The organism is Levilactobacillus fuyuanensis (genome assembly GCF_003946395.1).
GTDB lineage: Bacteria > Bacillota > Bacilli > Lactobacillales > Lactobacillaceae > Levilactobacillus > Levilactobacillus fuyuanensis.
Map to the genome: position 1 here is coordinate 1 of NZ_RHNZ01000020.1, position 50,660 is coordinate 50,660.

Consider the following 50,660-nt stretch of genomic DNA (forward strand, 5'->3'; position numbering starts at 1 on the left):
ATCACCCGCACGGTGATTGTAGCTAGTGGGGGAACCCCTTAGTAACGGCTTCATATCAACGTTTCTAAAACTCGAGAGACGAAAATGCGAAGAATCTGCGAAGAACATTTTTATTTATTTTCAAACCCTTTATCTAAAAAGGCAAGGGTGTCTGAGTTACTTATGCCATTTGCTTGTTCAATGAAGTGGACATAGGTGTTAATTGTCGTCTCTAACTTTTGGTGCCTGAGTCGATGCTGGACGTATGGCAGTGACACCTTTTGTAAAATTAAAATGCTGGCATGCGTATGCCGCATTGCGTGAGAAGTTACCTCTTTGATTCCTAATCTACTACATATAATTTTGAGCTGCGTATTAGCCGTACCATTTTGGACAATTGTACCATGGTCTGACCAAAACACCAAGTTGAGGGGATTCTTGATGCCGTGGTCTGATAGCCATTCATTCTGTTGGTCACGGTAATCGCGCAAAAACTGGCAGTATTTTGTGCCTATGGTTATATCGCCGTCAGCTTTGCCGCCACCCTTTGTCTTAGTGAAGTTTTGGGCTCGTGCGTCCCACTGGCGTGTGATATGGACAATCCCATTATTTAGATCAAGGTTGTCCCACGTAAGGCCGGCGCACTCTTCAAAACGTGTGCCAGTTTCAAGTTGAAAAAGCATCATCTCTTGGGTCATGCGATGGTAATTGGCGTTATCAATGAGGTATTTGCGGAAGACTGTGTATTCGTCGAAGGTGAGTACTTTTTCAGACTCTGGTTTGGGGTCGGAGCCGGTTATCTTGGCTTTATAGGCAAAGTCTCTGTGAATGATTCCTTCGGCAACCGCGTCACGGATAGCAGAGTGTACTTGTCGGTGAAGCTTTTGCGAAGTGGCCAGCGAGTGAGATTTACCAAAAGAATTAAGAAACTTTTGATAGTCGGCACGACTAATTGATGGTAGCTTGGTGTCCTTAAACCATGCCTTGACGTGATTTAAGTTACCCACATATATTTCGTGGGTATGAGGTCTGACACCAGTAGTCTTATATGTATTGATCCAGTCAGCAAAGTATTTTGAGAAAGTGAGGTTGGATTTTGATACGTCAGTTCCTTTATTCATAGAGTCCAGAATGGAGACTTCCCATTCTCTTGCTTCTGATTTTCGCGCAAAGTTTTTCACTTTTTGACGGTATCCAGTTTTGCTGGTTTTGTCTTTGTAGGAGACACGCGCCTCCCATTTTCCATTGTCACGCTTATTAATACTCATAGGGGATGACCTCCTTATTTTGGAAACCGAAACTGTTGATATTTCCAAACGTATGTTCTTTTTGGATTATAAAGAAAAGCCCGATTAGGGGCTGAAACCACATGACGCTAGTATCGAAGACTTTTCACCATATTTAAAAATAAAGAACGTTGGGACATTGTCATGAGGTTTATATCAAAATCGCAAAGTATTGGTAACCAATCAATTGTAAAGCTCGATATAGTTGTAATGGTTGAATATAAATTTTTTCGTGACAAATCTGTACCATCAGTAATTATTTGTTGTAGATATACGGTTGAGTTATTTAAATTAGAATTTTTTGAGTGTAGTCTATCAGACTTTTCTTTAAAAATATTGTTAATTTGATCCAAAATTTTTTTGAAATTAGAATCATTTTGATATAGTGATGTTGATTTAACTCCATCATTCCAAAGGTGCCGATATTTTAACCCTGACAAGGTTTCAGAAGTAACGGAGTTATTAAAGGTTTTTGCATAGACTATTTTTAATAATTCTTCTGATAGTTGTCTGAAACAAGCAGATATGAATAAATCTTCACATGTGGGAATTGCATAAAGCAATCTTAGGGTTGATTCTTGAGCTTTCTTTGATTGAGTACGAACAGCCAAGGAGTTGTTCACATCGTAGTCAGAAGTCACACCAAACACAGTTAACATTTGAAATATGAGGAGTAGCTGTTTGTTCTGAAAATGGTTCAAAATATACGAGTCTCGAAAAAATGTTTTGCAAAAATTCTTATATTCAATAATTTCACCCTTGTAAATATTATTTATCATTTTCTATCAAACCGTTCAAAGAGTTCATCAACAGCGTTGGGGCGATTATTTTTTGCCTTCTTTTTTAAAACAGGCTTATTATCTTGGAGTATAAGTGAAGAGTAGCCGTTCTCTAAAATTGAAAGGGAATGTGCATCAGCGTTCTGTATGATACGTATTATTCTTGAAATTATTAGAGAACGACTTTTATAAACGTAGTCTTTTAATACTAATGTCTGATTTTTACGAAGAGGATATTCCTTTTCCAAGCCAGTCAATAGCGGCGTTAGAAAATCTTTTAAATCAATGTTTAATTTAAAGAGTCTTGTTGAAAGGAGTAGGGTTGTATATCCAGAATAAAGTAGTGTTCTCTTATACTCAACATCGTTGGTTTTGGCTATATTCTGGATATTTCTTTTTAAAATATCAACTTCATTCATATCTGTTCACCTTCTCTTGAAATTCCTTAACTAATTTATTAAGGTTTGGTTTCGATCCCTTTTCAGCATTTGAGGTATCAATAAAGTAACTGATATCACTTTGTAGATATGGGTTATGTAAAAATCTTGTCTTAAAAATATCAATTCCACTATTTTTCAGAACATTGCTAGAAGAGATGTCTTGAATTAGATTTTTAATACCTGCTGATGGTTTGGACTTAATATCAGTCAAAATTATTCCTAAATTATGTAACGGCTGTTCTTTGAAGAATATACGATTATCGTCAACGATAGTTTTAACAACTTTACTCAGCATGTTTATTCCTAGAATAGAATATGCTTCTGGTTTTACTGGAATAACATAGAAATCGCTGGGTTTCAATGCCGCAACTGTATATGAAGAGTATGTGGGAGGACAATCTATTAAAATGTAATCAAATAATGAGCGTAGATTCTGCTTATCAATGAAGTTATAAATTCCGTTTTCAAGTTGTGCACTATTAAGGTTTCGTGTTGTGAACTCAATTCCAAGCTCACCGGGAATAATACTTAGGTTGCTGTCCGGGAACGTTAAAACGCAATCAGCTAGATTGGCCGGAGAACTTGAATTGCCCTCAAATACTTTCTTTATCGAAGCGGTCGATACTTTGGTAGTCTTTACATTTGCATCTTCGTTTTCGGAGTCTTCATCGGAATTATCATACTGCTTTTTAAGTTTTTGAGCAATTTCTGCCGATTGTGCATAGTTAAAATATTTAAAAATAGATTGTGTCAAGTTTATTTGTGGATCCACATCAATTAATAGTACTTTTTTACCAAGTGAATTTGCAAGTCGAAAACCAATTTCCTTAGTCAAGGTAGTTTTACCGACGCCACCTTTCATATTAATAAAAGATATGACCTTAGCTTTTTCGCTTTCGGTTTTGCCTTCGTTTGACATTATTCATTACCTCCTATTATTAAAGCCATCTTTGACATGTTGAGCACATGAAGCCTTGAATATTATATATATTTAAACTATGCTTCTCCCCGGAATCGAACCGAGGGGAGTCACCGGACAGAAGCTGATTAATTCATTTTTATCTATAACTATGTCCTTTTATCCATTTCTTACCATTAAATTTGTATAACGTGTAATGGTCCCGTGTACTGTCAGTATAATAGGCCCATTGAGTACCTTTGTAGATATGGTTCCCGTGTTTTAAAATTGATTTTTTGTCAGTTGGTTTTAAGAAGGATGCAACGACGCCACCATCCTTAAATGCACTGTATGGACGAATAGCGTGGTGCTTGTCATTTCCATAATAGGTTTTTGAGTGATATTTGATGAGAATCACATCGTCATATTGCGTTTTTGATAACCATTTTGCGGAGAACTTATCAGTATTTGAATCAATTGAGTTAACGACATTTTCTTCTTTTTTCGCATCACTGTGAGAATTATATAAATCAAATTTATCTTTGAAGTAATCTAAGTAAGCAGGCTCCCAAGAATCATAAAAGAAGTCTGTGCTTGCAGCAGTTCTAAACTTATACTGGTTTGCTTTGTGAATTCCCATCTTAAACCAACTAGAATCACTCTCATTAGCAGCTACGGCGTATGCATACTTTGAATTTGAATGAAACTTGCCTGAATATAGTAACCATCCATAGTTATAGCTATTATGGCGAACTAAATAATGTGATCCTTTTTTTGCAGTATAAGTCGCAACTGAATGACTTTTGTAAAGGGGATACGAAATTTTTATCTTGCTGACTTTCACGTTCCTTTTCAAAGTTACCCAATGGTTGTGCGCCCAATAACTTTTTGCTGAAGCAGTTTCAGTTGAAATGGATAATGATCCGATAGTTAAGACCATTAGGATTATAATTAGAAATCTATGTTTTTTCATGCTTTCCTCCTGAAAATATGTACTCAGCTTTTAGTGTCTTCGGGTGTGGACAGTAGCTAAAAGTGAACGTATGTTTTATAATCATAGTAATACGTATTGGAGATGAAAAATATGGCATCGATGGATCGAAACAAATGTGACTTTGTTAGTGACAAACTAATCACAACTATGCTTGACATGGGTCTTAACATTGGAGAGATGCGCGTTGTTGCGAATAATTTAACGCCTTATATTGAAGCAAAGACAGATTGTTTAAAGCCTAGATCGGAAGAACTCATCAGCAGCCTTGTAAAATAATTTTTCACTATTTTCGATACTGCCATCAAATCCTGTGACTCTACGCATATAGGTAAAGTTGCCATAAGCTTTCTCGGAAAAGGTGTGTTCAAACGTATCCCTCTTTGTATCGTCTTTCCAGTTATAATTGATGGTCATAGTTATAGGAACTTTGCGTGAACGTGCATGACCTTGACCGGTTGCATCAATCTCTACTAATGAAGTGTATTTTTGATCAGGGGCCAAAAAATACCCATTCATATTCCCAAAAACATTTGTATTTGTAGTGGGGGTGAGCCAAGGTACATCGTACGATATACTCTTGATTGTTGCACCTGTCTTTCCGAAATTTTTAATGACAAGATATTCTTTCAAATTATCATCTAACCACATCCAAGCAAGATAGGCTACCACATAGGGTCGATTGGCATCTTCAATCGACCTTTTTGTTGCCCTTAAAGAACGAACAGAAATAACTATAGCTATGATTGAAGTAGCCGCAGTGATTATACTTGTCACTAATTGAATCCAGTCCTTAGTATCCGTAATAGCCACTCCTTAGTCTGATATACACTTTTTGAATCGTGAAATTGCTAACGATAATTTTTAAAGCCAATAATCCAGAATGATCAAAACAAGATTGTTATTTGGAGGCAACTGCACCCTTTGCAGATAGTCACATGACGAATTACTTAATTGAAGAGGTTCTCAAAACTGGTATTCATTCAAACTAAATGATTACTGAGTCCCTGCTCCAACACGACATCTTTCACATATTATCGAAGTCTGGGTCCATAAAGCAACGGCATAAATGTTCAGATCCTGGATAGATTTCTAGATATGGAAATTCTTTGGTCTCATACTCAGGAAGCAAAGCAAACTTTTTCCCATCTAATTTACGATGTTCAGGGGAGGTTCGTTCATCGTTTAGTGCACACCAAGTGTAGTATTTAAATCTATTGCGTATAAGACGATATCGACTTATGAATGCTAGTGGTCTCATGGATAAATCAAGAACAGAGTCATAAACGGAAATATTGCTTTCTGATAGATTATTACTATTCATATAGTCTGTTATAGATTGTCCCCTATCACCCTTACTTAGACTATCGAACGTAATGGCAATAAATTCATTAAACTCTCTACCTGACAGATTGGGAAAGTGGTTCTTGATGTACTTGGTAATAAAGTCAATAGTGGCCTTGGACAGGTCCTCATCGCCTTGCAGTGGGTTAACTGACTGTATGCCAATTTTTAAGCTCAATGTAGTCCCTCCTTTAATCCAAAACGTGTTTGTACTGCAATCCATACGCGAAGCCAACTTCATGCAGGTATGGCAGTTCAACGCCAACATCATCGGCCGCTGGATAGTCGGACTCCTCACACGCATATTCGCGACGTAAACGGTCCATGTCAGCCCGTGTCAGCAAGTGAGTAAATCCCCAAACACGAGCCCGTCGTTCCTGTTTCATATTCTCTAACGATCTATAATCGGTAATGTCGCCAACCGAAGTTTCAACATGACCAATTTCCTCTAGTATCCATTGACATAGTTGGTCGGGTGTTTTTCTTTCGTTAAGGGCGACCTCATCACCGATTGCCAAGCCGCTCAGGCGCACTGGTAACCTCTTGAAGCTAAAAGCAATTTCCGAATATTGCGCCATTAAGGTTTCAAGTCTATTCAATAAACTCAGTCCTTTTCATGACGCTTTTTGTACTGCGCCTTTTTGAACTCAATATAGTCTCTTATTTCTTGGCGTTCTTCTTCGGTTAAGTCAGCTAGATCGCCATCAATATGGGCGGCAACGGGCACATCACCGAGGTCAACTTTGTGACCTAAAAGATAGTCAGTTGTTACTCCATAGTAGTTAGCTAGCTTTATAAGCATTGTGTTGTCGGGCTCGTTGCGTCCATTTTCCAAATGAGAATATGCAGCCCTACTAGTTCCAATAGCTTTTGCTACATCATCTTGCGTTCGATCGAGTTGATTGCGCAAGTACTTCAAACGAGTTCCAAAAGTAGAAGAAGCCATTAATAGTCCTCCTTAATTGATATTATACGTATCATTATAGATACAAAAAGTATCTGGTTCAATAAAAGATACAAAAAGTACCTTTTTTCTATTGACGATACGTAATGTATCGTGTATCATTATGATTGTTGATACGTTATGTATCGGAATTGAGGCGAAAAAAATGATTCGAAAATGTCTAAAAAGTTCTCGTGTAGAAGCTTGTCTTACTCAGGAAGAACTTGCTAACGAACTTGGTATTGCTGAAATAACAGTTAGGAAAATTGAAAACGGTGCAACGAATCCGAGCGCTAAATTAGCTGTTAAATATGCTAATTTCTTTGAAAAGGATTTAGCAACCCTATTTCCTGATATATTTTTGCTTAATTTTGATACAAATAGTATCAAAAAGCCTGAGGAGGTGAGCTGATGAAAGAAAAGAAAACTGGGGAGTCGTTCGGCTTAATCGATTCCGTAATGATTTTTTTAAATCAACATCAGCGATTCGCTAACGTTTGGTTACCAGTTTTGTTAGCCACGGCCACCAGTTTGGCGTGTTTATGGCTATCGACACAATAATGGGCAATATGACACTTTTGTAGAAGGTTTGTTTGCGAAATTCGAATTGGTTTTCAAAGTAATGCAGACCATGTTCTGTCAAAACGTATCGTTGAGCCTTATTAATTTCGATGTAATTATTGTGAACCAAGTATTCAAGAGCGCTGTTAAAGTCTTGATATGAAATTCGATTTATTTTAAAAATGATCGGATCGGAATAAGCAAAGGACCTAAGTTCCTGAATGTTAATTATGTCGGCGCCAAGCATCGTTTTGTGGCAAAGGTGCAAGACAATGCTTGCCTTTTTATAAAGAATTTCGATAGTAATCGCTCCCTTTTGATAATACCTAATTGTCTCATAAAGAGGACGACTACTAAAACGAGTAAATCTGAGGAGGTGATCTGATGAAGAAGGAAGAACAATCTGCGAAGTTAGCAGAAGCTGTTGCTGGTATGACGGAATTTGAGTGGTCCGTTGCGAAAGGACGGGTTGATTGGTTGTTTGGGAAAAAAGCGTCCAAGCTGCAACTTGAACGCCAAGAAGTCGAAAAAATCCTAAAAAATGGAGTTTAGGTTTCATCAACGATTTCTATTTGAAAAGGAGTCTTGGAGTTGACTATTTATCAAACCGCTTGTGTAGTAACCGCCATAATCCTTCCCGTTTATTTTTTGGAGCGAGATTCATATCTTGAAGGTTCTCAAGCATTGGTTTACCGATTTCTGGCATTCCTAGCTTTCGCGATTCCTTATTTGCTTCTGTGGTTATCGTAACCATCAAAGCATGGAAATATTTTGCGATTTCAAGGCTTTGATGTTGTACCGCCTCCTTGGGTGTGGAATTTAAGAAGTCCATGGATATATCTAAACCACTATCTGTTTTTACTGACCCTTGCTCATGAGCTGAACGAAAATAAAGAATATAGATTTTAAGAATCTCTGGGGAAACGTATTTGATGTTTTCTGTTATCAATTGATCCATTTTATCTACATCCGGATTATTCCATTTCATCTCTTGATATGAAGCACCGTCTGGGTTTAGTTGGTAGAACCATTTAATCGCAGGAACATAGAATGTTTCATATGCTTCTAACTGTTTTTGATGATGAATTTGCCGTTTGTCCTTAACGAACTGATATGCGTCATGTAGAAGAACAGCTAGTATAGTCGCCATTGGTGTCAGAATAAGGGCCCAGTCTTTTGGCCCCATTACTTGCGCAATAATCATTATTTACCACTCCATTCCGGTATCAATTGTACCAGAGAAGGTGGCTAATATTATTTTTTCAAAGAACGGGGGTGACACTATGCTCCAAGTTCTAGCAGCAGGATTACTGATTCTTGTGATTGGACACTGCTCATCAAACTAATAGGAGGTGGCAAAATGACACGGCAAGAAAAAATTGAAATGGTAGCTGGCACGTCAGGTCGCACAGTTAACTTTATTGAAGAATTAACTGCTGATAACGATCAGCTACTCGAAAATCTGGTTGTAGTTTCTAAAGCACAAATTGCTAATGACGCAAATGAATCAGCCTTTGAGGCTATGGCTTAATTTTAGTGGAGATGGGTGGCAAGTGAAACTTTACCCGTTTCCAAAGGAGGAATTTTATGCAAAGCAAGTTCGGAAAACAGCTTGATCTTTTCCTTGAAGGAAACGACCAAGTTAAAGCTAAAGATGTGGCAGAGTCAGTGCCGGTATCGGAAGGGCAACTCAGCCGTATGCGAAAAGGTGATAGGCAATTTACCAAGCAGTCGGTAAAGGCAATTGCGATGATGGCACACGCAATTACCGTTAATTATTCAGCAGCCCGTGCCAATCACGGAATCATTTCTTTTATGATTCGGCCGGGGCGTACGGATGATGTGTTGCAGGCCTTCTCACAGCAAGAAGAGGAAGAAGACGATCGAGAAAATATTCAGAAATCGTTCATTAGGGCGGCGACAACGGAACCCAAGCAGCGGAGCAATGAACAGCGTCTATTAATCAAGCAGTTTCTCAAAGAATTGATTGAAGAAATTGGCTCGGAGATAACGCTGTTCATCAGATGTTGCAAGTACCTAAGAGTCGATCCTCAACCATTCATTGATACTTATAACGAAAAGCTTGGGGGGTAATAGTCATGGTAGCAGATAAGATCATCGTTAGTCATGAAGCACCAGACGGGTTCAAACTGATTAGCTTAACTGACTACGAAAAATTTCATAGTTGGGAGAAACAGCAGCTAAGAATCCAGACTTGGAATTTAAGCCAGTTCGCACGATATAAGTTTGGCACTAAAAACACTAGTCGGGCCTCCAATTATCTGTACGAACACGCTGATGATTTAGCCATTACTAATGGCGGGTTCATTGATTACGAGGCAACTCATAACGGCTGGCGAATTCCTGTTGGTCCAATGATGGATTACTTGGAGGAACACAAGGAGGGATAAAGATGGACTTGTTTTATTACTACGTTGGTGAATGCGTGTCATGGTTCGGATTGATTTCTGGGGCAATGTTTCTAGGCTTCAAGCTTGCAGAGAGCGTCCACGACATGGGCGGCTGGAAAGCATGGGCAATGGATTTCTTCGGATTGGAGGACAAAAAATGACATTTTGGCATAAAAAAAGAGCTCTGAGTGGCAGCTCAGAACTCAAAGATAAATTACATTTATCCTATTTCTATAACCTTAATTCTACTCCAGACGGGCGGTGGTTGCAATGGCGATGAACGTACCAGATCATGCAACATTCGATTTTGTCCGGTACATGAATCGGCTGGAATCGCAGCCTGAAACGGGATTCATGGTCAAAGATACCAATGGCAACCCCATGATTTCTGGTGAAACTTATTGGGAAGCAGAAGGCCGATATGTGCCGACCGATGAAGATTCAATGCACGACTTTTTAGATGCTGAGGGTGAGGATTACGGAGCCCAGATTGATTGGGACTATGACCATCTGGCAGCTATCTTGGAAGATTTTAAAGGCGCGGAGGTGATCTCATGGACGTAGTCAAGGTACACACAAGCAGTCGTTTCCAGCCTAAAGCAGTGGTTGCTACTAATTTAGCTGAACTAGATGACATTAAATCTGATCTGTTTAAGGAAGTTCAATTGTTGGCCGAGAATGATCGGCTTAGCAATGATGAGATTGATCGGCTATACAGTATCAGCGACGAGCTTGTTGCTTGGTCACCCAATTTGGAGGAGGAAGAATAAATGGCTACAAACGAAGTTGCAGAAACCCAGCGCTCACTAGATGCGGGTGTTCAGAACCAAATCAATCAAATGATTAATCAGGAGAACGGGTTGAAGTTGCCAGCAAACTATGCCGTAGGAAACGCCCTCAAGTCCGCATTCTTCGCGCTAAAGGGAAATAACGATGGGGACTTGATTCAAGTGGCTACTCACATGCCTGAAATGAAGACTTCAATCGCCAATGCCCTCATGGATATGGTGGTTCAGGGATTAACACCGGCCAAGACCCAAGTGTACTTCATCAGATATGGCAATCAGGTTAAAATGCAGCGTTCCTACTTTGGGACGCAGGCGGCTCTAAAGCGACTATCTGAGGTACACGACTGCTGGGCAAATGTGGTTCATGAAGGTGACGGGCTGGAAATCGGTGCCCAAAATGATCGTTTGGTCGTAAGGGATTGGAAGCCAACGTTGGAGGGACTCGATAAGGAAATTAAGTACGTTTATGCCGTTATTGAGATGGCTGACGGAACTCACCAGCATACTATCATGACCTTCAAGCAAATCAAAAATAGCTGGTCACAGACACGGTCTAAAGGGGCTGTGCAGAACAAGTTCAGTGACGAGATGGCTAAACGAACGGTGCTTAATCGGGCCGCCAAGAATATCTTGAACACCAGTGATGATTCTGATTTGGTAGTAGGAGCCATCAATAACACTACTTCCAACGAGTATGACGATGATCAAACAGCCAAAGATGTGACACCTAAAAAGGTTACAGATTTGATCGGTAATGCGGATACAGAGGAACCAACGCCTCCTGAACCCGTTGAACAAGCAGAAACGGATGAACCGGCAGAACAAGAAGAACCGGTTGATACAAATACGGACGAAAGTAGCTCTGACGATATTCGCTCTATTGAAAATATGAAACCGGGTGATAAGCAAGACAAGGACACTGTCAACAATATTTTGGATGGCCTTGAAGAATCTGAAAATCATAAGGGGGATGGTGACGATGCAAGCAGCACCGAAGAAGGACAGGGTGAACTCTTCCCACCAGACGTTCATTCTAAATTCTGATAATTATTACAGCCAGAAGGCCAATAGAAACTTCATGAGTCCAACTTGGTTTAAGAAGTTCGTTGCCTGTGAGGCAGAGGCATTAGCTGAATTGAGAGGTGAGTGGGCACCCGATGAGGATAAGACCGCTTTATTAGTTGGTAATGACCTGCACAGCTATTTTGAGTCGTCTGAGGCCCATGAACGGTTCTTAGATGCCAACAAGGAAGTGATGTTATCCAGTCGTGGTAAGACTAAAGGCCAGCTAAAAAGTGAGTACAAGCAGGCCGACATCATGATTGACTCGCTCAAAAATGACAAGACGTTCACACAGTTATATCAAGGTGAAAAGGAATCAATCGTTACTGGCGTAATTTCTGGCGTTAAATGGATGGGCAAGTTGGACTGTTTGAACTTAGATCGTGGGTATTTCATCGATCTAAAGACAACACAGGAACTGTCTAAGCGGTTTTGGGATAGCCGTACCCGTCAGTGGGTACCATTCGTTCTGAAATATGACTACCAGCTTCAAATGGCTGTCTATCGCGAGCTAGTCAAGCAGCAGTACGGAATCGAGTGTGAACCCTACATTGTTGCAGTAACAAAGCAAAGTCCGCCGGATAAGGCGGTTATCACGATTCCTCATGAGTATATGGAGGATGCCTTGCAACGAATAGACGAGCAACTGCCCCATTTTGAGGATGTAATTGCTGGTGTACAGGCCCCTGTTCCATGTGGTAGCTGTGCTTATTGCCGTGAACATAAGCAGCTTGAAAACATCATCAGCGTTGATGACTTACTAGACAGTTAGGGGGTGCGTAAATGGCACGTCCAATAAAAAAAGGAATTGATTACTATTCAATAGATGTTGATTTTCTCAGAGATATCAAGATTCGAAAGATCATGCGTTCTTGTGGAATCGCTACAGGGTCCATCTTGCTGAGCCTGCTGGGTAATATTTATCGTGATGAAGGGTATTACGCCGTGTGGGATTCAGATATGTGCTTCTTGGTGGCTGACGAAGTCGGTACCAAGGAAAGTGCGGTAGATGAACTGGTAAAACGGGCCACAGAAGTTGGATTCTTCGATAATGGCATGTTTGAAAAATATCACATTTTAACTTCCCATGGTATTCAGGCTAGATATGAGCAGGCAGCGCGCCAGAAGAAAAATCACCATATCGAACCAAAATTTAGTTTATTGCGGGTTTCCAACGTTGGAAACCGAGTAACTAACACTGATAACTACGTTTCCAACGTTGAGAGTACACAAAGTATATTAAAGGATACTAAAGGAAATAATAGTAAATCAGATAATACTAAACCAAAGGTGACTGATGACCAGCTTCGAGAAAGATTCAATCTTGGATTTTGGCTAACCTATCCAAAAAAACAAGGATTCGATAAGGCATTTGATGAGTTTAAGATTGCCATTGACAACGGATTTAGTCCCGATGACATTGAAACTGGCGCCAAGAAGTATGCAGAATACTGCAAAATTAAAAAACGGACTGAACAGTATACCAAGAATCCTGATAACTGGATTGCTGAGCACAGGTGGACTGACACATTGGATATGCTGCCTGATCCACCGCGTCAGGGGCAGAAGACAACCACCAAAGAAACCTTGCCAGACTGGGCGCAATCGGGGGCCACTCCAACGGCTACCCGAACTAAGCTAACGCCCGATCAGCAGGCAGAGATTAGCGCGCGGATAGCACGATTACAGCAGAATGGAAAAACAGAACAGGAGGCAACATCATGAACGACTTAGTAATTATGAAAAATCGGCAGGCAGTCACCACTAGCTTGCAGGTAGCAGAGGCATTTGGAAAGCAGCATAAGGACGTGATGGATACCATTCGTCGCAAGCTTCAATCGGCGGAAAATTCCGCGCATTACCAGAGCATGTTTGCAGAGGGCACCTACCGCGATAGTCGGGGAAGAAGCCAGAGCATGTACTACATGAACCGCAATGGCTGGACCTTCATTGCTATGGGGTTCACCGGTGATAAAGCTGACAAGTTCAAGCTGGCTTACATCGATGCGTTCGATGCCATGCAAGACGAGTTGGAGCGCCAAGCAAGCTTGCCAATGACGCCAGAAGAGAAGCTGGCACTGGTCATGGAGACTGGCAATCGGGCCAACAAGCGGCTGACACACGTTGAAGGGCGCCTGACAGACCTAGAGAAGAATCAGAAGCTGGATGCCGGTGAGTACAACTGGCTGGGACGCCGGATCAGCAAGGCGGTGAGAGACTACATGGGTCTGCAACGCCTAAAGCTGAGTACTAAGCAGCGGTCGGAGCTGTTCCGTGACATCAACATCGGCGTCTGCACGGTGGCTCACGTCAAGACGCGTACGCAGATTCGCGAAGGGTACTTTGACAGCGTGTCGGACTACATCAGCGACTGGGTGCCGTCTACGGCGACACTGGCCATCATCAAGCAATTGGGTACTGAGATGCCTGTTGCTCAGGAGGCGTAGGGATGAGAGATATTAGATTTAGAGCGTGGGATAAATCAGCCAAGTGGATGCTTCAGGTTGAACAGCTAGCATTTAGTGACAGTGGGAAATTGGTTGCTGTGTACACCGATGGTCCTGACTTTTCAAACGATCCAATTATTTTACAGGGTGACAAACCTGATTTAGACGAAGTTTTAATTGAACAGTACACCGGCCTTAAGGACGTCAACGGCGAGTTAATCTACGAGGGCGACATCGTTCGCGTATGGGATAACGGTACTGGTTTTGTGACATTTAAAAATGGATCTTTCATAGTTGACCTTGGACTAGATGATAATTCGTCACTTTCTTCGGAAGCCTACCCGCTACTTACGTGGAATTCAGGGGACTATGAAATCGTTGGTAATATCCACAAGAACCCAGATTTACTGGAGGCGCCACATGATTAAGTACCCAAATGGCGGCGCACCGGAACGCTCCATGCTGTCAGAGATGATCAACCATCAACACGATGTCCTTCAAAGCCAGCGCGTGCTGGCGTGTGTAATCGTCCATGGTGATCCAGTCCAAGCCGGGCGGCCACGATTCAACAGTAAGACTAGAAAAGCCCATGACCCGGAGAAGAGCCGCGAGTACAAAGCGATGGTCAAGGAGTCGGCGGCATTGCAGTATCACGGGCCGTTGATTGCGGATAAGGCGATTGCGGTCGATATCAATATCTATCGGTCAATCCAGAAATCGGCGAGTCACAAGGAACACAGCCTGCGGGCCGCAGGGGAGCATAGGCCCATTGTTAAGCCCGACACGTCCAACTATGTCAAATTGATTGAGGACGCGCTCACAGGCGTTATCTGGGAGGATGACAATCTCATCGTTAGTCTGGTAGCTAAGAAGTACTACTCAGATGACCCGCGAATTGAGGTCACGGTTACGGAGGCGTGAAATGAGTAAGAATGAAAATTCCGAAGCTTGGAAAGAATACCACCGAATGTGGCAGCAGAGTCGCTGGGACCACAGCAAAGATGAAGTCTACTGGCTTAAGGAAATCGTCAGTCGAGGCGTGATAAAGAAGGTGACTGAGGCTAGAAGTAGTAATGGCCTGTACCAACTGACTACGAATCTGGGAATCGTGGATTACTGGACGACAACTGGTAAATGGTTCATTCGTAGCCAGCGGCAATACGGTCGTGGTCACATCGAGTTGCTTAAGCTGATAGGGACCGATGGCGATGTTAGTTAGATTGACGAACGAGAATGGCTGCCACGAGTGCCAGCTATCATGGGCACGGACCCATTACTTAGGTCATGTGCCTACTTGGAAGGTGAAGGCAGCTCTATGGCAGCAGAAAAAGCCAGTCATAAACGGCTGGAGAATCGAAGTGATTGGATGAAACGAATTTTAAATTATCCGGGTAGTAAGTGGGCGATGGCTGACTTTATCATCAGTCTGATGCCGCCGCACACTACCTACGTGGAACCGTACTTCGGTAGTGGGGCCGTCTTCTTCAACAAGACTAAGAGCAAGGTGGAGACCATCAACGATTTGGACAGCCGAGTAGTCAATTTCTTCAAAGTTTGTCGTGATAGACCGGAAGAGTTGGCCCGTGCAATTGAGCTGACGCCGCTATCGCGTGAGGAGCACGAACTCGCCTATGAGCCATCAGATGACCCCATTGAGGACGCACGTCGCTTCATGGTGCGTAGCTGGCAGGCAATCGGTGGCAAGACGAGTGATCACACCGGGTGGCGGTCAAATATCGATAAGATTGGCGGCAAGGTTGGTGAATGGAACCAGCTTGACGAACGAATCTTGGCAGTGGCGGACCGCCTAAAGGATGCACAAATTGAGCACCAACCGGCGCTACAGATTCTTGACCGCTACAACCGACCCGGAGTCCTGGCCTACGTGGACCCGCCGTACTTGCTCAGCACGCGGACCAAGCGCCACTACGCGGTAGAGATGACCGATGCCGACCATGAGGCACTATTGGATACGCTAGTGAGATTTAAGGGCAAAGTGATCCTTAGTGGGTACCCAAGCAGCATGTATGACAGCTACCTGTGTGATTGGCATAAGCGTTACTTTGAAGCACACGCTGAGGCAGGGCAAAGGCGGCAAGAGGTATTGTGGTGCAACTTTGAACCTGCTGGCAGCATTGTTTTATTGGAGGACACGAAATGATTCCAGAAATTGGAAAAGTATTTACGCTAAAAGCTGACAACTCAATTTTTGTCATGATAGATGACAGGTTCTCAACTAAAGGTGTTACCCCACTGGTTTTTATGAGACCCGAGGGATTCTGGATGAATCTAACGCCAAGAGGAGAGTCCAACTTCTGGCGTCGTCAGTTGGGTAAGGGATTCGAGTATCTAAGTGTGGAGCAATTATCCAAGCGGGCCACGGATGAGCACTGGTCAGACAATTTGGACAATTTACTGGAGGGATTACATGAGTAAGCAACGTAAGCATACCAAGAAGTCAACCATGCGAAAGAAGAAGCGCCGTATGGCGGAACACACACGGAAGCATGCGGCGAAAGGGGCGAAGAGCGATGAGTGAATTAAGCTCGAAAGAAAAGGCCTATAACGACTGGTGGATGTCGCGGTTCGATAACAATCATTACAAGACCATCACGCTGTATCAGCACGGTAAAGAGGTCCAGACCTACACCACTGCGAACGCGGACTACTCCGATGAAGAGGACGCCGAGGATGCGCTACTCACCGCCAAGCTGATGGGCGTTAGCGTTTCGAGTGTCAGCGTTGATAGTACGCGATTTAAGGCCATTAACGGCCAAGTCAGGAGGATTGCAAATGTCAACAGTTAAGATTTATCGCAAGACGGCGACTATCACAGCCGAGCGGTTTGATGGGTGGATGGATACAGCCCAGAAGTACGGAATCCGTATTGAGACGGTTGATGATTTTATGAAATCCATAAATAGTTAGATACAAAAAAGGGCCGCCCGCCAGCAGCCCTCACCCAATTCGTTCTTACTCAATGGTCAACAAATTAATTATACCATTGATAGGGGCTGAAAGGGTTGGCTGAATTAGATTTTGACAATATGAACATGGGAAGTCTCTTCCCAGAGGTAGATGTTGGAGCAACTTTGCAAAACGTGACACACTTTTTATCTGTAGTATTGCCTAAGATGGTCCGTATCAGTGGACAGTCAATGAGCGACTTAAAATCACCTAGCTATGATGGAATGCCAAAATCTCAGCCATCAGGTAATGCGACAGATTCAAGAATTGTGCGGCGGTTATATGCCGAAGAAGTCGTTAAACGGACAATCCAAGCAATTAAACACTGTGATAAAGATTGCCAGAATATCTTAGATGAACTATATCTACAAGAACTATCAGATACTATGTGCTTTATGGACTTAGGATTTTCTGAGTCCAGCTATTTCCACGTTTGGAAGCCAAAAGCACTATTACAGTTTGCCGATTGCTACATGCTTGATGATCTCCATATTTTTAAAAAAAGCAGTTTTGATGCAGTTTGAGTGCAGTTTTTGTGCAGTCGGACAGCAGGCACTAGCCATATTTAAGGGTTATTCTAGTAACATCGAAAGAATTAAGAAAAACACGCATAGCTCAATGGCAGAGCAGACAGTAATTGCCTGACGCGGGTTCGAATCCCGCTGCGTGCATTGGCGAGCATTACAAATTGGGAGGCGACTCCCCTTCATTTTAAACGCTATTCTAGCTTGCCAAACTCCTTCATAAAATTGGCCGGCCTGCATAACCGGTCTTTTGGACCTTTAACTCAGCTGGGTAGAGTAGACGGCTCATAACCGTTCGGTCGTAGGTTCGAATCCTACAAGGTCCATCGGGCGCAATAACTTAAAGGAGATGGACTCTCCCGTTCATCCAAGGCTATAGCGCCCATATTGTGATTGTAACTGGTGGTGGCCTATCAGAAGAGGGCGGTCTGAATTTGAATCCGTGTGTGGTTCGATTCCACACCAATCACATTGCCCCACGGGTGGCCTTGTAACCTCGCGTTAGTCCTGATGATGACCGAAAAATCATCGTGCGCTTGTGACGGAATAGGTAGACGCTTAGCTAGGTGCGAGTAACGGGCGTGGGTTGACAACCCATGTGACCACACACCATGTAGGGTGCAAATCCCTGCCAAGCACATTGGCCCTAAACAAATCTTGCTTAACGCTGGGTCATACAAATTAAACTGAAAAGAGGTGAAAACTTCTCTCAGTTTAGTTTAAAATTAGTCTGAGGAGCCATCTGTGGTAGAGCGGCTCCTTTTTTGTATAAAAGTGTCATTATAATTTTCAAGATTAATACTTCCATTTTTAAAGGATCAATTTATTCTGATATACTTAGGTAAATTTCATTTTTTAATTGGAGGTATAAAGGTGTCAATATATTATTCGGGTATTTATGGGGGGCTGGTGTCCACCAATAGCATTGGGGGCATTAATGAGCCAGGTGCAGTTATCATTAAGAAAAATATTTTTGGAAAGAAAGTGCAAAAAAATTTTTTTATCCTTTGGGGAATTATTGCTGAATCTTTGGATGGTTGGGACTCAGAGTTAAATGTTTTAAAAAACAGGTTACATATGGAACAGCCTTTTGACTTCTATGTACTTTTTAATTCTTTGCCGAATAAAATTGTTATTGCGTTTTCATCACAAAAAGCAACACGAGGAAATTGTAATCTTCTATTTGATGAAGCTGTCCTGTCTAGCGAAGTGGATACCATACTAAAAAAACGTGCAAAGATTTTATCTGGTATTGAATATTCGAAGTGGATATCTATACCAGTGGAGTTTGTTAAGGAATTTTCAGCAGAATTAGATGAAAAATTAGGTGTCAATCAAGATATAGATACTACTGCTGATTTAAGGAAATTAGGAGAAAGTATTTGGCATAAGACTTTGCAATTAAATCATAGCCAAGATAAAAACATTTTTAAGTTTAAGAAAGAAGAGGTGGAGACTATGGATTTTAATCCGATCTTTAAAGCACGTAATTTGACAGTTGATAATAAATTAGCATTTGGAATTCTACAGTTTGATTCAAAAAGATCAGCATTTTTTGACGATTTAATTAAACCAGTGATTGAAAAGGAATTTCAAATTAACGTAGTGAAATCCGGTGATATGTTTGATGCTAATAATTCCAACATCATGGAAAATATTTGGACTAGTATCAATACTTCTAAGTTTATTATTTGCGATCTTAGTGGGAAAAATCCCAATGTTTTTTATGAATTGGGGATTGCTAATACAATTGGTAAACCGGTTATAACGATCTGTGATGAAGATTCGTTTAAGAAAGACTATGACGGTAAGCTACCCTTTGATGTATCTACCACGAATACTATTTTTTATAGTGACACAGCTGTTGGGGCTAAGAAGTTTGAATCTAAACTAAAAGCGACCGTAAAGTCGATTATTACTGGCCAACCGATATCTGGTAATTTTTATTAAATACAATTAACGTCCTTCGGGGCGTTTTTATTTTGCCCAAAATTATTTAGTGCTAAAAATCCTGATATATCAAACAACAGTTATTTGGGGATAGTTGCAATTATCCTGTATAATTTATTTGTTGACAAATTATACGGAGGTTTTTAAATGGAAAAATTAATTATACGGGCAGATGTAACGTGGCAGGAAATCGACGAAAGAGTTAATGATATTTCAAAACGAGCTCATGAAATCAATCAAATGTCTGATAGACAAAAGGCACTAAAAGAATTTCGAGAGCTACGTGATTACGTTGAAAGCGATATGCATGAGCTGAAACTTTCACGGAATTCGGAAGTTCTGGATAACTGTGCCCCATTGCATTATTACCACCTCTATGGTACTCATATTCACTTTGAAAAGTTTGATACTGAGCATCTTGTATGGAATTTGGACGAGTTTGATCAAGCAAAAAAATGGTACGAAGCTTCTGTTTCACGTGCCTATATTTTGATTGAGGGTATTCCGGATTATGACTCAACAGTCTTTATTCCAACCAAACCCATGAACCCATATACAGTTGATTTATCGCCTACGGCTTTCAAGGCCTATAGTAATGGGAAACATATTCAACTTCAAGCGCATGGTTTAGCAACGCAAAATGTAAGACTGGAAGAAACGTACGGACAGTTGTTTGAAATTGTTTTATAAGTTTTTTATGGCGTCGCGTAGCAGCGATGCTTTTATTTTGCCCAAAATTAGGAGGTGGCCAGCATGGACCAGATGGTAAATACAAAGTTTGGCCTGGTCAGCCGCACAGAACGGGATTGATTTAACCAGGGAGGGATGCCCTATGTGGCGACAAAACGTTAAGAATTTGATAGTAGGGCTTACGGCACTTGCTGTGGGTATCCTAATAGGGTGGTTAGCCTACTTATGGTAAAACGCAAACAAACACCCATGTATTGGCAAAACGGCTCATATGCGTCTAAAACAGGGCATAAAATTGAACGCGATTTGGACCCGTGGGTCAGAGAGCAGTATGCAAAGCATCACTCGCAAAAGAGTGGTGCTTTTTCTGTAGAAGAGATTACTGAAGGGAAGCATAAAAATGACAAATCAAGAATTCATTAATAAAGCAAAACAGTTAGTGGCCGATTACACTAATGATCACATGGACAAGACAGATGGTGTCCACATCACGGATGCTGATGTTTACGTTGCTTGGTCAGCTAAGACCTTGCAGAACTCTAAGGCGCTACTAAGTACAACACTATCAGACGGAATGTATTACGAATTAACTTATAACGGAGACAAAAAGCAAGTTTACCTGGATGCTTATAAAAAGTGGGAAAACGTTGAATACGAAATTTAAGGAGGAATAGTAATGAACTTTGGCGAAGCATTAGAACAAGTGAAAAATGGAAAGGGTATGAGGCTCCCTCAATGGAAGCCAGATGTTGTTATATTTGCTCAATATCCAGATAAGCACAGTAAGATGACAGCACCGTATTTATATGTGCAATCCAGATTTGGACGTGTGCCATGGAAAGAAACAAATATTGAATTATTTAGCGATGATTGGGAGGCTGTTAAATAACGTGTCAGCCTTTTAAAGTGCTATATTATCCTATAGAAAGGATGATTGCATGACATACAGCAATGAATATGAATATTTGATTGGTAGTATTAAGTCTGGGAAAAGTCCAGAGCAGTTGGAACAGGAAGCTGAATCTTATGGGTTGGATGGGAATAAGGTTTTAGATATTAGTCAAGAGTTATTTCAGGAAGGGCTGGTAACTTCTCCCAAGGTGCCTATTTTATATACAAGCCAAGCTAATACAGGCAGACTTATTTCAACAGATTGGAACAAAGCAATTTCACGACTGAAACAGTTAGAGGAAGAACACAATAAGTAAAAATTAGCATCGCTTAATTGCGGTGCTTTTTTAATACATAAAATAAACAAATGGAGGTGTGGTGGTATGTAATGACACGTAAATTAACACTTAAACAGCAGAAGTTCGCAGACATATACATTGAGTGTGGAAATGCCACTAAAGCCGCTACTTACGCGGGATACAGTAAGAAGACCGCCCGGGTCATTGGACAGGAAAACCTGCTAAAACCTGCCATCAAGGAGTACATCGATACCCGGATTAAAGAACTTGCTAGTGAGCGAGTTGCCAGCCAGCAGGAGGTCTTGGAGTTCCTGACCCGAATCATGCGTCGTCAAGAGCTGGAGCAGGTTGTTGTCACACTGCGAAAGGCTCGAACTATTCCCATGACCAATTCGGATGGGGACACGTACGACAAGCTGGTCTACGAAGATGTTGACGATGTGGTCGACACCAAAACGAAGAACTCAGATTCGATGAAGGCTGCCGACATCCTGACCCGCGTCTTGGGCATCAGTAAAGGCCTTAACCCAGAATTGGAATCTGCCAAGACACGCAAGATTAAGGCTGAAGCAGAGGTGGCTGAGGGCATGGTTAAGGATCGAAAGCGACTGTTAGCAGCACAAGTTGACAAGGCTACGGCTGAAGCTACCAAGGCTAAAAAAGATGTCGATGGTTCCAATGTGCCTTTGCCGACATTTGTTGACGATGTACCGGAAAATGATGAAGAGATTAGAGGAGATGCCGATGGTAACGACAGCTAAGCGACCGAAGATAAAGATTAAGTACCTGATTGGCAAGGGGTACAACGAATTCTGGCACGACAAACATTTCTATCGTGTGGTCAAGGGGTCACGGGGCTCTAAAAAATCTCGGACCACTGCATTAAACTTCATCTACCGAATTATGAAGTATCCTTGGTCAAACTTACTGGTGGTTCGTCGGTACTCCAATACCAATCACGATTCAACTTACACAGTTTTAAAATGGGCGATTAACCGACTTGGGGTTAGTCGCCTTTTCAAATGCAACGAAGGAAAACCGGAAATTACTTACCTGCCCACGGGGCAAAAGATTATTTTCCGTGGGTTGACCTAACTAGCCCACGTTAAACTCCATTACATCGGTTAAACTCTTAACGAATGAGACGCAGACAAGACCGAGCGATTCCTTATTAACAAAACTTTTTATTCAGAGTATACTGACCCGTAGAAGGGGGTCTGTTTATGTATCTAGTATATTTATTCCGTGAAAAAAACACAGGACACGTGATTTATGTTGGCAGTTCAGCAAGACCAGCGGAAAGACTGAAAGAACACCAGCAAGCTCTACTCGGTATGAAAAAACAATCTTCAATTCATCAATATATGAACTCACACAATTTGAAATTGTATAAAGATGTCATTGTCGAGTGGGTCGATAGCGGTGAAAATAAGCATGAAATGGTTGATTTAGAAGAACAGTATTACTCCAAGTACAAGCCAGATGGTTATTTGTTAAATGATCGACCCGGTGAGGACAGGGGCGGCCATTTTAATCCGAGACGGCGTAAAGTCACGTGCTTAAACGACGGTAAAATATTTGGAAGTGTTCTAGAAGCCGCCAAATACTATGACATACCGAGAACAAGTGTCAGTAATGTTGCTCACGGTTATCGTAGTTATGTTACAAAAAACGGAACTAGGTATCGATTTGAATTGGGTTGGCAAAGGATCGTGTAACGACTATCGAAAGCGCACAAGCAGACTGAAATGTCTGCTTTTTTTATGCGATGAGTAGAGTAAGCCTCAAGTGAGGTTGAAAGATGGAGGACTGTTAAGCAGTCAAGATATAGTCTGATCTGTATGGAAACATGCAGAGGATAAACGGCAACGGTTTATCCGCAACAAAATGTAGATGATCCCTTGAAAGTTACTTCGGTTGATGTAGACACGGGTCTACTGTGCTGGGCCTGGTTCGAGGAGGCGTACGAAATCGAAAACTCGGATAAGTTCGAAACAGTTGTTGAATCTGTTCGTGGGGGCCTAGATGACCCTTACGCTGATCACCAGTACGTGCCTGCTGATGAACTTCTTAAACGTGAGCAGTGGAAAAAGGAGTTTTTCAAGCAAATTACCTTGACCTTTAACCCGTGGTCGGAGCGACATTGGCTGAAACCGATGTTTTTTGACCCGGAGACGCGTAAGCCAGATGTTTTTTCTCGTACAACCACCTTTAGGGTCAACGAGTGGCTTGATAAGCAAGACAGGCAAAGATACCTAGACTTGTATCGAACTAACCCTAGACGGGCTCAGATTGTCTGTGACGGCAAATGGGGAGTTGCTGAGGGACTTGTATTTGAAAACTGGGTTGTTGAAGACTTTGACGTCAATAAGGTAGTAGCAGAGTCGGATGGCGTGGGGCATGGAATGGACTTTGGTTTCACTCATGACCCCACGACCTTTGCTGAAGCTGCTATTAATCGTGAGACCAAGGATATCTGGATTTTTAAAGAGTTGTATCAGAAGGCCATGACGACACAGGATATCTTCGATTGGTTGGACGATAACCACTACTTAAAGTCCGATATTGGGGCCGATTGTGCAGAACCTCGATTGATTGATGAGTTACAGGCTAAAGGCGTGCGGCGTATGCATGCGTCGATTAAAGGCCCTGATTCAATCGACTATGGGATCAACTTCTTGCAGGGCTATCGAATTCACATCCTGCCTAGTTGTGTGCATGCGATTGAAGAGTTTAACACCTACGTCTTCGATCGTGATAAGGACGGAAACTGGCTGAATAAGCCGGTCGACGCCAATAATCACTTTATTGATGCACTTAGATACGGACTAGAAAAGTACATTATTCAATACGAATCACTAGAGAAGCGCTTCGGCGTTGTATAAGCAAGGAGGTGAGTGAATGAGCAAAGATATTGTGGGACTTGATGGTAATCCATTGATTATGGACTTTATGCAGACCAAGCAGGCACCAGCGACAGGAACACGACACCCAGACCCCTTCCACATGCAGCGACCGGGGATGGGGCACCATTTGGGAGACTACGAGTTGGAGCAACTTTATCGGGGTAATTCGATGGCCCGAAACATTGTGGATATTCCCGCTGAGGATATGACCCGTAATGGCTGGCATATCAAGATGGACGATAATTCCTTAGCAGCTAAGTATGAGGCACGATTAAATGAATTGAACGCCCAGAAACGATTCAAGGACCTTTACCGATACTCGCGGCTTTACCGAGCGGGGTATATTGCTATCAGTACGACCGAGAGCTGGAATTATGGACTTGAGGACCCTTTGAACCCAGACAGACTGTTGCGAATCCCATTTCTTACGGCGTTTAGCTCCAAGAAGGTCAACGAGACCGAGTTCGATGATGACGTCTTCTCACCAACTTACGGGCAAGCTCTAAGTTATCAGATCAACAACGGAACCGCTGACGTGCAAGGGTCAAATTATTATGGGGTACAGCAGGTAGATAAGTCACGTTTGCTTCGCCAACAAGAACTGCGGTTCGAAGATGAAACGGAAGGTATCTCGCTATTGGAGACCATTTACGACATCTTGATGACGATGGATACAGGGCTCTACTCAGTCGGGGAGATTCTGTACGACTATGTTTTTAAGGTTTTCAAGTCCCCATCGGTTGACGACACGAGTCCCGATAAGCTGTTGCAGGTCGGGGCGGCTGCTTCGTCAAAGTTTAGAACTGAGTCCACCGCATTAATTAGTGACAAGGACGAGTTGACCAAAGAATCAACCAACGTCGGTGGCATTGACAGCTTGCTTGATTTCTTGTGGGAATACCTTAGTGGCGCGGCCCGCATGCCCAAGTCGGTTCTTAAAGGCCAAGAGGCCGGAACACTGACTGGGGCACAGTATGATGTGATGAACTACTATAGCCGCATTGCTTCGGACCAAGAGAACAAGATGCGACCACAGCTGGAATATTTGCTCAAATTGCTTATGCGAGCCAGTGATGAGTGCGGCGGATCGCTAGACCCCGACACCGTTAACTGGTCCATCGAATTTAACCCGCTGTGGTCGGTTGATTCGCAAACCGATTCGCAGATTCGCTTAGCAAACGCTCAGGCCGACCAGATTTACATTCAAAACGGCGTGCAAGGACCTGAAGAGGTTCGAGAGGCACGTTTTGGTTCCAGTGGCATGGACCCGGATGGTTCAGTTGATATGGACAGTATGAGTGATGACGAGCGCCGGGCGGTAGTTGAGGCTTATCGCAAAGAACATGGCGGTGATTAGCCATGAGAGTGCCACACACGCGTTATCCACTAAGAATTGAGAAATCATACGCACATACTGTCGGTAAGGCTGTATGCCAAGTTGAGAGCACTACACTACTGTTGCTTAAGTCAGAGGTCAAGCCAGTAATTGACCGAGGAACTGTCAACGACTCGCTTTACAACGACGACATGATCGACTGGGTTGAATCCCTAATTAACCGGTTAAAGGAGCTGATTCTTGGTTATTTTACAGATACTGACGCGAAGCAAATGGTTGAGCGGTTTATGTCGGCTATCAACACCAGTAATCGTGCCAACGTGGCGTCACAGATTCAATCTCACGAGCTAGTGAAGCATGCAACGTTGCTTCCTAGTGGTAAGCCGGTAATCATGGCAATTAATCCACTCGCAGGGGATGCGCAGCTTGACGGCTACGTCAAAGGTAAGATTGCCGAAAATGTCAGTTACATCAAGGGTATCCGCGATGATTATGCGACGAAGATTGAGCAGATTATCTATCGTGGCGTCACAAAGGGGCAGTCTTATGGTGAGATGGCGGAAGCAATCCGTCACCAAGGCAAGATGAGTCGCAATCGCGCCGCTTTCATTGCCCGGGACCAGTCCGGGACCATCTACAGTCAGATGACCCGTACTAGGCACCAAGCAGCTGGAATTAACCACTTTCAATGGCGTGGAATGATGGATGAGCGTGAACGTGCCAGTCATGTGGCACGCGAGGGCATTATCTACAACTACGACACGGCTGGCTTGCTACCCGGAGAAGATTATGGGTGCCGTTGTACTGGTGATCCTGTTTTTGATGACGAATTAGATGATTCAGAAGAATAACGAAACGAAGGGAGGTGAAAGTATGGCAGATACAAATTCATCTAGTGCCGCAAGTACGCCAAGCTCTGCAGCACCTAGCTCTAAAACTGTTACTAGCATGTATGCTTCGAGTACGACACCAGCAGCGCCAGCAACTAATCCTAAGGGTACGGCCAAGACCGTGACCTTAAAAGAAGGCGACAAGCTATGGCGGGTTGCCACTGATGCTGGCATTTCGTTAGACACACTTGTACAAATTAATGGCTTGAAGAACTACTCGGTTAAGCCCGGTAAGGTTCTGCAATTGCCATAGGAGGTGATTGCATGAAATTTTATGATCGTGCTGAGCTTGGCAAGTATACTGAAACGCCTGAAGGTTATTTACATGGCGAGTTTCCGATTACGCGTCCCGGAGTCTTCCCGTATATGCGTAATGGTGGAAGTGTCTCCCAAGTGGCAAAGCTTCCGGATGAGGTATTTTCTAAGGAGACCATCGAATCTGCCAACAACAAGCCATTGACTAATGACCACCCAAACGTGGGTGTTGATGTGCGGAACTTCAAGGCATTATCTGTAGGGATGACCGACAGTGACGCCCACGTTGAAGACAATAAGCTGGTAGTTGGGGCAACCATTACGGACCCAGACATGATTGCTCAGGTTAAGTCGGGTAAGCGGGAACTTTCGATTGGCTTCAATGCTGACGTTCCTACAGAATCCGGGGAGTACGGCGGAGCCCAGTATGACGCCGCTCAGCGCAACATCAAGATAAATCACATTGCTATCGTAGATAGAGGCCGCGCAGGTCATGGAATTTCAATTCATGACAGTGCGGCTTTTGTTATGGGCGATAACAACACGAATACAGGAGGAAAACACATGGCGAATTTAATCATTGATAGCCAACAATTCGAAGTGGACCAGCATGTTGCAGATGCCCACGACGACTTAAAGAAGCAAGTGGCCGCTAAAGAGGCTGAACTTGCAAAGCTAAAGAAGCAATTGAATGGGGCGAATGACGAAGCGGCAAGCTCTAAAAAGGAAGCCGATTCACTTAAGGGTGAACGGGATGCCTTAAAGACGCAACTCAAGGATGCTCAGGATAAGCAACTTGACCAAGACGCCTTAGACAAGCGCATTGACGCACGGCTTGCACTTCAGACTAGCGCAGCTCGTTTTGTTGGTGATAGCTTCGACTTCAAGGGGAAGACTGACCGGGAAGTTAAGGTGGCTGCCATTAAGACCACCAATGATGCCTTTGATGAAAAGGATAAGTCTGACGACTATATCAATGCATTCTACGATTCTGCGGTTTCCTTGGCAGATAAGAAAGGGTTCACTCACACGTTGGGTGGCCAAGGTGGGAATCAAAACGAAGCTGACTCGGTAGATAAGCTCAAAGGCGACCGAGCCAACGCCTACAAGTAAAGGAGGGATAACTCATGGGATTAATTCCACGACCACAAATGTACATGGACCCCAACATTGGGTTGGGCAAGATTGCCGACATTCGGCATACAGAAGTTGACTCAGCGGTTGCTGCAGGAGTAGTAGCTGCCGGGGCCGCCGTTCAAATGAGTTCGGGGGCTGTTACGACCGTTAGTGATGGTAAGTTCTATGGCGTTGCAGTAGCCAAGGACTACGTCGATAACTTGGATGATTCACCACAAACGTCTAAGTACAAGGCTAAGCAGATGGTTCCTGTTTTGCGTAAGGGGACCATCAACGTTGCCATCACGGCCGATGTTGCGGAAGGCCAGCCAGCTGCTGTTGACGGGACGACTGGGAACTTCAAGCCGGCTGCAGGTGCTGACACGATTGTGGGGACGTTCAAGACAGCGGGTAAGTTTGTTGCCGACGACGCCACTGCGGGCTCAACGGCACAACTTCAAATTAACTTGCCATAAGGAGGCGACAGTAGATGCCACAAGAATTAGCAATGATTGAAAATCGCGACTTAATCGCGATGGAAAAGACGGTGCTTAAGGCACCACAAGAAGAATTAATTGGTCGGTCACTGTTTCCAACCATTCCTGGGGTAAATCCAGGGGCAGAGACCTACGGATACAGTCTAATGACTCGGCACGGTGCTGCCAAGGTTATTGCCAACGGGGCCGATGACTTACCGATGGTCGACGAAGACGTTAAGCGAGCTTATCAGCCAATCTACACTATTGCCGCTGGTATTCACTTCACGTATCAGGAAGTATTTGCCGCTCAAATGGCCGGACAGCCGCTTCAAACGGATAAAGCTGAAACGGTCCGCCGGGCAATCTCCGAGAAGGAAAATGACATCATCTTCAACGGGGAATCAAAGGTTGGTATCACCGGTCTGACAAACCTTGAAGGTATTCAGGCAATGAACGCTGACAAGAAGTTTTCAGAATCTACTGGGGCAGAGATGCAAGAGACTTTGCGTAAGGCTAAGTCCTTAATCACTGTAATTCCAGGGTTCAATCAAGCACGGTTGAAGCTAGTTTTAGCACCAGCCCAATATGAATCTTTGAACTCACGTTACAGCGACTACGACTCCCGCACCATTTTGGAAGTCATCAATGCCGCTGGCTGGTTTAGCTCCATCGAAACGACCTCCGCATTGGTAGGTAAGGGGTTGGATAACTCAGAATGTGCGATGATCTTTGATTCCACTTCACAAACCGGTGGTTTCTTGCTCCCTCGTGACGTCACGCAGTTCCCACAAGAAGCGCACTATCCTAACACGATTGTGCCTTATGATGAACGGACCGGTGGCCTGGTAATCAAGACGCCGTACGCCATCGTTAAACTGTCAGGAATCTAAGGAGGACGCCATGTTAGTTAAAAATAAGGGTAAATTCATTCACAACGTTGGTGGGGTGCAACTGGTCCCCGGTTCTAACCAACTCACCAAGAAGCAATCCGAAGCATTCAACACGGCTATCAAGTCGAACAAGTTGAATGCTTTTTTAGTTGAAAAGGGCACCTTATCTGCTGTTGAAGGTAAAGGTGGCAAGGACGTGCAAAGTGTTACTGACATGACCCTTGACCAAGCACTGCCTGAGATTGCGGACACCGTATCGGTTGAGACACTGACCAAGTGGTTAGCCGATGAACAACGCGGCGCCGGTCGTAAGAAGATGGTGGACACGTTGAAGGCTCGGATTGCTGAATTAAAGACCCCGGAAGACGAATAGAGGTGGTCTAAGTGGATGAAGCGGATAAGAGCACCATCCAGAACGTTCGGCTGATTCGGTCGGACTTGGCGAAGGTCAGTGACGATACTATTCAACTCGCAATTGATGACGCTTGGACCGAGGTTCAGAGCCGTGGCTTCCCCGCACAGTATCAGGAGCAGGCATGTCGCTATCTAGCAGCAAGCCTAATCAGCCGTGAGGATGATCGTGTTTCTCTGAAACAGGTTGGGGATTTGAAAAAGCAATACTTCAAGGGCGTCAACGCTTGGGCAGACCGGTACAACTACTTGCTGAGCCAGTTTGGTGATGGCGGTTCCCTTAGGATTGTGGTGATTTGATGGAAGATTTCGACAGAATTCCAGACGTTGAGCGGGAGATGGCGGAGCTGAGTCATCTACAACTGCAGGTCGGGATATTTGGTGAGGACGGGTCGTTTATGCAAATGATTGCGTCCGCCAACGAGTATGGCGCTGATATTGAACCGAAAAACGGCAAATGGTTGACGATTCCCACCGAGAATGCGCCAAAGGGAGCCAAGGCACGAGATATTGAGGGACTTTTTCGACCTAAGGATAAAAATATTCTTGCTGTCAGTGATGGTAAAGGTGGACTTATCCCGATGTTCTATCTGGCAAAGAAAGTTCATATCCCAGAGCGATCCTTTATTCGGTCTACCTTTGACGAAAATGTTGATGATTGGGTTGAGTATCTTGTTGATCAAGTTATCGAGCTGGGGATGGGTGATAGCGGTATTACAGCTAGAAAAATCATGGAATCTTTAGGTAATCGCATTCAACGGAGTATCGTGCAAAAAATACGCTCCATTGAATCACCTGCCAATTCTCCCATAACTATTGCTCGTAAAGGTTCTAACTCACCACTGGAAGATACAGGTCATCTTATTGATGCTGTGAGATATAAGGTGGTGAACGTCTGATGTATGAAGAGTTTGCCGACATGCTAGTGGAATTTGGAATACCGCTTCTTGTGTATCTACCTGCTGATGGCGAGGGCGGTCATTTGGAACACGGAACTTGGGTTAAGGACCCTGAATCGCCACCAGTTAAGGTCAGTGAGCCACTGGTGGTGCCATCCAAGACATCACTGTACAGCATGGAGGTTCAGCATAACGCGGGTGGGGAGACGCAATCTTACGATGCTGTCTGGTATTCAACGATGGAGGCCCCTAAGGGAACCATTGTTGAAAATAAGCGGACCGGTCGAAAATACGTTGTTGACCACGAGCGGGATTATACGGATTACTCTGACGTGCACGAGTACGACCTGAAGGGGGCAAGTAACCATGACTGACGGTTCTTTTGAGTATGGAGCACTGGCTGATGTTTTAATTGACGAGGTCAAAGAACTAGTGGGATGTGACTTAGTTGAGCAGGACTTCTCTGGCCCGCAACGCGCTTACCCTTTTTTCACGTATAAAATAACCACGCCTTACATCAAGGACATGGAGCAAATGAATAACGGCGAGATGTTCGATTTGACGGTCTCAATGACTTGCTGTAGTGACAACAGCATTAAGGCTCAAGACCTCGCTATGAAGCTCTTTAAGAATCTCAAATCTGATAACGTGCGTCGCAAACTTCGAACGGATCACGATATCGTCATTGCCGATGTTGATTCTTTCGACAACCGAAGCGTTTTTCAGTCCGTCAATTATGAACGGCGCGTTGGGTTTGATTTACACCTTCGAGTAGTGGATGGCTTCCATGAAGATATTCCAACCATCGATAAGATTAACTTAGACAATATAAATTAAGGAGGTAGCTAAATGACTGTAGCTACGAAGATTGGTGACATCACTGTTACGATCGATGTCAACCACCCGGTAATCCCTGTTGGCTTAGGGGTCCCGGGACTTTTTATTAAAGGTGATACCCAGAAGGACCAAGTGTATTCAAGCTTGGACGCCTTAGCAGCTGACTACGCGGAAGGCACTGACATCTATAAGGTGGCATCAGCATACTACGCACAACCGAATGCGGGGACCACGATTGAAGTGATCACCTACACAGCGTCCACAACGGGTGCTGACACGAAGGCAACGACTGGCGGAATTTCTGCGGCCGCTGCGGCGTACTTCTTTAGTGTCTGGCATTTCGCCGTTGTTATCGGTGACAATGACGCAGATCAGTTGGAACTGAGCAACTACATCGAAGAACAGAACTTTAAGTTCTTAGTTGCGGAGTTCACCACGCCGGACGCAGCGAAGGCTTACACCAATAAGCGGACCATTAACCTCATTCATAAGGCCACGACGGATAACTTTCCAGTGGCCTTTTTAGGTCGAGTAGCTAACCAGACAGTCGGCTCTGTGACGTGGAAAGGTAAGGGCGATTTAGTGGGCGTTGAAACTGACGACTTATCTTATCCCGAGTATGCAGCAATTGAGGCGGCTCATGGTATTTGCTATGTAGTCAAGGGGAAAAAGGCCGTTAGCTCTAACGGATGGACAGCTTCAGGAGACTGGATCGATGTTTTGCATGGCAGTGATTGGGTCAAGGTCAATATTGAGTCAGCGCTCCAAGACTTGTTGAACACGCAAGATAAGATCACTTTCGATGATCTTGGATTTGCTCAACTTCAAGCAGTTGTTGAGAAGGTTCTCTCTACGGCCTATGCCAACGGCATCATTGCCTACGATGCCACGACTAAGGCAGCTGACTATTCAGTTACGGCTGATAAGTATGCCGACCTGTCTGTTGAGGACATCAAGAACCGTCAATACAACGGGATTCACTGGTCTTATACGCCTGCCGATGCTGTGCATGGCATGAAGGTCGGCGGTACTCTCGATTTTCCATACTAAAGGGGTGATAAATAATGGCTAAATGGAATTACGATGCAACTGATGTCAAGGTCATTGCTGATAGTGAACCTATGTACGGATATCAACCCGGAGACATGGTTTCAGGTGAACGAGCCAACAACTCTGAAGATTATGACGTTGATGCTCAAGGCTGGGGTGTTTTTAGTACAAACAATGACATTCATGGAACTATCACGATTAACCTGTCTGCTGGCTCACCAGCAAACCTTAAGTTGATGGCTCTCGCTAATGCTCATAAAGAATTTACATTGAGTGTTACGACGCCACACGAACGGGTTTACTCGAATCAAGCCAAGATCCAAAAGGTGCCATCATTTGGTGCGGGGACCAAAACTGGCGTTAAAGCATGGGTAATCTTGTGCATTGACTACAACGATGAAATGAACGAATAACCGTGAGCGCTTAGGGTTCGACTCCCTGAGCGTTTTTTGTACCAAAAATTTATTGTAAAGGATGATTACAAATGACTGAAGCAAAGAAGACTGTATCTCAAGACACTAAGGCGACCAACGAGGTGGCTAAGGCACGACAAAAACGTGATGAAGCAGAGCGAGTACCACTGAAGCGAATTGGTAAAACTGAAACTATTACGGTTGAAGATTTCGATGGTCCCAAAGACTACACGTTCTTTTTCCCTGGTTTAAAGAAGGCCCATAACCTCGTAGACTTTGCGCGCATGGGGAACGGAGTTATTGATAATACCACGTACAATGAAGGCCTTATGAAAACGGTAATTGTGGAACCTAAGACGGATTGGGATTACTGGGATGAACATGATGGTTATGGCAAGGTCATGGACGAAGCTGATCGGTTTCTTGGCGAGTGGCTGCGCAAGTAATCGAAAAGGAATGCAATTGGAGCTTGCCTATCGGAATAATCGGCAGTATGAGTGGCCAGTTGAGATGGGGATTGCTACGCGCGAAGAGGTTGAGTTGGCGACCTTTGATGAACTAGAAATGTTTAACTATCAAGCCGATAAAAAATTTGAGTTGATGCAAGGATTGAATCCCGAAGAATAGTGAGGTGAAAAAGTATGGCAATCAAGCACACGACAATCGATATTGATTGGAAAGTGGATGATAGTGGGCTACGGTCTGCAGAAGGTAGCGTCAAAACACTAGAAACGGCAACAAAGTCGGCAACGACGGCAAGCGCCAGTTTCTCAGCCAGCCAGCGAGCTTCAGCAGCGGCCCAGCGAGAGTCTACATCAGCTACCAAGTCTTATACTGAGGCCCAACGCAATTCTGGACGACAGGATCGAGAGTCTGCGCAAGACAGGGCCAAGCTTAAAGAGCAGGTTAAGGAATATGAAACCGCACTTAAGTCTTCGAGAAAATCGCTAGAACTTAGCCAGAAGGCTGATGCCTCGTACACTGAAACATTAAAGGCCCAAGGCCATGCACATGCTGCTAACAGTGACCATATTCGGTCACTGCGTGGTACATACGCGAGTCTACAAACTCAGTATAGTAAAGAAGTTACTCAGCTCCAGCGAGTAAAGACAGCTAGTGGCTCAACTTCAGAGGCCTATCAGGCACAGCGAAAGCGTGTTAATGATCTAGGCCTACAGATGGCTAAGACTTCTAACGAACTCAACGGATTCAATCGAGCCCAGAAGTCCATGAAGACGGTGTCTGAGTCTGCTAACCGTGTTTATGATAAGACCAAGGCATTGAGCCTAGGTGTTGGCGCCGCGTTTGTCTATGGCGCTAAGAAGGCCATTGAGCTTCAGCATGAGTACAAGGTCACCAATAACTTGCTGACGACTGGTGGTGAGAGTGCCAGAACTTCACTGAAGGCCACTAAGCAAATGCAGGCTGACGGCGCTAAATATTCTATTCAGTACGGTAAATCCCAGAAGTCAATTGCTGAGGGGTACCAGGAACTAACCAAGCGTGGTTACACCTCTGAGCAGTCTCTTGGTTCTATGAAGTCCATGCTAAAGGCATCTGTAGCTTCTGGGGACAGTTTCTCAGACGTTGTGCATGATTCAACAGCAGCCTTAGAGTCCTTCGGAATGCGGGCCAACTCTACTGCTGGCATGATCAAGAACACTAAGACAGTTACTAATCAAATGGCATACGCTGCTGATTTGACGGCAACGGACTTCCATTCGATGGGGATCGCTCTTAGTTACTCTGGTGTCAGTGCTAAGCAAGCCGGATTAAGTCTGTCCGAAACTGCCAGTGCAATCGGTATCTTATCTAATAATGGTCTCGAAGCTGATAAAGCCGGGACTGGGTTACGTAAGACACTGACCAGTCTACAGTCACCTTCAAAAGCAGCACAAGGTGCGCTTGATAAATTAGGACTTTCAACCAAAGATTTCACCAAGAAAAATGGTGATATGAAGTCTATGGCTGACACTTTTAGCCTAATTCAAAAGCATAGTGCCAAGCTAGGAGCGACTGAAAAGGCCTCTGTATTTCATAATCTGTTTGGGGCAACAGGGCAACAAGCTGGAGCCATCTTAGCTGAAAATGCTGATCAGCTTGGCAAGTTAAACGAGAAGGTCAAGGATTCAGCTAAGAATGACTATACCGGCAAGCTGTCTGCAAAGAACATGCAGTCTGCTCAAAACCAGATTAACAAGTTCAAACAGGCAGCATCGGGTTTAGCTATCACTTTTGCACAAACGGTACTCCCGTCGATTACTAAACTGGCAATCGGTATGGGGGGCTTGCTGGAGAAATTTGGCAAACTTGATAAGTCACAAAAGACCATGCTGACGTGGACTGCCATAACGGTTGCTGCATTGGCACCAGCTGCAAAAGTTGTTAGTGTTATCACAACACTAGGTAGTGCGGCCATCAAGACGGCCAAACTTATCAAAGGCTTAGCTGTATCTCAGGATGCATTAGCTGCGTCTTCGACAGCATTGGCAGAATCCGAAGGAGCAGTGAGTGCATCTAAAAAAGCGACGGTGGCTTCTTCCGCGGTAGCGAGTGGTTCTGGCAAACTGGCTAGTTCAGGATTAGTTTCCAAGCTAACATATGCTGGCATTGGTTTAAGTATTGGTAGCGATGTTGTTAAAGCAATTCATTCTGGTGTTGATAGCAAGCAAGGCGGCAAGGCGTTATGGCACGGCGCTGGTTCCGCAGTCGGCGGTGGAGTTGCGGCCGCTCTAAGTGGTGGAAATCCACTTGTTACCACAATTGGTGCATCTGTTGGTGGGGCCATAGGCAATGCACTTGCTGATAGTCACATTGTTAAACAAGTAAGCAAAAATATTCATAGTTACGATGTCAGCGCTAAAAAGAGTGGCTCAGTGAGTCGCCAAACGCTACTAACCAATCCGTATGGATCTAATTTCGCTGGTATGACGTCTGTGCCTAAAAAAGTCAAAAGCCCAATTGATGGATTATCTAAACAGACTAAACGTGAGCTAAATGCCACTAGCAAGCTGTTTTCTCAAGCTCAACTTAACTGGTCAACACATGCCTCAATGATGAATTCTAAGGGCAAAGCCATTGGTACTAGTGTCAATAAGTCTTTATATGGTCGTCTTTCAAAGAGTGCGGCTGGTTACACCAAGGCACAGCAAAAATCGTCTAACTCAGCTATCAAGACTCTTCAAAAATATGGTGCCGTTTCTGCAACGGAAGCTCGAAAAATTGAAAAATCTGATAGTTCTAGTCTTAATTCACGTTTGCATAAAACAAAGGTCGCAATTGCCGAACTGAGTAAGGCTGAAAGTAAGGGTGGAAAGGGTCGCGAAAAGGCAGTTCAAAATGCTGAAAATCGTATTTCGGCCCTTATGTCTAGCGGCAGTTCTAAACAAAAAATTATTCTGGGTAAATTGCGTGACTCAACCAAGAAAATTTCTGCCACACAAGCATCGAACCAGATTTCTGCTTCATACAAAGCTATGCGTAAACAGATTACTGATGCGCAAAGCACATATACGTCTGTAAAGAAATCTGCAGATAAGAAATACAAAGCGATTGAATCTGCTGCTGACCATGAGTATTATGTCAGCAAGTCAATTTCAAAAAAGCAACACGATGAGATTATCGCAAAAGCAGAATCAACTCGCGACAAATCAATTGACGCTGCTAAAAAGACAGAAAACAAGTCTATTGGCTCGGCAACCCGGATGCACAAACAAGTCGTAGCTCAAGTTGAGAAGATGTCTGGTTCTGCCCTTAGTTCTTTCAATTCTTGGACTGGTCAAGCCAAGACGGGGATGCAAAAATTTGGCAATTGGCTAGAAGGTTTTTGGAGCCGAATTAAAAAATCCTTTACATCTAAGCCAAGCGGCAGTGGTAAGTCGTCAAGCAAAGGCAGCCCAACGATCAACGCAGGCGGTACCATATCGGTTCCTGGATATTCTGGGTATGCAGCTGGTGGATCAATCCGTAAGACCGGTATGGCAATGGTTGGGGAAAATGGCTCCGAGGTCTTACAACGCGGGAAGCAATTCAGCGTTGTGGGTGCTAAGGGTGCGCAACTTCTACAGGTACGATCGGGTGATCGTATCTACAGCCACGCAGATGTTGCCAAGATGGCACATGGTGCTTTCAGTCAACGACTCCCTAACTTTGCTGCTGGCACGATCCAGTTAACTAGCTTTGCTACTGGTAGCGGAGCCGCTATGCCAGGGCTGAGCAAGAAGACTTCTAAAGACTCAATTTCGGAATCCAAAAAGATGTCGAAATTAGTCACTAAGAACTACGGTGACATGTCTAAGAAGTCTGCTTCGTCGCTGAAACAGCTCAACAAGAAAAACGCCTCATTGTGGCATGATACTCGCACTGATGCGGAATCTGAGACCACGAAACTGCATAGGCAGGCGGTCAAGAAGTTTGACGACGTCAAAGATGATACGGTTGCCTCACTGAAGTCAATGCACAAGCAGTTTAACAGCGTCACAACGGACCTAGTTAGCGATTTTGGGTCCATTTTTGGCAAGTTAAAAGGCCAAGCCCATGACGGAATGGCCGGTGCAATTTCATCAATGAATTCGGGTATCAGTAGCATTGATACCACACTGGCTCAGTTCGGTGGGAACAAGTCTGTATTGAAGCCAATTCACTATGCAACTGGGTCTAAGGGTCCAATCGCTAGTGACCAGCTGGCCGTTCTTAACGACGCAACAAGTGGCCCTCGACAAGAACTAGTGGCCCGTGGCAGTCAACTTTTGAAGCCTATTGGTAAGGATGTCATTACGCCCCTGAAAAAGGGTGATGAAGTCTTCAACGGATCACAGGTTGAGAAGGCCAAACCATACTTGCCACACTTCAAGAAAGGTACTGGTGCGTCTGATGATAAGCTGATTAGTCTGGCTTCTAAGAATCATAAGAACCCAGATGCTGCTTGGAAACGTGACTTTGATGACAAGACGATTAAGCCTAAAGGGTCTGACCTGCAACGTGGGTTGACCACTACAGCTAAGGGGGCGACGGATTCTGTCGGTCCTAATTGGTACAAGGCTGGTTGGAACGTCATCAATGATGCTATAAATGGTGGCAGCGGGGCCGGCGGTAACTGGGCCCACTCACCAGGGCTTGCTAAAACTGATGGATTTAATTCCGCACGAGGAAGCGGACTGCATGATGGAAATGACTTTTCCGGTGCAGTTGGTTCGGCAATTCATGCCGTGCATGGTGGAAAAGTTATTCGTGTCGGGTATCCGCCCTCTGGCTGGGGAGCCGTTGGTCATTCGATTGTCGTCAAATCAGATGATGGATACGAAGAGATTTACCAAGAGTATGGGATGGCCAAGAATGCGAAGGTTAGTGTCGGAGATACCGTAAGGACTGGTCAAACAGTCGCGACGTTGGGCCATAACAATGTTGGCACACCGCCTCACGTTCACATTGGTGTATCTAAAGGCTCTGTCTGGAATCACGGTGGTATGAGCCACAATGGTTGGTACGATGTCACCAAGATGCATGGCAAGAGCTCTGGTGTGGAGAAGAGTAAGTCTAAGGATGCTGGCGTTGAAAAGCTCTTCAAGCGCGAGATTGGCAAGTCAGCGTTGGCTTGGATTTCTAAGAACCTTCAAAATGACTCGGCTGGCGGTTCAATGGGAAACCCCGGAGGGTCTGGAGTTAAACGCTGGAAGTCAGCAGTCGAGAAGGCTCTTAGAGTCAATAGCCTTTCAGCTACGGATTGGCGTGTAAATGATATGCTACGGCTTATCAGTCGTGAGTCAGGCGGCAACCCAACCACTGTAAACAACTGGGATAGCAATGCCAAGGCCGGTAATCCTTCTAAAGGTCTGACCCAAACGACACTATCAACCTTTAAGGCAAATGCTTTTAAGGGGCATACCAACATCTTGAATGGGTATGACAACATACTAGCTTCCATTCGATATATTAAACGCCGTTATGGTTCTGGACGGGCCGCCTTTGAGCGTGTTGCGGCAAGTGCTTATGCCAAGGGTGGTCGTCCGAAGGTTGGTGAGTGGTCGATTGTCGGCGAGAAGGGGCCTGAGCTTTTCAAGCCAGACTCAGCCGGAACCATTTATCCGCACGAGAAATCAAAGCAGATTGCGAACCAATCCATTCCTTCAAATTCACGACACAGCAGTAAACCCAAGATTGATTTTCACCCAACGATCCATGTCAATATAACTGGTGACGCCAGCGGAAATATCACGAAGCAACAAGTTATGAAGTGGGTCAAGGAAGCGATGGGTGAAAGCTTTGAGCAATTACAAGATCTGTTAGGAGGAGCATAATGGTAAAACCTGTATACAAACGAACTCGGGATGGGACTTCCGAGTTTTTTGGTGCATATATGCACGAATACGGAAAAAATAAGATGTCTCAACGAATTGGGATTCATGCCAAGACTGAGGATGATGATTCGGCTTCTGAGGTCACTCAGTATGCTATTGAGAAGGGCGAACCTATCACCGATCATTCAAGGTCAACAAGTAAGACAATCACCCTTTCAATATTGATTCAAGAAGATACGATGGCTAAGGCCAATAAGGTTTGGTCCAAGTTGAATAAGTGGCGGTTCGATGGCACACAAGTGGTTTTCAAGGGTGCCGTCGTTTACTACAAACATCTTCAAATTGAGGACTTAACCCGTCATGGCGAAAAGTACACTTCGACAATTGAGGCAACAATGAGCTTGAAGTTTGTACATTTTGCTAAGACTTCCCGAATCAAAAAGAAGGGTAAAAAAAGTAACGGTAATAAGAAGCCCACTGGTAGTACCAAGTCTGCTCAGACTAAGGGTACTTATCGCAAGACTAAAGCCGGGGATACCTACTGGGGGTTCCATCAAAGCTTTGGAACATCGATTGCGACGTTGCGTAAGTGGAACAAGTATCCGGATCGCAAGATACCTATTGGTGTTCGGGTTAGAGTTAAGTGAGGTGAGTGGTGATGTCGCAACGCGACTATATTCCGATAGATGTTGATGATCTCCCAGAGATTTTTGAAATTGAATTAGCAGATGTCACCTTCAACTTTGGAGTTTCCTACAACGCTGTTGGTGATTTTTTTACGGTCGATTTATACGACGAGGACCTCAACCCAATCATTTTGGGTGAAAAATTGGTACTCAATCATCGACTATGGGCCTACGTCAATGATGACCGACTGCCAGCGGTTGACTTGGTACCAATGGATGAGTCCGGACAAGCCACAGCCGTCAATGCTGAGACTTTTGGGCGGACAGTGTTCTTGATGATCGATGATATTGACCCAACAGATGATCTTAGTAGCGATGACTATGTTGGAATTGGCGAAGATGGGGGTGATGATGATGGCAGCTAAGTATCAAGTGGATCGGCGAGTCAAGTTGGTGCTGGATACAGGTAAGGAAAAAGTGACGCTTGAAAATCTAAACCGGCTGAATCATTTGCTGGAAATTCAGTTTAGTGTGCCATTTTCTAGTGAGCCCACACCAGATGTTGCGACAGTGACCATCATGAACCTGTCTAAGAAGACACGGGCTCTTTTTAAAAAAGGAGAGCACGTCACACTTTACGCAGGATATAAAGGTGATGTTGGAGTTCTGACGGAGGGTAACATCAACAAAATTCCGCCTCTGCTATGGTCCGGTGTTGACTCGCAGTTCAGCTTTACCTTCATCCAGGGCGCCGACTACTCAAAAAAGAAAGATGTTTCAATCACCTTTAAGAAACAATCGGATGCTGAACAAGTTATCAAGACGATTGCCAAAAAGTCAGGCATTCCGCTGAAATCCATCAAGCTGCAAATTCCGAAGAAATTTAAAAAGGGCTATACAGCTGATGGTCAGCCGTTAGAACTGATTGAATCTATTGCTAAGAAGTGTGGGTCGGTTCTCCGAATTGTGCGTGGAAAATACTGCGTGGTTTATGACACCAGTGCCAGTGATCTGCAAAAGATTGTACGGACACGACGTACTGCAGTCCGGTCGGCTCATAACCACTATCTGACCAAGTTGAAACAACAGGGGACGGCAGCCAAGTATCGGTCGTCTACAACAGCAACAATCTCTAAGGACCGGGAACTTTACAAGAAGAATCTGACAGCGGCTCAGGGACGATTGGCCAAGGCTAAAACCAAGAGTGGCAAGGCCGCGGCCCAGAAGTCTATTAAACACTGGCAGCAGCGGATTAGTGATGTTGGCAGCTTGAAATCTCACAAGAATGCCATTGAGTCATACACCAACCGGACCAAAGAGGTCAAGGATGCCAAGGATGCATGGATCGACGCTAAAAAGTTGCTGGCTAAGGCTGAAAAAGCTTTACGAAAAGCCGGAGGGGCCAAGAAGAATAGTACAGCAACCAAACCTGCTGAGTTCTTACTATCAGCCGAAACTGGCCTCACTGATGAGCCTGCCTACAGTGAAGATGACGATGGTGAATCTTGGAGTTTTAGTTGTCTACTGCAGCATCGAATAACGACTGATGCGGTGATCAAGGTTAAGAGTCGAAATCTTAATCGTACGATGGTCGTCGATAACGGTGAGCACGCTTATGATGGGTCGTCCTTCCTAACAACGGGGGTGCTAAAGTAATGGCCAATAAAAGACCGGAATTAAAGTTTTTTCGTTTCTTAGCACGAAAGGTAAAGCGTGAGACACATGTCCACCTACTTTGCCGAGTAGTTTCGGTAGAATCGGATCATACCTGTACCGTACAACCACAAGATCTTGCGCCTGATGGCGATAAGCGAGGGATGATTCTGAGTGTACGAATTCCTAAGCATGCTCGAGACGATGTGAAAAAGGATGTCAGCGTAAGTGTGGGCTTCTTTGATCGTGACGTTTCAGAAGCCGATGTAGGCGATACTGGAGATATCTCAAACGCTTCGGATCGTCTGCATAGTCTGAATGATGCTTTTATCGAGGCGGTGTTTTAATGGAATTACGAGATTTAAAACAAGATGAGAACGGCGATTTAGTCATCGAAAATGGTGAAATGCAGACGGTTACTGGTAAAGAGGAGTTGGCTCAAGGAATTCGCACCATCATCAGTAATCAGCTGGGGGACGCACCACTAGAACCCGATTTGGGAATGGACTATGAAAATCTTATCGGTGAAGACTTTAATGAAGCCTTTGCCCAAGCTGATTTTGAGGATGCAATTTTGGAGCAGGAACCCCGAGTGGTAGCCATCACAGATACCACTTTTAATTTGGACCATAAAACGCGAATTTTGTCAGTAAATTTGAAAATGACCGTTGATATGAACCAAACAGGTATTGAAGATGATCAAGAGGAAATAGAACAGGAGGTGACGATTGATGGCGGAAACTGATGCTGAGTACGGACTAACGCCGCAAGGTTATGTAGCGGAGCCAGAGGATGCAATTCAAATTGACCTATTTGAGCTTGCTGGTAGTCTGATGGGTTCTAATATTGGGACGGCTGAAAAGTCTATCTTAGGTAGTTTTATCCGTATCGTGGCTCACCGAATGGCTAAGTACGAACAAACTATTGGGAACGTTTGGGACTCGTGGTTTTTCGATACCGCAACAGGGATTACCTTAGATAAGGTTGTTGCCTTATTCGGACTAACTCGCAACAAATCGCAACCAGCTTACGTGTCTTTATCTTTTACCGGAAAAGCAGGAACAGTGATTGATGCTGATGAGATGTTTGAAACGGAAGATGGACAAACCTTCATACTTGAAGATGCAGTTATTTTGGATGCCGATGGCAATGGCTCCGGCATTGCTGTCTCGATGGATGAGTCAGCTGATGCGAATGTCGCAGCAGGTACGATTACTAAGCAAACCATGCCGGTTGAAGAGATCACTTCGGTCACTAATCCGGTGGCAGCGACTGGTGGTATGACTACCGAGGATGATGAGACTTTTAAGAATCGGGTAAAAGTCTTCGAAGAATCACCGTCGGGGGCTACTCGTGACGGAATCAAATCATCAGTGGCTAACGTAGCCGGGGTCGATCAAGTAGAGGTTAACGTCAATGACACCAATGAAGTCGATGAAAATAGTGACCCGCCAAAGTCAATTCACGTCTATGCTTCAGGCGGTATCGATGGTGATGTAGCTCAAGCTATTAGCGATACTCTTGCTGGTGGGACTCAGACAGTAGGGTCAACGGTTTGCAAGGTGCTGGACCGTGGCGGGCACCCGCAAGAGATTCACTTTGACCGTCCAACAGGCGTGCCAATCTTTATGACGGTCACGCTTGATACTGATAGTACCTTATTTGAGACAGATGGAATTGACCAAATTAAAACCAACATCAAAACGTATCTTAACTCTCTAACAATGGGGGATAAGGTGCGTTTTACTTATCTCTACACTTTGGTTTATGGAGTGGTCGGCGTGACTGATGCGGAGATCAAGATTGGGCGCACAACTGATACTTTAGCAGCGTCCGATATCCAGCTAGAGACCTTTGAGTCAGCAACTTATGCTCCGGGCAATATCGAGGTGGTAACTAATGCAAATTGATCCAACAATTAAGGACTTACCGCCATCTTTTGATCGGTCTACTGGATCAAATAACTGGAAGTTGATGCAGCTAGCCGAACAGCCGATAAATGCGGGTGAAAAACGACTAGATATGCTGTTGAAAATGCGGTCACTAGACACTGCTGAGGGTGGATTCCTAGACAGAATAGGTAACCTCATTGGAGTTTATCGAGGACAGATGGATGACGATTTCTATCGGCGAATGATTTACGCACGCCTTGCGCGACGTCATACCGATGGGACCATCAATCAGATTTATGATGTCGTCTCGGTAATCCTCTCTGCGGACCCACACGAATTTTGGGTACGCCCTCTTTGGAACGTAACTGGTGAACCGATGGCAATTGAGGTCTTGAATGTCCCGGCAATCTATGTTGACTCACAGGAGAAAGAAGCAATGTTGCTTGATCAGGTCCGGGCATCCGTTGCGGCTCCAACCAGAGTAGCTTCGATCCAGTTCCAAACGACAGTCAAAAGTAATCTCTATATGGCCTCTTATACTATGGTTCACCAAACAATTCATACAACAATGAATGTCGCGCAGAACCGCCATATCTCGATGCAAGGCGATGCAGGACTAGCTAGTGTCACCAAAATTAGACAAACAATTAAAGCAAAGGAGGGGTAATAGTGGCAAGTAATGACGAACAGAGAAGTGCAACGACTATCCTCACGACTGCCGCCCAGTCAATAGCCGCACGGCTTATCGCCAATGAGACGACGGCAAAATTTACCAAAGCAGAAATCAGCACCACTAATCTTTTTAATCAATCGGTTACCGAGTTACAAGTCCTGACGTCTCTGGATAATGTACAGCAGACAGCTGACATTAATACCGTGACAGTCATCAACAACAATACTGTCAATGTCAACGTTGCAATCGACCAAACCAAAGCACCTAATAATTACCAGATGAATTCAGTTGGGCTTTTCGCAGTTGATGGTGATGGTAAGGAAGTGCTGTACAGTGTCACCGTGCTAAAGGACCCAGTCTATATCCATCAAGATGCAATGGGGTCGGCATTAGGAATTGATCTGGAAACAGTTGTTGGTCAGGCAAGTAACGTCGAAATATCAGTTAACCCAGCTGGCGCCGTTACTAACGAAATCCTAAAAGCAACATTGGCCGATTACGTCAAAACGGACGATGTAAAAAGCCTTATCCCTGCCACCGTCATCGATGGCAGCAAGCCAGCAGACTTCAAGGAGGCCGTTACCCTTGAAAAGGGTGCGGTAGACGGTACTGGCAATGCCATCGCGACTACCAAGAATGTCTCCGATGGCGACGCTGAAACACTCAAGTCGGCAAAGGACTACGCAGACACGAAGATTAGTGGCAAAGCAGATGATAGCAAGGTAGTACACACAGCTGATATGCGTAAACCAGCCAGTGATGTAGCCGGAATTGAAGAAGTTAACGCATTGCAAACTCAAGTTGATAATAGTGCTGTAGGAACTAACCTATTGACTGGCACAAGCAATGATATTGAATCGGCTACCGGTAGCGATTGGTTAGTCGCAACTATAGGTAAACTCAGTTATGAGAATAGCTGTCAATATACAGCCAGTGTAAAAATTGAAAAAAATGATTATCCTATGTTTTTTCAAGTGTGGCAAGCTGATACCAATGGTAACCGACAAGGACAAGCACCAATAGGATCAGCTACTATTACTGGATTAGGTAGGGCATCAATTACTTTTAATGCGCCTGATAAAAATGATGGCAAAACAATTGTTTTGCAACTTGCTTGGTCTAGTGGGGACGTATCTGGTTCATATGCTTGGAGACAAGTTAAGGTAGAAAAAGGTAGTGTAGCAACTGATTGGTGCCCTAATCCAGAGGATAAAGTAAATGTAGCTGATATGCGTAAACCTGCCAGTGATGTAGCAGGAATTGAGGAAGTTAACGCTAAGCAAGATAAGCTAACTATCACACCTGCTGACGATTCCAAGGTTGCCCACCTATCTGGAGCAGAAGAAATATCTGGTCAAAAAACATTTGATGTAGCACCAATTGATAAAACTACAGGTAATCCCTATATCACAAAAGATGGGGTACCTGCTGTTCCATCAACGCTTGCCGATACTACTAAGCTATCTAACTTTACTGCCGGATTGCAGAGTAATGGTACAGCAGTAGCAACCACATCAGATGTTACAACCGCTATCAGCACCGCTACTGCTAACATGGTTGATTCCAGCAAACTTACTAATTTCACGGCCGGATTACAATCAGGAGGTGTCGATGTCGCAACCGCGGCTGATTTGAAAAGCATTGAGGCAAGTGCTTGGAAACTATTGGTAAATAGTGATGCTACTACTGCTTTTTATCGACTTGTCGACGGCACACTATATATATCTGGGTATGCACGCGTAGGGGGAAATGGTGGTAACACATACGCTACTCTGACAATAGTTAGTCAACTTCCAACAGAATTACAAAATAAAGTATGGACTATCCAAAAGAAAATGACGGTAGGACTTGACGATGGTGACTATCCGATGACTGCCAAATTATATTTTGATAAAGATTCATCTTTGTCTGCCATTTCTAGCATTCCAGGGGGTAGGACTAATGACGGTATCGTAATTTTTAATAACTCATATACACAAAGTTAGGAGGAAAAGAAATGCCAATTTATTACGTAAAATCAGATTCAGATAACCAGTTTCCAGACAAGGATACCACACCCGTGCTTGAACCAGCGGATGACTTACGGGCAGTCAATATCCCAACTACCTCGGTTCAATACTTCACGCGATACTGGTGGATGTATGCATTCAAGAGTGATGATTCGCAAGAAGTCACAGCTCCGGGGAACTTACCCAATTTGGATATTGACTATCTGCAAGGATTGATTGACCAGCAAGGCGAACAAGCCGAAAAGCGGGATAAAACCATCGAAGGCTTGCAAACAGCATTGGGAAGCGCCACAAAGGCTCAAGTAGAAGCTCAGCAACAGTTTGTCACTACGCAAGAGCAATTTCAAAAGCAATTCGGTAGTCTTTCACAACAAATAGTAGCTGTTCAGAAACAGCTTGCAACTAAGGCAGAATAGGAGGAGTTATCATGGGAAATAATCCATTTTCATCACCTAACATTAATGACGCCAAATTGTATGCTTCATGGGGTTTAGACATTAGCTACATGGTCAACTGGTGCATTACACCAGAACAGTACAAGGAGCTGACAGGTAAGAATTACACGGCACCAACGACGGATACCACAACCGCCTAGGTGCTTTTTTGATGGAAGAAGGAATTTATATGTATCATCCACTTCGGGATAATCCGCTGCATACCGTGATTGCTTTAACCATGATTGGTATTGGCCTATTTTTGATGGTTAGTGATCATTATTTTACTTGGCCACCAGTAGTCGCTGAAATTGCGAATGATGATGCCGTAGGCATGATGTATGTGGTGATTGGTGTGGTTATGGCAATCTGGGTCTTGGACCCTAAGCGGTCGGTTAGGATGGATCACATCATTTTAACCGTGGCCACGTTTGCCATGGCGACCTTGTCATTTTATCAGTTCTTGCATTCAATGGTTATGGGGAGCGGAATGCCGTGGATCAGTAATGCCGCACTGACCATTGTCATTATGATTGTTGCCCGCCGCTCGGATTCAGTTTGACCGAAAGCTATTTGCACCAAATATATCTAATCATGTCAGTTGTAGCCGGTATGATTGCGGCATGGTACACCAATCGAATATCACGGAAGAAGTCTAATCGTGAAGAATGGCAAGGGCTGTACATGGAGATGAAGACGCGAACTGATGAAGCCGAAAAAAGAAATCATGAACTCATTATGGAAAACGAACAGCTACGAATTGAAAATGCAGAGCTCAAGAGTCAGTTAAAATCCTAGGAGGAAAAAGCATGAATGAATTTACGAAGATTATTAAATTGCTCAACGACACCGGTATCTTAGGTGTCTTAATTTTTGCCCTGGTTGGCTGGTTTACCCGGATCAATCCGGCATTGAAGACCAAGATTGCGGCGAACAAGTCCGCTACTCAGCGCGAAGTATTGGGACTGTTAGACACATTGGCGTTCAGTGCTGTCAACAAGGCGGCCACTAATTATGAAATGCCAGGGGAAGAAAAGCGTGAGCAGGCGATTGCTGATGTAACAGGCCAAATGAAAGTATTTGGTCATGATAGTCTGGCACCGGCAATTATTTCAGCAGCCATCGAAAAAGCATATCAGTCGATGACAACAACAGATACGAAAGCCCAAGCAAAACAGGCCGAATACAATGCCGCTCTGGCGGACACAGAGCAAGCGTTCGCTGATAAGCAAGCACAACTGGACAAGCAAGCTGCGACAGTGCCCGCTGAACCAGCACCCTTAGATGTGCCAGAGAACACGGCCACTACGGAGGGAGATGCAAAGTAATGCCACATTATGATGTTGTGGATACTTCTAATAACAATGGGATCATGACCGTTGCCAATTGGCGTTCGATGAAGAAGTATGGCGTCAAAGCCATGATAGCCAAGCTATCCGAAGGTACGTACTTCACTGACCAAACGGCCAAGCCGAGCATTCGTAACGCGGTATCTGCTGGTTTACACGTCAACGGCTATCACTTTTCCCGATTTACGACAGTGGCTGGTGCTAAGGCTGAAGCCCAGATGGCAGCCCGAAGTGCGCTAAAGGCTGGTTTGGGCAAGAACAGTGTGATCGTACTTGATTTTGAAGCCACCAATTCTGGTTGGAATCAGAACTCCAAAATTGTTAAGGCTTGGATCAACGAAGTCCACCGCATGGGCTATCCTAAGACAGACGTCTATACGATGGGCAGCTGGATTAATTCAGTGCCATTGAACAACTCGGGCCGTGGCGGTTGGGTGGCTAACTATCCTTATAACCCGTCCGGGTTTAAGCTTTATACCGGATATAATGGCTGGCAATGGACGTCAAGAATGCACTTCCCCGGGTGTTATGGTGGTTTCGATGTGTCCCAGATGTATTCAAACTTCTACTATGGCACCACAACTAAGACGATCAAGCCTAAGAAGGCCATCTATTATCGGTATAACCCCAAGATGATCTATGCCCGGACACCGATTAATCGTTACAAGGACGTTGCCTTCAAGCACAAAGTGGACAACTTCCCAGCCGGAACTGTGTTTGCGATTGCTAAAGTGGTGACCTACGGCAAAATTACCCGGTTCCAATTGGCAAACGGGTATTACATCACGTCTAATCAGGACAATGTAAATCGGCTTTACTATGTGGCTGGTGGTGATGTCAAACGGGTAAAGTCTGTGCGTGGCACTCACCGGTACAAGGATAAAGCTCTTAAGTATGTTGTGGACTGGCAGCCAGCCGGGACTGAGTTTGATGTCGCTAAGATAGTCAAGTACGGAGATACAACTCGGATTCAGTTAGCTAATGGATTATTTATCAGTGGCAACAAAAAGATTAACAAATTTGTCAAATAAGCGTATAGTACAAGATATACCTGTACGTTACTGATTTAGAAAGGGCGCTCACTCCTAACGGGGTGAGCGCCTTTTTTTAGCAGTAATACGTAATCCTATATGAGCTATACAAAAAAGTATAAGAAAGTTGACATATACTCCGTAAAAGTTGACATTTGATTCACTCATGGTGATAATATACTAAGAGACTGTAGTCGGGCTCTATTCAAATTAATTTACGCATCATGGAAGGAGTGCTGCGATATGTTTGATTCCCTTTTTGCAATGCCTTCTTTTATTAGAGGTGCTGCTCGAGTACTTGATTTAGGTGCAACGACAGATGAATACAATACTTCCGATAATGAACGTGAGGCTGATACTAATGCCTTGCATTCTGACTGGAAGGCGGTTGGCAATGATATGTTTGGAGCGTTAGATGGATATAAAGCCAGAGAACCCAAGAGACGATAATGATCAAAAAAATAAATTAAAAACTTCCAATAGTGTAAAGGATGTTAAGACGTTATTAAAAGAACTGGAAAAAGCTCCAAATCCTGAACAGAAACAGGAAATTGAACAACAGATCGTAGCTGTTACTCAAGTTAGAATGTCTGTTCGAGAGAGTTTGTTTTCTGGACCGCTACCATCACCCGACCAATTTTTGAAATATAATCAGGTTCTCCCTGGAGCGGCAGATAGAATATTGACGATGGCAGAAAAACAGATGGCTCATCGTCAGAGTATTGAAGACAAAGTCGTTGTTTCTAATACAAGGAATAGTATGATGGGAGTTATATCTGCATTCATACTTGCTCTTACTGCAATCTGTGGTGGGATTTATCTCGCAGTGATCGGCCATTCGTACGGTACATTGCTTTCGCTAACTGGCTTGGGTAGCTTGATATATGTGTTTATATATGGGACACGATCTTCTAGAAAAGAGAGAGAAGAGAAGAGCAAAACAAGTCAAAAAGATAAGTAACACTAAGGCCACTCATCTCTTAGGAGGTGGGTGGCTTTTGTTGAGATATTGAGCCAAGGCATCCATAAGTGTTATCATACAAAGGTTGGTTCTAGTCTAACCAATCAAAAAACAACTAAATATGGGTGTTCACCCCTAAGGACCCCATGTTTAGCTGCTTTTGTACATAATAAGAGAAGTTGTTCGTTTAATGTGAGAGAGCTAGCTGTAAGATAGCTTTAGCTGGTGCATTGGGCGTGTTGCGGTGGAACTGATAAATTCCGGCCGGTAGCTTGATGGATTGGTTGTTTGCTCGATCCACAAGCACCTCGATAGATTTTCCGCTGAGTGTCATACTTGTGAGAATTCCCTTACCACTCACTGCCTCATCGGTGATGGTAAGTGGCACCATGTCAGTTTTTGGATCGGTTGTTACCGATATGCCAATTTGGTCACAGATGATCCAGATACGGTGATCGGGTGTCGGCACTTGATATACTTTAGTTTCCATGTTTTTTCTCCTTATGCGCCAACTTTTGTGTGAGCCACAATCGCATATCTAGTGATTACGAATTGTCGTCTACTATTATAGTGCCCAAGGAGTGCAGCCGTTGATCCTTTCTCTGCACGATAGAGAAAATCTAAGGCATGGACGTGTACTAAACAATTGATTAGCTCGTTTGTCTTGGAGTCACGTATCTTTACATAAAGAAGCAGGGGGCTTAGTTTGATAGTTCGGGGGTCGCTTTCAAGGATTCCATTAAGTGGTTGTTGTTCCATAGCTATCACCTCACCTACGATTATACGAACAAAAGTTCCCCTAATCAAGCTAGAATAGTGTGCGAATAATATTCTTCGCAATTCTTCGCATTTAAAAAGGTGAAAACATATTTGCGAAGAATTTGCGAAGAGGACTTTGCATTTGAGCGTGCTTCAAAGCAAAAAGAAAACCACCAAAACGTTGATTTAACAGCGATTTGGTGGTTTTTCGTATGTGAGTGTGTTTCTAATTATCACCCGCACGG

The 50,660-nt window shown here is 44.1% G+C and carries 72 protein-coding genes, 2 tRNA genes and 2 pseudogenes; 65 read left to right on the forward strand and 11 right to left on the reverse strand.

Annotated features, from left to right (window positions below):
• Positions 1-110: 110 nt before the first annotated feature.
• From EKM73_RS10305 to EKM73_RS10340, 9 genes are all read right to left on the reverse strand, one after another.
• On the reverse strand, positions 111-1,247 hold the full coding sequence (locus EKM73_RS10305) for a tyrosine-type recombinase/integrase (RefSeq protein WP_125701816.1): 1,137 nt from the start codon (positions 1,245-1,247) through the stop codon (positions 111-113).
• Between the two features lie 107 nt (positions 1,248-1,354).
• Positions 1,355-1,924: a hypothetical protein gene (locus EKM73_RS10310; RefSeq protein WP_125701817.1), complete on the reverse strand. Its 570-nt coding sequence runs from the start codon at positions 1,922-1,924 to the stop codon at positions 1,355-1,357.
• Positions 1,925-2,040: 116 nt separating this feature from the next.
• Complete coding sequence (locus EKM73_RS10315) at positions 2,041-2,463, reverse strand: hypothetical protein (protein ID WP_125701818.1); 423 nt, start codon at positions 2,461-2,463, stop codon at positions 2,041-2,043.
• Complete coding sequence (locus tag EKM73_RS10320) at positions 2,456-3,403, reverse strand: ParA family protein (RefSeq protein ID WP_125701819.1); 948 nt, start codon at positions 3,401-3,403, stop codon at positions 2,456-2,458. The genes EKM73_RS10315 and EKM73_RS10320 overlap by 8 nt, the downstream gene beginning before the upstream one ends.
• 139 nt (positions 3,404-3,542) lie before the next feature.
• Positions 3,543-4,355 (reverse strand): hypothetical protein, encoded by an 813-nt coding sequence (locus EKM73_RS10325; RefSeq protein WP_125701820.1) that lies wholly within the window; start codon positions 4,353-4,355, stop codon positions 3,543-3,545.
• 252 nt (positions 4,356-4,607) lie between these two features.
• On the reverse strand, positions 4,608-5,186 hold the full coding sequence (locus EKM73_RS10330) for a hypothetical protein (RefSeq protein ID WP_125701821.1): 579 nt from the start codon (positions 5,184-5,186) through the stop codon (positions 4,608-4,610).
• A 214-nt stretch (positions 5,187-5,400) separates the two neighbouring features.
• Positions 5,401-5,895, reverse strand: a complete 495-nt coding sequence (locus tag EKM73_RS10335; RefSeq protein ID WP_164508913.1) for a phage minor head protein — start codon at positions 5,893-5,895, stop codon at positions 5,401-5,403.
• A gap of 13 nt (positions 5,896-5,908) precedes the next feature.
• Positions 5,909-6,295 (reverse strand): ImmA/IrrE family metallo-endopeptidase, encoded by a 387-nt coding sequence (locus tag EKM73_RS12795; RefSeq protein WP_164508914.1) that lies wholly within the window; start codon positions 6,293-6,295, stop codon positions 5,909-5,911.
• A gap of 26 nt (positions 6,296-6,321) precedes the next feature.
• Entirely contained in the window at positions 6,322-6,663 is a 342-nt protein-coding gene (locus EKM73_RS10340) for a helix-turn-helix domain-containing protein (RefSeq protein ID WP_043022771.1), read from the reverse strand.
• 121 nt (positions 6,664-6,784) lie between these two features.
• On the opposite strand from EKM73_RS10340, the gene EKM73_RS10345 reads away from it, so the two are divergent.
• From EKM73_RS10345 to EKM73_RS12805, 3 genes are all read left to right on the forward strand, one after another.
• A complete protein-coding gene (locus tag EKM73_RS10345; RefSeq protein ID WP_225421377.1) occupies positions 6,785-7,072 on the forward strand; it encodes a helix-turn-helix transcriptional regulator in 288 nt (95 codons plus the stop codon).
• Positions 7,072-7,221, forward strand: a complete 150-nt coding sequence (locus EKM73_RS12800; RefSeq protein WP_155275713.1) for a hypothetical protein — start codon at positions 7,072-7,074, stop codon at positions 7,219-7,221. Before EKM73_RS10345 ends, EKM73_RS12800 begins: the two co-directional genes overlap by 1 nt.
• A 384-nt stretch (positions 7,222-7,605) precedes the next feature.
• Positions 7,606-7,773: a hypothetical protein gene (locus EKM73_RS12805; RefSeq protein WP_157662839.1), complete on the forward strand. Its 168-nt coding sequence runs from the start codon at positions 7,606-7,608 to the stop codon at positions 7,771-7,773.
• Between the two features lie 43 nt (positions 7,774-7,816).
• Here the strand turns inward: EKM73_RS12805 and EKM73_RS10350 are convergent, their stop codons facing one another.
• Positions 7,817-8,425 carry a hypothetical protein gene (locus EKM73_RS10350; protein ID WP_087609343.1) on the reverse strand — a complete coding sequence of 203 codons (609 nt, stop codon included), beginning with the start codon at positions 8,423-8,425 and terminating at the stop codon, positions 7,817-7,819.
• A gap of 156 nt (positions 8,426-8,581) precedes the next feature.
• Here EKM73_RS10350 and EKM73_RS12810 point away from each other — a divergent pair, with 156 nt between their 5' ends.
• From EKM73_RS12810 to EKM73_RS10640, 62 genes and pseudogenes are all read left to right on the forward strand, one after another.
• Positions 8,582-8,752 carry a hypothetical protein gene (locus EKM73_RS12810; protein WP_157662840.1) on the forward strand — a complete coding sequence of 57 codons (171 nt, stop codon included), beginning with the start codon at positions 8,582-8,584 and terminating at the stop codon, positions 8,750-8,752.
• 56 nt (positions 8,753-8,808) lie between these two features.
• A complete protein-coding gene (locus EKM73_RS10355; protein WP_069360054.1) occupies positions 8,809-9,315 on the forward strand; it encodes a hypothetical protein in 507 nt (168 codons plus the stop codon).
• A 5-nt stretch (positions 9,316-9,320) separates the two neighbouring features.
• Entirely contained in the window at positions 9,321-9,632 is a 312-nt protein-coding gene (locus tag EKM73_RS10360) for a DUF771 domain-containing protein (RefSeq protein ID WP_069360055.1), read from the forward strand.
• Positions 9,633-9,634: 2 nt separating this feature from the next.
• Positions 9,635-9,793: a hypothetical protein gene (locus tag EKM73_RS12815; RefSeq protein ID WP_156646391.1), complete on the forward strand. Its 159-nt coding sequence runs from the start codon at positions 9,635-9,637 to the stop codon at positions 9,791-9,793.
• 109 nt (positions 9,794-9,902) lie between these two features.
• On the forward strand, positions 9,903-10,196 hold the full coding sequence (locus EKM73_RS10365; RefSeq protein ID WP_125701823.1) for a hypothetical protein: 294 nt from the start codon (positions 9,903-9,905) through the stop codon (positions 10,194-10,196).
• Complete coding sequence (locus EKM73_RS10370) at positions 10,187-10,402, forward strand: hypothetical protein (protein WP_015474119.1); 216 nt, start codon at positions 10,187-10,189, stop codon at positions 10,400-10,402. The genes EKM73_RS10365 and EKM73_RS10370 overlap by 10 nt, the downstream gene beginning before the upstream one ends.
• A complete protein-coding gene (locus tag EKM73_RS10375; protein WP_125701824.1) occupies positions 10,403-11,464 on the forward strand; it encodes a RecT family recombinase in 1,062 nt (353 codons plus the stop codon). It begins immediately after the preceding gene.
• Positions 11,400-12,254, forward strand: a complete 855-nt coding sequence (locus EKM73_RS10380; RefSeq protein ID WP_225350035.1) for a PD-(D/E)XK nuclease-like domain-containing protein — start codon at positions 11,400-11,402, stop codon at positions 12,252-12,254. Before EKM73_RS10375 ends, EKM73_RS10380 begins: the two co-directional genes overlap by 65 nt.
• An 11-nt stretch (positions 12,255-12,265) precedes the next feature.
• Positions 12,266-13,207, forward strand: coding sequence for a DUF4373 domain-containing protein (locus tag EKM73_RS10385; RefSeq protein WP_125701825.1), 942 nt, complete (start codon positions 12,266-12,268; stop codon positions 13,205-13,207).
• Positions 13,204-13,929, forward strand: coding sequence for a Rha family transcriptional regulator (locus tag EKM73_RS10390; RefSeq protein WP_125701826.1), 726 nt, complete (start codon positions 13,204-13,206; stop codon positions 13,927-13,929). The genes EKM73_RS10385 and EKM73_RS10390 overlap by 4 nt, the downstream gene beginning before the upstream one ends.
• 2 nt (positions 13,930-13,931) lie before the next feature.
• The gene (locus tag EKM73_RS10395; RefSeq protein WP_125701827.1) at positions 13,932-14,357 is read left to right on the forward strand and encodes a YopX family protein; all 426 of its coding nucleotides are present in this window, start codon (positions 13,932-13,934) and stop codon (positions 14,355-14,357) included.
• Complete coding sequence (locus EKM73_RS10400; RefSeq protein WP_225421379.1) at positions 14,350-14,850, forward strand: RusA family crossover junction endodeoxyribonuclease; 501 nt, start codon at positions 14,350-14,352, stop codon at positions 14,848-14,850. The genes EKM73_RS10395 and EKM73_RS10400 overlap by 8 nt, the downstream gene beginning before the upstream one ends.
• Position 14,851: 1 nt before the next feature.
• A complete protein-coding gene (locus EKM73_RS10405) occupies positions 14,852-15,148 on the forward strand; it encodes a hypothetical protein (RefSeq protein WP_125701828.1) in 297 nt (98 codons plus the stop codon).
• A 96-nt stretch (positions 15,149-15,244) separates the two neighbouring features.
• Positions 15,245-16,090: a DNA adenine methylase gene (locus tag EKM73_RS10410; protein ID WP_225421381.1), complete on the forward strand. Its 846-nt coding sequence runs from the start codon at positions 15,245-15,247 to the stop codon at positions 16,088-16,090.
• The gene (locus EKM73_RS10415; protein ID WP_125701829.1) at positions 16,087-16,365 is read left to right on the forward strand and encodes a hypothetical protein; all 279 of its coding nucleotides are present in this window, start codon (positions 16,087-16,089) and stop codon (positions 16,363-16,365) included. Before EKM73_RS10410 ends, EKM73_RS10415 begins: the two co-directional genes overlap by 4 nt.
• A 95-nt stretch (positions 16,366-16,460) precedes the next feature.
• Complete coding sequence (locus tag EKM73_RS10420; RefSeq protein WP_125701830.1) at positions 16,461-16,736, forward strand: hypothetical protein; 276 nt, start codon at positions 16,461-16,463, stop codon at positions 16,734-16,736.
• Positions 16,723-16,857, forward strand: coding sequence for a hypothetical protein (locus tag EKM73_RS12980; RefSeq protein ID WP_263853809.1), 135 nt, complete (start codon positions 16,723-16,725; stop codon positions 16,855-16,857). The genes EKM73_RS10420 and EKM73_RS12980 overlap by 14 nt, the downstream gene beginning before the upstream one ends.
• A 95-nt stretch (positions 16,858-16,952) precedes the next feature.
• Positions 16,953-17,420, forward strand: a complete 468-nt coding sequence (locus tag EKM73_RS10425) for an ArpU family phage packaging/lysis transcriptional regulator (RefSeq protein WP_097545830.1) — start codon at positions 16,953-16,955, stop codon at positions 17,418-17,420.
• Positions 17,421-17,501: 81 nt separating this feature from the next.
• Positions 17,502-17,567, forward strand: a tRNA-OTHER gene (locus tag EKM73_RS10430).
• 105 nt (positions 17,568-17,672) lie between these two features.
• Positions 17,673-17,746 (forward strand) — tRNA-Ile (locus tag EKM73_RS10435).
• A 547-nt stretch (positions 17,747-18,293) separates the two neighbouring features.
• The gene (locus tag EKM73_RS10440) at positions 18,294-19,370 is read left to right on the forward strand and encodes a hypothetical protein (RefSeq protein ID WP_084994700.1); all 1,077 of its coding nucleotides are present in this window, start codon (positions 18,294-18,296) and stop codon (positions 19,368-19,370) included.
• 147 nt (positions 19,371-19,517) lie between these two features.
• Positions 19,518-20,060, forward strand: coding sequence for a hypothetical protein (locus EKM73_RS10445; RefSeq protein ID WP_021742274.1), 543 nt, complete (start codon positions 19,518-19,520; stop codon positions 20,058-20,060).
• A 225-nt stretch (positions 20,061-20,285) separates the two neighbouring features.
• Positions 20,286-20,483 (forward strand): hypothetical protein, encoded by a 198-nt coding sequence (locus EKM73_RS10450; protein WP_125701831.1) that lies wholly within the window; start codon positions 20,286-20,288, stop codon positions 20,481-20,483.
• Positions 20,461-20,724, forward strand: a complete 264-nt coding sequence (locus EKM73_RS10455; protein ID WP_125701832.1) for a DUF6275 family protein — start codon at positions 20,461-20,463, stop codon at positions 20,722-20,724. The genes EKM73_RS10450 and EKM73_RS10455 overlap by 23 nt, the downstream gene beginning before the upstream one ends.
• Positions 20,725-20,736: 12 nt before the next feature.
• Positions 20,737-20,949, forward strand: coding sequence for a Thoeris anti-defense Tad2 family protein (locus EKM73_RS10460; RefSeq protein WP_125701833.1), 213 nt, complete (start codon positions 20,737-20,739; stop codon positions 20,947-20,949).
• Positions 20,950-20,998: 49 nt separating this feature from the next.
• Positions 20,999-21,268 (forward strand): hypothetical protein, encoded by a 270-nt coding sequence (locus EKM73_RS10465; RefSeq protein WP_125701834.1) that lies wholly within the window; start codon positions 20,999-21,001, stop codon positions 21,266-21,268.
• Between the two features lie 71 nt (positions 21,269-21,339).
• Positions 21,340-22,011 carry a terminase small subunit gene (locus EKM73_RS10470; RefSeq protein ID WP_125701835.1) on the forward strand — a complete coding sequence of 224 codons (672 nt, stop codon included), beginning with the start codon at positions 21,340-21,342 and terminating at the stop codon, positions 22,009-22,011.
• Positions 21,989-22,339: pseudogene (locus tag EKM73_RS10475) on the forward strand (phage terminase large subunit); the annotation flags it as partial. The gene EKM73_RS10470 and the pseudogene EKM73_RS10475, both read left to right, overlap by 23 nt.
• 134 nt (positions 22,340-22,473) lie before the next feature.
• Positions 22,474-22,968 carry a GIY-YIG nuclease family protein gene (locus EKM73_RS10480; RefSeq protein ID WP_125701836.1) on the forward strand — a complete coding sequence of 165 codons (495 nt, stop codon included), beginning with the start codon at positions 22,474-22,476 and terminating at the stop codon, positions 22,966-22,968.
• A gap of 165 nt (positions 22,969-23,133) precedes the next feature.
• Positions 23,134-24,135 (forward strand): annotated as a pseudogene (locus tag EKM73_RS10485) (PBSX family phage terminase large subunit); the annotation flags it as partial.
• A 16-nt stretch (positions 24,136-24,151) separates the two neighbouring features.
• The gene (locus tag EKM73_RS10490; protein ID WP_125701837.1) at positions 24,152-25,513 is read left to right on the forward strand and encodes an anti-CBASS protein Acb1 family protein; all 1,362 of its coding nucleotides are present in this window, start codon (positions 24,152-24,154) and stop codon (positions 25,511-25,513) included.
• A 2-nt stretch (positions 25,514-25,515) separates the two neighbouring features.
• Positions 25,516-26,343, forward strand: a complete 828-nt coding sequence (locus EKM73_RS10495; protein WP_125701838.1) for a phage head morphogenesis protein — start codon at positions 25,516-25,518, stop codon at positions 26,341-26,343.
• Positions 26,344-26,365: 22 nt separating this feature from the next.
• Positions 26,366-26,635: a LysM peptidoglycan-binding domain-containing protein gene (locus EKM73_RS10500; protein ID WP_164508916.1), complete on the forward strand. Its 270-nt coding sequence runs from the start codon at positions 26,366-26,368 to the stop codon at positions 26,633-26,635.
• A gap of 11 nt (positions 26,636-26,646) precedes the next feature.
• Positions 26,647-27,750, forward strand: coding sequence for a DUF2213 domain-containing protein (locus EKM73_RS10505; protein ID WP_125701840.1), 1,104 nt, complete (start codon positions 26,647-26,649; stop codon positions 27,748-27,750).
• Positions 27,751-27,764: 14 nt separating this feature from the next.
• Positions 27,765-28,229 (forward strand): structural cement protein Gp24, encoded by a 465-nt coding sequence (locus EKM73_RS10510; protein WP_125692895.1) that lies wholly within the window; start codon positions 27,765-27,767, stop codon positions 28,227-28,229.
• A gap of 14 nt (positions 28,230-28,243) precedes the next feature.
• Entirely contained in the window at positions 28,244-29,122 is an 879-nt protein-coding gene (locus EKM73_RS10515; protein ID WP_125701841.1) for an encapsulin, read from the forward strand.
• 10 nt (positions 29,123-29,132) lie between these two features.
• The gene (locus EKM73_RS10520; RefSeq protein WP_086231918.1) at positions 29,133-29,495 is read left to right on the forward strand and encodes a hypothetical protein; all 363 of its coding nucleotides are present in this window, start codon (positions 29,133-29,135) and stop codon (positions 29,493-29,495) included.
• A gap of 11 nt (positions 29,496-29,506) precedes the next feature.
• Positions 29,507-29,833 carry a DUF4054 domain-containing protein gene (locus tag EKM73_RS10525; protein WP_125701842.1) on the forward strand — a complete coding sequence of 109 codons (327 nt, stop codon included), beginning with the start codon at positions 29,507-29,509 and terminating at the stop codon, positions 29,831-29,833.
• Complete coding sequence (locus EKM73_RS10530) at positions 29,833-30,432, forward strand: hypothetical protein (protein ID WP_225364047.1); 600 nt, start codon at positions 29,833-29,835, stop codon at positions 30,430-30,432. The genes EKM73_RS10525 and EKM73_RS10530 overlap by 1 nt, the downstream gene beginning before the upstream one ends.
• Entirely contained in the window at positions 30,432-30,806 is a 375-nt protein-coding gene (locus EKM73_RS10535; RefSeq protein ID WP_125701843.1) for a hypothetical protein, read from the forward strand. The genes EKM73_RS10530 and EKM73_RS10535 overlap by 1 nt, the downstream gene beginning before the upstream one ends.
• Positions 30,799-31,269 (forward strand): phage neck terminator protein, encoded by a 471-nt coding sequence (locus tag EKM73_RS10540; RefSeq protein ID WP_097547590.1) that lies wholly within the window; start codon positions 30,799-30,801, stop codon positions 31,267-31,269. The genes EKM73_RS10535 and EKM73_RS10540 overlap by 8 nt, the downstream gene beginning before the upstream one ends.
• 12 nt (positions 31,270-31,281) lie before the next feature.
• Positions 31,282-32,319, forward strand: a complete 1,038-nt coding sequence (locus EKM73_RS10545; protein WP_125701844.1) for a DUF3383 family protein — start codon at positions 31,282-31,284, stop codon at positions 32,317-32,319.
• A 14-nt stretch (positions 32,320-32,333) separates the two neighbouring features.
• Positions 32,334-32,732 (forward strand): hypothetical protein, encoded by a 399-nt coding sequence (locus EKM73_RS10550; protein WP_042750524.1) that lies wholly within the window; start codon positions 32,334-32,336, stop codon positions 32,730-32,732.
• A 71-nt stretch (positions 32,733-32,803) separates the two neighbouring features.
• Positions 32,804-33,178, forward strand: a complete 375-nt coding sequence (locus tag EKM73_RS10555; RefSeq protein ID WP_225364427.1) for a hypothetical protein — start codon at positions 32,804-32,806, stop codon at positions 33,176-33,178.
• Between the two features lie 10 nt (positions 33,179-33,188).
• Positions 33,189-33,359: a hypothetical protein gene (locus EKM73_RS12820; protein ID WP_155275711.1), complete on the forward strand. Its 171-nt coding sequence runs from the start codon at positions 33,189-33,191 to the stop codon at positions 33,357-33,359.
• 14 nt (positions 33,360-33,373) lie between these two features.
• Complete coding sequence (locus EKM73_RS10560) at positions 33,374-39,028, forward strand: phage tail tape measure protein (protein WP_125701845.1); 5,655 nt, start codon at positions 33,374-33,376, stop codon at positions 39,026-39,028.
• Complete coding sequence (locus EKM73_RS10565; RefSeq protein WP_125701846.1) at positions 39,028-39,675, forward strand: LysM peptidoglycan-binding domain-containing protein; 648 nt, start codon at positions 39,028-39,030, stop codon at positions 39,673-39,675. Before EKM73_RS10560 ends, EKM73_RS10565 begins: the two co-directional genes overlap by 1 nt.
• Before the next feature lie 11 nt (positions 39,676-39,686).
• Complete coding sequence (locus tag EKM73_RS10570) at positions 39,687-40,079, forward strand: phage baseplate plug family protein (RefSeq protein WP_164508917.1); 393 nt, start codon at positions 39,687-39,689, stop codon at positions 40,077-40,079.
• Positions 40,003-41,310 (forward strand): hypothetical protein, encoded by a 1,308-nt coding sequence (locus EKM73_RS10575; protein WP_225421383.1) that lies wholly within the window; start codon positions 40,003-40,005, stop codon positions 41,308-41,310. Before EKM73_RS10570 ends, EKM73_RS10575 begins: the two co-directional genes overlap by 77 nt.
• Positions 41,310-41,654, forward strand: a complete 345-nt coding sequence (locus EKM73_RS10580) for a hypothetical protein (protein ID WP_125701848.1) — start codon at positions 41,310-41,312, stop codon at positions 41,652-41,654. The genes EKM73_RS10575 and EKM73_RS10580 overlap by 1 nt, the downstream gene beginning before the upstream one ends.
• Entirely contained in the window at positions 41,654-42,052 is a 399-nt protein-coding gene (locus EKM73_RS10585) for a DUF2634 domain-containing protein (protein ID WP_015474088.1), read from the forward strand. Before EKM73_RS10580 ends, EKM73_RS10585 begins: the two co-directional genes overlap by 1 nt.
• The gene (locus EKM73_RS10590) at positions 42,039-43,217 is read left to right on the forward strand and encodes a baseplate J/gp47 family protein (protein WP_125701849.1); all 1,179 of its coding nucleotides are present in this window, start codon (positions 42,039-42,041) and stop codon (positions 43,215-43,217) included. The genes EKM73_RS10585 and EKM73_RS10590 overlap by 14 nt, the downstream gene beginning before the upstream one ends.
• Positions 43,207-43,866, forward strand: coding sequence for a hypothetical protein (locus tag EKM73_RS10595; RefSeq protein ID WP_125701850.1), 660 nt, complete (start codon positions 43,207-43,209; stop codon positions 43,864-43,866). Before EKM73_RS10590 ends, EKM73_RS10595 begins: the two co-directional genes overlap by 11 nt.
• Positions 43,867-43,868: 2 nt before the next feature.
• Positions 43,869-45,857 carry a hypothetical protein gene (locus tag EKM73_RS12835; RefSeq protein ID WP_191988636.1) on the forward strand — a complete coding sequence of 663 codons (1,989 nt, stop codon included), beginning with the start codon at positions 43,869-43,871 and terminating at the stop codon, positions 45,855-45,857.
• A gap of 11 nt (positions 45,858-45,868) precedes the next feature.
• Positions 45,869-46,297, forward strand: a complete 429-nt coding sequence (locus EKM73_RS10605; protein ID WP_125701851.1) for a hypothetical protein — start codon at positions 45,869-45,871, stop codon at positions 46,295-46,297.
• 11 nt (positions 46,298-46,308) lie between these two features.
• Complete coding sequence (locus tag EKM73_RS10610; protein WP_125701852.1) at positions 46,309-46,476, forward strand: XkdX family protein; 168 nt, start codon at positions 46,309-46,311, stop codon at positions 46,474-46,476.
• Between the two features lie 11 nt (positions 46,477-46,487).
• Positions 46,488-46,877, forward strand: coding sequence for a hypothetical protein (locus EKM73_RS10615; protein WP_125701853.1), 390 nt, complete (start codon positions 46,488-46,490; stop codon positions 46,875-46,877).
• 32 nt (positions 46,878-46,909) lie between these two features.
• A complete protein-coding gene (locus tag EKM73_RS10620) occupies positions 46,910-47,113 on the forward strand; it encodes a hypothetical protein (protein WP_087609444.1) in 204 nt (67 codons plus the stop codon).
• 11 nt (positions 47,114-47,124) lie between these two features.
• Entirely contained in the window at positions 47,125-47,643 is a 519-nt protein-coding gene (locus EKM73_RS10625; RefSeq protein ID WP_125701854.1) for a phage holin family protein, read from the forward strand.
• The gene (locus EKM73_RS10630; RefSeq protein ID WP_125701855.1) at positions 47,643-48,695 is read left to right on the forward strand and encodes a GH25 family lysozyme; all 1,053 of its coding nucleotides are present in this window, start codon (positions 47,643-47,645) and stop codon (positions 48,693-48,695) included. Before EKM73_RS10625 ends, EKM73_RS10630 begins: the two co-directional genes overlap by 1 nt.
• 243 nt (positions 48,696-48,938) lie before the next feature.
• Positions 48,939-49,145, forward strand: a complete 207-nt coding sequence (locus EKM73_RS10635) for a hypothetical protein (RefSeq protein ID WP_125701856.1) — start codon at positions 48,939-48,941, stop codon at positions 49,143-49,145.
• Positions 49,111-49,656, forward strand: a complete 546-nt coding sequence (locus tag EKM73_RS10640) for a DUF2335 domain-containing protein (RefSeq protein ID WP_125701857.1) — start codon at positions 49,111-49,113, stop codon at positions 49,654-49,656. Before EKM73_RS10635 ends, EKM73_RS10640 begins: the two co-directional genes overlap by 35 nt.
• A gap of 187 nt (positions 49,657-49,843) precedes the next feature.
• Here EKM73_RS10640 and EKM73_RS10645 read toward each other — a convergent pair whose 3' ends face one another.
• Entirely contained in the window at positions 49,844-50,146 is a 303-nt protein-coding gene (locus EKM73_RS10645; RefSeq protein WP_125701858.1) for a hypothetical protein, read from the reverse strand.
• Between the last annotated feature and the right edge of the window lie 514 nt (positions 50,147-50,660).

What these genes read in the sequence shown, in the direction of transcription:
- EKM73_RS10570 (WP_164508917.1), top strand. Translation starts at nt 39,687, where the DNA reads ATGTCGCAACGCGACTATATTCCGATAGATGTTGATGATCTCCCAGAG.
- EKM73_RS10545 (WP_125701844.1), top strand. Translation starts at nt 31,282, where the DNA reads ATGACTGTAGCTACGAAGATTGGTGACATCACTGTTACGATCGATGTC.
- EKM73_RS10310 (WP_125701817.1), bottom strand. Translation starts at nt 1,924, where the DNA reads ATGTTAACTGTGTTTGGTGTGACTTCTGACTACGATGTGAACAACTCC.
- EKM73_RS10325 (WP_125701820.1), bottom strand. Translation starts at nt 4,355, where the DNA reads ATGAAAAAACATAGATTTCTAATTATAATCCTAATGGTCTTAACTATC.
- EKM73_RS12805 (WP_157662839.1), top strand. Translation starts at nt 7,606, where the DNA reads ATGAAGAAGGAAGAACAATCTGCGAAGTTAGCAGAAGCTGTTGCTGGT.
- EKM73_RS12820 (WP_155275711.1), top strand. Translation starts at nt 33,189, where the DNA reads ATGCAATTGGAGCTTGCCTATCGGAATAATCGGCAGTATGAGTGGCCA.
- EKM73_RS10380 (WP_225350035.1), top strand. Translation starts at nt 11,400, where the DNA reads ATGCAAGCAGCACCGAAGAAGGACAGGGTGAACTCTTCCCACCAGACG.
- EKM73_RS10480 (WP_125701836.1), top strand. Translation starts at nt 22,474, where the DNA reads ATGTATCTAGTATATTTATTCCGTGAAAAAAACACAGGACACGTGATT.
- EKM73_RS10410 (WP_225421381.1), top strand. Translation starts at nt 15,245, where the DNA reads ATGGCAGCAGAAAAAGCCAGTCATAAACGGCTGGAGAATCGAAGTGAT.
- EKM73_RS10580 (WP_125701848.1), top strand. Translation starts at nt 41,310, where the DNA reads ATGGCCAATAAAAGACCGGAATTAAAGTTTTTTCGTTTCTTAGCACGA.
- EKM73_RS10490 (WP_125701837.1), top strand. Translation starts at nt 24,152, where the DNA reads ATGAGCAAAGATATTGTGGGACTTGATGGTAATCCATTGATTATGGAC.
- EKM73_RS10405 (WP_125701828.1), top strand. Translation starts at nt 14,852, where the DNA reads ATGAGTAAGAATGAAAATTCCGAAGCTTGGAAAGAATACCACCGAATG.
- EKM73_RS10390 (WP_125701826.1), top strand. Translation starts at nt 13,204, where the DNA reads ATGAACGACTTAGTAATTATGAAAAATCGGCAGGCAGTCACCACTAGC.
- EKM73_RS10615 (WP_125701853.1), top strand. Translation starts at nt 46,488, where the DNA reads ATGGAAGAAGGAATTTATATGTATCATCCACTTCGGGATAATCCGCTG.
- EKM73_RS10445 (WP_021742274.1), top strand. Translation starts at nt 19,518, where the DNA reads ATGGAAAAATTAATTATACGGGCAGATGTAACGTGGCAGGAAATCGAC.
- EKM73_RS10465 (WP_125701834.1), top strand. Translation starts at nt 20,999, where the DNA reads ATGACATACAGCAATGAATATGAATATTTGATTGGTAGTATTAAGTCT.
- EKM73_RS12810 (WP_157662840.1), top strand. Translation starts at nt 8,582, where the DNA reads ATGACACGGCAAGAAAAAATTGAAATGGTAGCTGGCACGTCAGGTCGC.
- EKM73_RS10400 (WP_225421379.1), top strand. Translation starts at nt 14,350, where the DNA reads ATGATTAAGTACCCAAATGGCGGCGCACCGGAACGCTCCATGCTGTCA.
- EKM73_RS10610 (WP_125701852.1), top strand. Translation starts at nt 46,309, where the DNA reads ATGGGAAATAATCCATTTTCATCACCTAACATTAATGACGCCAAATTG.
- EKM73_RS10375 (WP_125701824.1), top strand. Translation starts at nt 10,403, where the DNA reads ATGGCTACAAACGAAGTTGCAGAAACCCAGCGCTCACTAGATGCGGGT.
- EKM73_RS10620 (WP_087609444.1), top strand. Translation starts at nt 46,910, where the DNA reads ATGTCAGTTGTAGCCGGTATGATTGCGGCATGGTACACCAATCGAATA.
- EKM73_RS12815 (WP_156646391.1), top strand. Translation starts at nt 9,635, where the DNA reads ATGGACTTGTTTTATTACTACGTTGGTGAATGCGTGTCATGGTTCGGA.
- EKM73_RS10450 (WP_125701831.1), top strand. Translation starts at nt 20,286, where the DNA reads ATGGTAAAACGCAAACAAACACCCATGTATTGGCAAAACGGCTCATAT.
- EKM73_RS10535 (WP_125701843.1), top strand. Translation starts at nt 30,432, where the DNA reads ATGTATGAAGAGTTTGCCGACATGCTAGTGGAATTTGGAATACCGCTT.
- EKM73_RS10515 (WP_125701841.1), top strand. Translation starts at nt 28,244, where the DNA reads ATGCCACAAGAATTAGCAATGATTGAAAATCGCGACTTAATCGCGATG.
- EKM73_RS10540 (WP_097547590.1), top strand. Translation starts at nt 30,799, where the DNA reads ATGACTGACGGTTCTTTTGAGTATGGAGCACTGGCTGATGTTTTAATT.
- EKM73_RS10365 (WP_125701823.1), top strand. Translation starts at nt 9,903, where the DNA reads ATGGCGATGAACGTACCAGATCATGCAACATTCGATTTTGTCCGGTAC.
- EKM73_RS10315 (WP_125701818.1), bottom strand. Translation starts at nt 2,463, where the DNA reads ATGAATGAAGTTGATATTTTAAAAAGAAATATCCAGAATATAGCCAAA.
- EKM73_RS10305 (WP_125701816.1), bottom strand. Translation starts at nt 1,247, where the DNA reads ATGAGTATTAATAAGCGTGACAATGGAAAATGGGAGGCGCGTGTCTCC.
- EKM73_RS10560 (WP_125701845.1), top strand. Translation starts at nt 33,374, where the DNA reads ATGGCAATCAAGCACACGACAATCGATATTGATTGGAAAGTGGATGAT.
- EKM73_RS10565 (WP_125701846.1), top strand. Translation starts at nt 39,028, where the DNA reads ATGGTAAAACCTGTATACAAACGAACTCGGGATGGGACTTCCGAGTTT.
- EKM73_RS10320 (WP_125701819.1), bottom strand. Translation starts at nt 3,403, where the DNA reads ATGTCAAACGAAGGCAAAACCGAAAGCGAAAAAGCTAAGGTCATATCT.
- EKM73_RS10350 (WP_087609343.1), bottom strand. Translation starts at nt 8,425, where the DNA reads ATGATTATTGCGCAAGTAATGGGGCCAAAAGACTGGGCCCTTATTCTG.
- EKM73_RS10500 (WP_164508916.1), top strand. Translation starts at nt 26,366, where the DNA reads ATGGCAGATACAAATTCATCTAGTGCCGCAAGTACGCCAAGCTCTGCA.
- EKM73_RS10370 (WP_015474119.1), top strand. Translation starts at nt 10,187, where the DNA reads ATGGACGTAGTCAAGGTACACACAAGCAGTCGTTTCCAGCCTAAAGCA.
- EKM73_RS10585 (WP_015474088.1), top strand. Translation starts at nt 41,654, where the DNA reads ATGGAATTACGAGATTTAAAACAAGATGAGAACGGCGATTTAGTCATC.
- EKM73_RS10550 (WP_042750524.1), top strand. Translation starts at nt 32,334, where the DNA reads ATGGCTAAATGGAATTACGATGCAACTGATGTCAAGGTCATTGCTGAT.
- EKM73_RS10530 (WP_225364047.1), top strand. Translation starts at nt 29,833, where the DNA reads ATGGAAGATTTCGACAGAATTCCAGACGTTGAGCGGGAGATGGCGGAG.
- EKM73_RS10460 (WP_125701833.1), top strand. Translation starts at nt 20,737, where the DNA reads ATGAACTTTGGCGAAGCATTAGAACAAGTGAAAAATGGAAAGGGTATG.
- EKM73_RS10595 (WP_125701850.1), top strand. Translation starts at nt 43,207, where the DNA reads ATGCAAATTGATCCAACAATTAAGGACTTACCGCCATCTTTTGATCGG.
- EKM73_RS10630 (WP_125701855.1), top strand. Translation starts at nt 47,643, where the DNA reads ATGCCACATTATGATGTTGTGGATACTTCTAATAACAATGGGATCATG.
- EKM73_RS10470 (WP_125701835.1), top strand. Translation starts at nt 21,340, where the DNA reads ATGACACGTAAATTAACACTTAAACAGCAGAAGTTCGCAGACATATAC.
- EKM73_RS12980 (WP_263853809.1), top strand. Translation starts at nt 16,723, where the DNA reads ATGTCAACAGTTAAGATTTATCGCAAGACGGCGACTATCACAGCCGAG.
- EKM73_RS10640 (WP_125701857.1), top strand. Translation starts at nt 49,111, where the DNA reads ATGGATATAAAGCCAGAGAACCCAAGAGACGATAATGATCAAAAAAAT.
- EKM73_RS10360 (WP_069360055.1), top strand. Translation starts at nt 9,321, where the DNA reads ATGGTAGCAGATAAGATCATCGTTAGTCATGAAGCACCAGACGGGTTC.
- EKM73_RS10385 (WP_125701825.1), top strand. Translation starts at nt 12,266, where the DNA reads ATGGCACGTCCAATAAAAAAAGGAATTGATTACTATTCAATAGATGTT.
- EKM73_RS10340 (WP_043022771.1), bottom strand. Translation starts at nt 6,663, where the DNA reads ATGGCTTCTTCTACTTTTGGAACTCGTTTGAAGTACTTGCGCAATCAA.
- EKM73_RS12800 (WP_155275713.1), top strand. Translation starts at nt 7,072, where the DNA reads ATGAAAGAAAAGAAAACTGGGGAGTCGTTCGGCTTAATCGATTCCGTA.
- EKM73_RS10415 (WP_125701829.1), top strand. Translation starts at nt 16,087, where the DNA reads ATGATTCCAGAAATTGGAAAAGTATTTACGCTAAAAGCTGACAACTCA.
- EKM73_RS10395 (WP_125701827.1), top strand. Translation starts at nt 13,932, where the DNA reads ATGAGAGATATTAGATTTAGAGCGTGGGATAAATCAGCCAAGTGGATG.
- EKM73_RS10345 (WP_225421377.1), top strand. Translation starts at nt 6,785, where the DNA reads ATGATTGTTGATACGTTATGTATCGGAATTGAGGCGAAAAAAATGATT.
- EKM73_RS10505 (WP_125701840.1), top strand. Translation starts at nt 26,647, where the DNA reads ATGAAATTTTATGATCGTGCTGAGCTTGGCAAGTATACTGAAACGCCT.
- EKM73_RS10420 (WP_125701830.1), top strand. Translation starts at nt 16,461, where the DNA reads ATGAGTGAATTAAGCTCGAAAGAAAAGGCCTATAACGACTGGTGGATG.
- EKM73_RS10555 (WP_225364427.1), top strand. Translation starts at nt 32,804, where the DNA reads ATGACTGAAGCAAAGAAGACTGTATCTCAAGACACTAAGGCGACCAAC.
- EKM73_RS10520 (WP_086231918.1), top strand. Translation starts at nt 29,133, where the DNA reads ATGTTAGTTAAAAATAAGGGTAAATTCATTCACAACGTTGGTGGGGTG.
- EKM73_RS10625 (WP_125701854.1), top strand. Translation starts at nt 47,125, where the DNA reads ATGAATGAATTTACGAAGATTATTAAATTGCTCAACGACACCGGTATC.
- EKM73_RS10455 (WP_125701832.1), top strand. Translation starts at nt 20,461, where the DNA reads ATGACAAATCAAGAATTCATTAATAAAGCAAAACAGTTAGTGGCCGAT.
- EKM73_RS10645 (WP_125701858.1), bottom strand. Translation starts at nt 50,146, where the DNA reads ATGGAAACTAAAGTATATCAAGTGCCGACACCCGATCACCGTATCTGG.
- EKM73_RS10355 (WP_069360054.1), top strand. Translation starts at nt 8,809, where the DNA reads ATGCAAAGCAAGTTCGGAAAACAGCTTGATCTTTTCCTTGAAGGAAAC.
- EKM73_RS12795 (WP_164508914.1), bottom strand. Translation starts at nt 6,295, where the DNA reads ATGGCGCAATATTCGGAAATTGCTTTTAGCTTCAAGAGGTTACCAGTG.
- EKM73_RS10510 (WP_125692895.1), top strand. Translation starts at nt 27,765, where the DNA reads ATGGGATTAATTCCACGACCACAAATGTACATGGACCCCAACATTGGG.
- EKM73_RS10635 (WP_125701856.1), top strand. Translation starts at nt 48,939, where the DNA reads ATGTTTGATTCCCTTTTTGCAATGCCTTCTTTTATTAGAGGTGCTGCT.
- EKM73_RS10605 (WP_125701851.1), top strand. Translation starts at nt 45,869, where the DNA reads ATGCCAATTTATTACGTAAAATCAGATTCAGATAACCAGTTTCCAGAC.
- EKM73_RS10590 (WP_125701849.1), top strand. Translation starts at nt 42,039, where the DNA reads ATGGCGGAAACTGATGCTGAGTACGGACTAACGCCGCAAGGTTATGTA.
- EKM73_RS10495 (WP_125701838.1), top strand. Translation starts at nt 25,516, where the DNA reads ATGAGAGTGCCACACACGCGTTATCCACTAAGAATTGAGAAATCATAC.